This is a genomic window from Acinetobacter sp. NIPH 1852, from assembly GCF_022549455.1.
Classification (GTDB): Bacteria; Pseudomonadota; Gammaproteobacteria; order Pseudomonadales; family Moraxellaceae; genus Acinetobacter.
Window position 1 is genome coordinate 57672 of sequence record NZ_JAKZGG010000009.1, and the last position, 57671, is coordinate 115342.

Consider the following 57671-nt stretch of genomic DNA (forward strand, 5'->3'; position numbering starts at 1 on the left):
TTTTCTTCCATGAAAAAGTGTGGAGTCGTTTTGGTTAAATGACATAAAGTAAATCAAGCTCTTGGTTAAATTTTTAAAATGTTCTTGGATACATCCCTATGAACCTTGCTGCATTTGAAGCATTTGTAAAAGTGATGGAAACAGGTTCTATTTCTATCGCGGCAGAACAATTATTTATAACTCAACCTGCGGTCACCAAACGGATTCATAGCTTAGAACAGTATTTTGATGTCAAGCTATTTGAATCCGCAGGACGGGGTATACAACCCACCTATGCTGCACACTCACTGTTGCCTAAAGTAAGGGGTTGGCTCAACGAACTTGGCGAAATTCACCACACCTTAAGCCATGAGCAAGCGCAGGTACAAGGTCGTTTAAAAATCGGAACCAGCCATCACATTGGATTGCATCATTTGGCAGAACCACTCAAAAACTTTGTGCAGCATTTTCCCAAAGTCACTTTAGATGTTCATTTCGTCGATTCTGAACAAGCACATGAGCACGTACTCGCTGGAGAGTTAGAGCTTGCATTTTTGACCTTGCCACCTGTTGGGGATGATCGTCTGCGTTATGTGACGATTTGGAATGATCCTTTGGTTTTTGTTGCGTCGCCCTTTCATCCTTTAGCACAACAACAAAACCTGAAACTCGAAGACCTGATTGCTTACCCAAGCCTACTTCCAGCAGCACATACCTACACCAGTCAAATCACACTTGCTGAATTTGAGAAAAAAGGCTTAAAACCGAAAATTAGCATGAGCAATAACCCGTTAGAATCCATCAGAATGTTGGTTTCGATTGGCTTAGGTTGGTCAGTGTTACCAAAGACATTACTCAATCATGATTTAAAACAATTAGATCTTAATCTGGATATGCAGCGCCAATTGGGCATGGTGTGGCACCCTGCCCGCATTCAGTCTAAAGCTGCTGAAGAGTTAATTAGGATGATGACCTAAATCGACCAGTCTTGGATTTCCCATGCTTGCTCTTGAGCGAGTGTTTCTAAACGGTCATCAGGGTTCACCGCAATGGCATGGGTTGCATACTCCAATAAGAAACGGTCATTAATCGAATCCGAATAAGCCCAAGACTCCTCTACTTCACGACCTGCTAACCATTGATCCAAGCGCACCAGCTTGCCTTTTTGATAGCATGGCACGCCTGTTACTTTACCCGTGTATTTGTCTGCAATCACTTCAGCATTGGTGGCAATAATTTCGGTAATACCAAATTCACGAAAAATCGGTGCGGTGATAAAATCACTGGTCGCGGTAATTCCCACAATCGCATGCCCCAACGCTTGATGTCGTTGAATTGCCTCAAAACCTTTAGGGCGCATTTGTGGACGAATCACCTTTTGCATAAACAACTGATGGAGTTCCGTTAAATACGCATTGTCATGTTTGGTCAAAAACTCAAAAACAAATTCATTATAAGCAATTGGATCAAGCTGCCCTGCTTTATAGTCTTCATAAAACTTGTCATTCATTTGACGATGATGAACTGGATCGACCAAAGCTTCATTGACCAAAAATTCACCCCACGAATGGTCAGAATCGGTATTTAACAGGGTGTGATCTAAATCAAACAAAGCCAATTTCATATAAATGCTCATTTAAATGCAAATTAAAGAAAAAAAACGTAAATCTATTTCCGTAAGTCACTAAAAATTCGTTAAGATCATAGCAATTTTAAACATTTTACTTTGATCTTTTTCGAGTTGGACGTGCAAGCGTGACTGTCCCCGATATCAAAGTCAACGATATAGACAAAATTTAGGTAGCCAAATGATCGACTCAGAAGGTTTCCGACCCAACGTCGGGATCATTTTGGCAAACGATGACGGACACGTCTTATGGGCAAAACGCATTGGTCACAATGCTTGGCAATTTCCACAAGGAGGTATCCAGTTTGGAGAAACCCCTGAGCAGGCACTTTACCGTGAACTGAGAGAAGAAGTCGGTTTATTGCCCGAACACGTCCAAATTATAGCGCAAACTAAAGGTTGGCTGCGTTATCGTTTGCCACATCGGTACATTCGGTCAGATTCAGATCCGATATGTATTGGACAAAAGCAAAAGTGGTTTTTACTGAAATTAACGGCTTCGCCCCATCATATTCAGTTAAACCTATCAGACCCACCCGAGTTCGATGAATGGCAATGGGTGAGTTACTGGTATCCATTGGGTCAAGTGGTCAACTTCAAACGTGATGTTTACCGTAAAGCCATGATGGAATTGTGCATACAATTACCTCAGCGTTAATTGTTATAGAATCATCATTTTAAGCAATGATTTTCAACAAGAGAGCTGTTATAAATAGGCATATAACGATTTATAAATTGGAGTAAACATCCATGTCAAACATGCAACTCGACACCCTCAGACGCATTGTGCAAGAAATCAATGCGTCCGTCAGTTTGCATGACTCTTTGGACATTATGGTCAATCATGTGGCTGAAGCGATGCATGTGGATGTATGCTCTATATATCTCTTAGATGAGCGTAATCGTCGTTATGTGTTGATGGCCTCAAAAGGTTTAAACCCTGAATCCGTTGGACAAGTCTCTTTAAGTGTCGGTACAGGTTTGGTCGGTTTAGTCGGTCAACGCGAAGAAATTGTCAACTTAGACAATGCGCCGAAACATGAACGCTTTGCTTATTTGCCTGAAACAGGTGAAGAACTATTTAACTCATTCCTTGGCGTACCTGTGATGTATCGCCGTAAGGTCATGGGTGTTTTGGTGGTTCAAAATAAGGAATCACAAGACTTTAGTGAAGCGGCTGAATCTTTTCTGGTCACGCTATGTGCACAACTATCTGGTGTGATCGCGCATGCCCATGCCGTAGGGAATATTGACGTTTTCCGCAAACCCAATGGCGGCTCTACCTATAAAACCTTTCAGGGTGTGTCTGGTGCGGGTGGCATCGCCTTAGGCCGTGCGATTGTACTCTACCCCCCTGCTGATTTAGCCGTGATTCCAGATCGCGAAGCTGAAGACATTAGCGATGAATTAGCATTACTCGATCAAGCGATTGCTTCAGTTCGTATAGAAATTCAGTCCTTAGATGAAAAAATGCAAGATTCCCTCATGTCGGAAGAGCGTGCTTTATTTAGCGTGTTCTTACGGATGTTGGATGAAAATGCACTGCCAAGTGAAATTAAAGACCATATTCGCTCAGGAAGTTGGGCACAAGGTGCGGTGCGGAAGGTGATTGATAAACACATCGCCCTCTTTGCACAAATGGAAGATGACTACCTACGAGAACGAGTTTCCGACCTTAAAGACTTAGGTCGTCGAATTCTCGCTTGCTTGCAGGAAAATGATACCAGTCATCGTGAGCTTAGCCCTGATAGCATCCTCATCGGTGAAGAAATCAGTACCGCAGCGCTCGTTGAACTTCCTGTTGATAATATTGCAGCGATTGTGACCTCCGAAGGTGCAGCCAATTCACATATGGTGATTGTGGCACGTGCACTCGGGATTCCAACGGTTGTGGGGGTAACCGAGTTACCGATTACCACGCTTGATGACATTGAGATGATTGTCGATGCCTATCAAGGACGGATCTTCGTCAATCCACCACGTCGATTGCGCCAACGTTATAAAGAAGTCCAAAAAGAAGAAGAACAAATTGCCAAAGATTTAAAGCAGTATGAGACCAAAGATGCAATTACCCCCGATGGTGTCGCGATCCCCTTGTTCGTCAATACTGGTTTAATGATTGATGTTGTGCGTGGGGTACAACGCGGTGCCAAAGGTGTCGGGCTATATCGTAGTGAAATTCCATTTATGCTGCGTGAACGCTTCCCAGGTGAAGAAGAACAACGTGCGATTTACCGCCAACAACTCAGTCATTTCGCCAATAAGCCTGTGATTATGCGAACACTGGATATTGGTGCGGATAAAGATCTGCCGTATTTTAGTATTGAAGAAGAGAACTCTGCATTGGGCTGGCGTGGCTTGCGCTTTACGCTGGATCATCCTGAGATTTTTTCTGCACAAATCCGTGCGATGTTAAAAGCCAGTATTGGTTTAAACAACCTTCATATCTTACTGCCAATGGTGACCAGTGTCAGTGAAGTGGAAGAAGTGTTGTACTTATTTGAGCGTGACTGGATTGCAGTTCAAGAAGAAGAGCAAGTCAAAATAACCAAACCCAAACTCGGCATTATGGTTGAAGTGCCAAGCGTGCTGTTTCAAATTGATGAATTTTCGGAACTGGTTGATTTCTTTTCCGTTGGTTCAAATGATTTGACGCAATATTTATTGGCCGTCGATCGTAATAACCCGCATGTGGCCAATGTCTACTCACATCTTCATCCCTCGGTTTTACGCGCACTGCGACAACTGGTACAAGACTGCCATAAGTATCAAAAACCGATCAGTATTTGTGGCGAAATGGCAGGTGATCCCTTGTCCGCAATTCTATTGATGGCAATGGGCTTCGACACCCTTTCTATGAGCTCAAGTAATATTTTAAGGGTACGAAAGGCGATTTGTCATATTCCAATGAGTGATGCAAAACGGCTATTAGATGAAGTTTTGCGTATGAATAATCCATTGCTGATTAAGAGCTGGCTAGAGCATTATTTTAGAACACATGGTTTAGCGGATATGGTTAAATCAAATCGTTTGGTCAACGCCTAGAACAGAGAAAGCTAGCGAATCAACATGAATAAAAAGGGTAATCCTCTTCTGAGCGTCACCCTTTCTTGTTAGATATTATTATTTCAAATAAATCTGTTGCTTGCCGCTTCCCAGTTTAACACGAGGGAATTTTCGGTCGTAGTCAATCACAATCGCATCTTTTCCTGTCAAATTCTGAGTAGCCGACTCCCATGTCACGTAATAAGTAATCTCAGCGTCCCCGCGGACCGTCGGTTGAATCAGCTTTTTATGATCTGCTGGCACTGTAAAATTCACAGTAAACGGAACTTGAGAAACCTGCACTTGCTTTTGTTGAATTAAGGTCGCAGGCGCATCGGCCAAACCTGTTTCCAAAGCATATAAACTGACTGTACCTTGCTGTTGCGGCGCACTATAGGTAGTATTCCCAACAAATTCGACCGTTACTGTATTTGATTGAGTGGTTTTCAGATCACTATTGTGAGTAACTGAGCTACAACCAGCCAGAAGAGTCACTGACAAACCTAAACCATAAGTAATTTTTTTCATTTTTCTATCCCAAAACAGTTAAATTCAAAAATACCATGAAATAAAATCAATTCATTTTCACTTACATATTTCTAGCATTTAAGCTTAGAAATTCCATATCAATTGAAGTTGCGAAATCACCTTATTTACACAACACCAACATGTATTTGCGCTACAACGTCTAAATATATTCATGCCGCCCTCATCTAAGCAACTTTTCATTTTGACCACCGCCACCCCAGAAAAATCACAAAATAAATATCTATTTTTTAAATATTTTTTAACTTCTTTAACAATTCATATATCAACATGGGTTAAGTTAAAGTTTAAGATTTAAACAGCTTCAATCGAATAAAGCATTTAAGACATCAACTTTAATCCATTGGAAAAAAGAGTTTTATCCGCCTAGAGTAAAAAGTACAAAGGCTACACCTAATCATGGTAAATATTATTTAGGCATCTATCACGATACCCAATCGAGCCATGATTAGGCTGTAACGGTCCAACTTTCATAACGGTCTAATAGTCAGGCTGATTTCATGCAGATCACCCTGATGGAGAAGAAACATGAGCCAAGATGACAAAAAATGTCCTTATAGCCAACTTACAACAGACTTTGGTGCACCCGTCGTTGACAACCAAAATAGTTTAACTGCGGGCGCGCGAGGACCACTCCTTGCCCAAGACTTGTGGCTAAATGAAAAACTTGCCAACTTTGTGCGTGAAGTGATTCCTGAGCGTCGTATGCATGCCAAAGGTTCAGGTGCATTTGGTACATTTACAGTCACCCACGATATTACCCAATACACTCGCGCTAAAATTTTTAGTGAAATCGGTAAAAAAACTGAAATGTTCGCCCGTTTTACCACCGTTGCTGGTGAGCGTGGTGCCGCTGATGCGGAACGTGATATTCGCGGTTTTGCCCTTAAGTTTTATACTGAAGAAGGCAACTGGGATATGGTCGGGAATAACACGCCTGTGTTCTTTTTACGTGACCCACGTAAATTCCCAGATTTAAACAAAGCAGTGAAACGCGACCCTAAAACCAATCTGCGTAGCGCAACCAATAACTGGGATTTTTGGACTTTACTGCCAGAAGCACTGCATCAGGTGACTATTGTAATGTCAGACCGAGGCATTCCTGCCAGCTATCGTCATATGCATGGCTTTAGTAGCCACACCTATAGTTTTATTAACGCAGCCAATGAGCGCTACTGGGTAAAATTCCACTTTAGAACACAACAAGGCATCAAAAACCTCACTGATGCAGAAGCAGGTGAATTGGTTGGTCAAGATCGTGAAAGCCATCAACGTGATTTATTTGACGCAATTGAACGTGGCGACTATCCAAAATGGACGTTGTGTGTACAAATCATGCCTGAACAAGATGCTGAAAAAGTTCCCTACCATCCATTTGATTTAACCAAAGTTTGGCCTCATGGTGACTACCCACTCATCGAAGTTGGGGAGTTTGAGTTAAATCGTAATTCAGAAAACTTTTTCTTGGATGTTGAACAGTCCGCTTTTGCTCCGAGCAACCTCGTTCCTGGCATTAGCGTTTCACCAGACAAAATGCTGCAAGCACGTCTATTCAACTATGCCGATGCTCAACGTTATCGTTTAGGTGTGAATTATCAACAAATTCCAGTCAACGCGGCACGCTGCCCTGTTCACAGTAATCACCGTGATGGTCAAGGGCGTACCGATGCTAATTACGGTGCTTTACCACACTACGAACCAAATAGTTTCGGTCAATGGCAAGAGCAAGCGCAGTACAAAGAGCCACCATTAAAAATCAATGGCGATGCTGATTTCTGGGATTTCCGTGAAGACGATAATGACTACTTTAGCCAACCTCGTGCGCTGTTTGAACTGATGACACCTGAGCAACAACAGGCACTGTTTAACAATACAGCAGGTGCGATGGGTGATGCACTAGACTTTATTAAATATCGCCATATTCGTAATTGCTATGCATGTCATCCCGCTTATGGTGAAGGTGTTGCACAAGCATTAGGTTTAACGGTGGCCGATGCTCAAGCCGCACGAGCAACCGATCCAGCGAGACATTTACCAAGCTTTCTTTAATTTTTGAAGTACAAAAAAAGCCATCCTCGGATGGCTTTTTTACCCAAACAATTTAAAGCTACAAACTCAAATGCAAAATCGGGAAAGGTTTACCCAATCCGTCCAGTGGGGAACGAGAAATGACTTTAAAGCCTAAACATTCATAGAAACCCACTGCCTGTGGATTTTGTTCATTGACATCCACCTTGGTCGCACCAAGCTGTTCAACTGCATAAAATAACAACTGCTTGCCAATGCCTTGACCTCGTGCTGCATTTCGAATGAACAACATCTCAATCTTTTTCTCTGCCACACCAACAAAGCCCAAAATCGTACCTGTATCACTTTTCATACACTTTAAAGTAACTGCTGGAAAAGCCTGTTCTATAATGATTGGCTTAAAAAAAGCAATATCATCTTCACTAATAAAATCATGTGTTGCTCGAACAGAATCCTCCCAAACGGCTAGTAGTTCTGCATAGTTTTCAGGATGTACAGCGTCTAGGAGCATCGTTTTCTCATATTTAAAAATAACAAATCAAGATTTAGCTTAAGTATTAAGCACGTATAAAATGCCCTTCACGAATACAATAAAAAGGACTAATCAATCTTGAAGATGATTTCATTGCATGCATCAATTCATGTTCTGGCGTATCACGGTCTTCATCCGTCAACTGAAAAGTTCGATAATGAATCGCCAAAGAACGGTGGGCATGGAGATCTAAATGAGCGTGGAATGCATCCTGTGGATTCATATGCACATAATGCATCAATTTACGCGGTTCATATGCACCGATAGGTAATAATGCAACTCTTGCATCACCATAACGTTCATGAATTTGTTTGAAGTGTCCCCCATAGCCAGAATCACCAGCAAAGAAACAATGCCCCGTTTTAGCTAAAAGTGAAAAGCCACCCCACAGCGCCCGATTTTGATCTCTAAATCCTCGTCCAGAAGCATGCTGCGCAGGGGTATAAGCGATCTTTAATTCATCATGAAATGGGATTTCCTGCCACCAGTCCATTTCAATGACATGAAAATATTTCGGCATGTAATAGCCATTGCCCAAACCTGTATAAATTGGCATTTCAAACTTCTGATGTAACCAATCCAGAGTTGCTAAGTCCATGTGATCATAATGATTATGACTCAGCAAAACCCCATGAATAGTTGGCAAATGCTCTAAAGCTATGCCTGCGGTACACACACGTTGCGGCCCTCGCCCTTGTCTTGGGCTGGCATATTCACACCAAACAGGATCAGTCAAAAAATTATAAGGGCCGATTTGAATCAAAACAGTAGCATGACCAATAAACCACATTTGCCAATCATTGAGATCTGCATGCGGACGGTTTTGTGGCAATTCCAACATCTGATTACGCAGATTCAATTCTTGCGCAGGATCAACACGCCATGTAAAAGACTTACGCGTCGCAAGCCATTTAAATAAAGCTTTACGACCCAACGATGTTAAAGGTCTGTCTAGATTATAAAAACGATCAATACCAGAATGCTCAGAAGCCTCGTGTGGAAATGGAGGTTTCTCCCAAGTGTGGCTCAAGCAAGATTGTGTCGGCAATTGATAGGTTAATGTCGGCTTATCTTTCATGTACGTCTTCTTTGGTGGAATCCAATCGCATGAGGCATCAGCGAATATGTATTAAATGATAAGAAGTCTTTCAATCTAAATTTTATCAAATCAATAGATTGTATAATTTTTAAAGGATTTTATTTCATCCAAATCATCGACTTCAATCCTCACATAAGGTTCTTAGTTATGCTGATTTTCTCTAGTCGAGTCAATATAATTTTATTGCTGATCCTCATTGTTTACTTAATTTATGTAAGCTGACGTAATCCATTTTTTCCAAAACCTAAAATGAATAAAAAAAAACAGCCGATTAATACGACTGTTTTCTGCTTTAGTTTATTAGAACTGTTTCATCACTATTTAGCCTCTTTATATTTAGCCTCTTTATATTTCTCCCATCGGGAGCATGAGGAAAGATTGAAGTTTCGCAAGGGAATTGATGAAAGAAATCTATTTTTATACGTTACTAAAAAATGCAGCGAACTGTTGATAACTTGGTCGTTGGCTGACATTTTCTAAATAACGTTCTATTGCAGGATGAGGTTCTATTTCATTCATTTTTAACTGCCAAAATAACATCGCGGCGACCATCACATCCGCCGCAGTAAATTGGGCCCCACATAAATATGGATCCGCTTCACTTAAGCCCTGCACAAAAGCAGTATAAACATCTTGATCATCACCATATCCAACAAACATCTTCTGTTCTGGTTTTATAGTTATACCGAGCATTTTATTGGTCGATGCAGCATCCCACGGTCCAGAAATAAACATCAGCCAACGATAGTAAATACCGCGCTGAGGATCATCCAATGCAGGTGCTAAACCTTTTTCTATAAACTTATCTGCCAAATATGCACAAATTGCACCTAACTCATAAATGACAACCCCATCATCAACCAAAACAGGAACCTTGCCAAAGGGATTAATTTTTAAATATTCAGGCGTTTTCATTTCGGTTTCAAAGGCAACTTCAATGCGTTCACATTCAATGCCAAGTTCGATCAGTAGCCAATCGACCACCACACCACGAGATTGAGAATTGGTATAAAGTTTAAGTGTCATTTTCATTTTTCCTTGTTTGTTGGTCTTATTTAAATGTAATGGTTTTGATTGTCAGTTTTTGTCAGTAGTCGAATGGCAGACTTCTTTTATCCACCATTGTTGAAAGAGTTGTTGTTTAAATTGGGGGTACACGTCCTGACTCAAGGTTAATTGTTGAATACGATCAATCCGAAAATTTCGAAAATCATTGCGCAACTCACACCAAGCAGCTAAAACGATTTTGTCATTAAAATACCCCAATGCAAACGGCCATACCGTTCTAGTACTTATTCGTTGCTGTTCATCCGCATAGTTCATTGAAATTTTGACTTGTTGCCGAATCGCCAAACGTATTTGCTCAACCCATTGTTCATCGACAGGCAACCAAATACTAAATGCTCTTAATGTGGTTTGTTGTAATAAATACTGGCAATGTTCAGGTAATACTGCATTTAACTTAGCTAACACCGAAGTTGATGCAGATTTTAAGGCTTGATCTGGAATGTCATTCAACCAATTTAAAGCCAAGAAAATGGCTTCTATTTCAGTTTCATTTAAGGTCATCGGCGGGAGTAAGAAATTTTCTTTAAGTTGAAAACCTACACCAGCGCCAGCCTCTATATTGACACCTTGTGCTCGTAAACTCTCAATGTCACGATAAATACTACGTTGACTGATCTGCAAGCGCTCAGCCAATACCTGTGCAGTCACAGGATAGCGATATTCTCTTAACAGTTGTAAAAGGTTGAGCAGGCGAATTGAACGACTCATGGTTTTCCTATTTTTATTATGGCTGATGGGAAAGCGTACTTCCCCATCTTTTTATCATTTTCAAATGGCTTAACTTTCTGTTAAAGCATTCACCTGCAAGATACGCTGTAAGTAACCCTGTAATTCCTGAACATTATGAGCAATCGCTAAAGGTTGATAACGTTGTAAAGTTTCAATGTTATGCACACCATAACTCACACCGATACGATGCATATTCAGATTTTGTGCCATCTCAAGATCATAACTGGTATCTCCCACCATAATCGCACGTGTCGCATCCACCTGCATTTCGGCAAGAATTTCTTGCAGCATCAACGGATCTGGCTTGGACTTGGTTTCACTGGCAGCACGGGTAATATCAAAAATATCATGGCTATTGGTTTGACTGAGTACACGATCTAAACCTTTCCGACTTTTTCCTGTGGCAACCGCAAGTTTCAAACCTTGCTGCTTTAAATCCATGAGTAATTCAGCAACGCCACTAAACCAAGCATCACCTTTAGAGTTAGCAACATAATGATCTGCATAGCATTGCAAAATATCTTGCTGTAAATGTGGCACTTGAGGAAATAAGATTTGCATCACTTCAGGCAAGCCCAAACCAATAATACTTTTCGCAGCTTCATCCGTTAACGGCTGCTCGAATCGTTGTGCTGCATGTTGCAAACTTGCCACAATCTGCCCAACGGAATCGAATAAAGTGCCATCCCAATCAAAAATCACCAGCTCAATGCTGTGACTGATTGCTATTTTATCAATTTGGCTCAAGGCTTTTTTCTCAACTCGTCTATAACTTGTTGCATATCCTCAGGCATCGGCGCTTCAATCACTGGATAGTTTGGTATTTCCAAACGCATCGCATGTAAACACAAGCGTCTTGCTTCTGGACCCGCATAAGGTGTGTTGTGTCCATATTTATCATCGCCAATCAGCGGATGACCAATACTTAAACCGTGCACACGAATTTGATGGGTACGACCCGATAACGGTGAGGCATTGATCAGGGTTGCTGTCTTAAAGCGCTCTACCACCTTCCATTCTGTTTTACTTGGCTTACCTTCTTTAGTGACGCGAACCCGACGCTCACCATTAGAAAGCTCGTAGCGGAGTAAAGGTGCATCAATCATTTGTTGATCCAAACTGACTTGCCCTTTCACAATCGCAGTATAGGTTTTCTGTATTTTATGCTCGCGCAGTAAATCCTGTAGCAGTTTTAAGGTACTACGCTTTTTACTGATCATCACCAAACCAGAGGTATCACGGTCAATACGGTGAATCAACTCTAAATATTTTTTCCCCGTCGCGGCACGTAAAGCCTCAATTAAGCCATACGCAACACCACTACCACCATGTACTGCGATACCGGATGGCTTATTCACCACCAACAGTCCTTCATCTTCATACACGACACGACTGAGTAAGCTTTGCGCCACACCATCACTCACAGGTACATCGCTGTCATCTTTTTGTTCATAGCGAATTGGTGCGACACGAATTTGATCCCCAATCGCCAAACGCGTCTCTGCTTTCACGCGTTTTTTGTTGATACGAACTTGCCCTTCGCGAATTAAACGATAAATTCGACTTTTTGGCACACCTTTCAATCGGGTAAATAAAAAGTTATCAATTCGCTGCCCTAATTGATGCTCATCCACTTCAAACCAAGTGACACTTTGCCATTGCTGTGTAGAATTCATACGCTCGATTAATCCAAGATTTACTAAATATGATTAAAAAATGATCATTTAGCTAAGTTATTTCACAAGAAACCTAAACTTAGCCCATAGGCAGATGCCGCAAGGTTTGGTATATTCATCACACGGATACCCTCGTAAGTGAGCGTCAAATCAAAAATTTTATTTAGTTAAAATTTCAAATAGATGAGAAACTCACCAATAGCTCGAATAGGTCCTAAAGAATTATGCCGACGCCGAAGGCTTATTATATCGGCAAAATGACAAACTGTTGCGTTTAATTGTGCATCTGCACATACAGTTTGTTCATAAAAAATATGTCGCCAGCAAATTTGTTGGTTATTAAACGTAAACTGATCCACATCAGACAATTTGCTCCCTGATGTCGCATTCAGGCTAAAGCGTTGATGCATTGGAACTGCCAAGCACAGATACGATGATCATTCCGTATCGAGACTTCCAGATGGATCGACTTCAATGCTTAAGACAATGAAAGTCACCATCCAATGCACCGCTCACCCGCCAGTGAAGCGTACAGGACACTTTGATTACATCGGGTCTAGTGGTATTTCACAGATGCATGACATGGATGAAATACCAATAGCTCCAAGATTGAAGCAGAATTGCTTACATCGAAAGAATCGTATCAAAGCCCGAAACTGGATATTACAGTCAGTGGTTTCAGAGCATCATATATAAAGTTGCTTCTGAGTCTTGATCGCGCCAACTTGATGTTTGTTCAAAAGTATTGAGCTTGTTGTTTGTGTGCATCACTATTAGGTGTCACACCCATGAAACGTATGTTGATTAATGCAACCCACGCCGAAGAAGTTCGCGTTGCACTTATCACTGATAATCGTCTTTACGATTTCGATTTAGAAAATCGTACTCGTGAACAGAAAAAATCAAATATCTATAAAGGTCATGTCACTCGCGTTGAACCGTCTTTAGAAGCGGTTTTCGTCGAGTACGGCGCACAGCGTCAAGGCTTTTTATCAATGCGAGAAATTGCAAACTCGTATTTCAAAGCTGACCCTCGCCAAACCTCAAATATCCGTGAACTCATCACCGAAGGGACTGAGTTACTGGTTCAAGTTGAAAAAGAAGAACGTGGCAACAAAGGTGCTGCACTTTCAACTTTCATCTCACTTGCTGGTCGCTATTTAGTATTAATGCCAAACAACCCGAAAGGTGGTGGTATTAGCCGTCAGATTTCAGGTTCAGTCCGTGAAGAACTGAAAGAAATTTTAGCGTCATTAAACCTTCCTCGCGGCATGAGCGTGATTGTACGTACTGCCGGTATCGGTCGTACGCAAGAAGAACTGCAACTCGACTTGCAACATTTGCTTGACCTTTGGGCTCAAATTCAAAGCACCTCAAGCACTGGCCCATCGCCAATGTTGGTGCATCAAGAAGCGGGTGTGGTCACACGTGCAATCCGTGATTACTTGCGTGATGATGTTTCAGAAATCTTAATTGATAGCGAACAAGCGTATAACGAAGCTTATAACTTCGTAAAAGCTGTCATGCCACGTCAACTCGACAAATTGAAAACCTATACCTTGAATGAGCCTTTATTCGCTCACTTTGGTATCGAAAGCCAAATCCAAACTGCCTATGAACGTGAAGTAAAGCTTCCTTCTGGTGGTTCAATCGTGATCGATCAAACAGAAGCGCTTGTTTCGATTGATATCAACTCTGCAAAATCAACACGCGGACATGATGTTGAAGAAACAGCTTTAAATACCAATTTAGAAGCTGCGGAAGAAATCGCTCGTCAATTACGTTTACGTGATATTGGTGGGTTGGTGGTGATCGACTTTATCGACATGACCAAAGACCGCAACCAACGTATGGTTGAAGCTAAACTCCGTGAAGCAACGCAAAGCGATCGCGCACGTATTCAGTTCGGTCAGTTATCACGTTTCGGTTTGATGGAAATGAGCCGCCAACGCTTACGTCCGTCTTTAGAAGAAGCAACAGGTTATGTCTGCCCTCGCTGTCATGGCACAGGTATGGTTCGTGACTTACGCTCTCTTTCACTTTCGATCATGCGTAAAGTTGAAGAAATTGCATTACGTGAACGTCAAGGTGAAGTTCAAGTTGAAGTGCCTGTTGAAATCGCAGCATTCCTATTGAATGAAAAACGTCATAGTCTTGTTTATCTTGAACAAACCTCAAATGTGCGGGTTACGATCCTTCCTCACCCACACTTAGAAACACCGCATTATCAAATCCAGTTCAATCCAGAAGGTTTTGCACCTTCAAGCTATGAACGTACAGAAGCAACTCGCTCAAGTGAAAAAGAACTGGGCTATGAATCTTCTGAATGGCATATAGAGGATGCTGAGCATCAACATGCTGCACCTGCCAAAAACCAGACAGCGGCACCACAGAAAAAAGCTGGTCAAACGCAAGCCGCTCAACAACCATCACAAACACAAGCAAAACCACAGACTTCAACGAGTCCATGTGCATGGTTAGAGAACTTATTTGTTCAAAAACAAGCACAAACCACTGATCAGTCTCGTTCTGCACAAAATGCTGCGGCAAGCATTGAACAAATGGTGAACAATGGTGCGATCAGTCGTGGCCAATTTGGTCAAGTTGCGATCCCAACACCTGTTGCATCAGAAGTAGTAACAGCACCTGTAAGCAACAATGCTTATATGTCACAACCGCCTGTGAAACAAGAAGCACGCGAATCTTTTGATAAAGACGAAAAAACACATCGTCCACATCCATCTCAAAACCAATCGCAAAATCAGAAGAAGCGTAAACACAAAGAGCAACGCGAACAGCACGTGCATGTTCATGCACATGAACCACAAGCATCTGCTCCTGTGCATGAAGAAGTCGTACAGCTCTCTCGTCAAGAACAGCGTCACGAACAACGTGAGATGAAGCGCCAACAGAAACGTCAGCAACCACAAGAGCCTCAAAACCAACAACAGCAGAATGATGCTGCTCATGGAAATGATGCTACACCGTTGCCACGTCGTGAACGCAATCAACAACGACCAAATCGACCAAATCGTCACCGTGATCAAAGCGTTTTAAATGAAGCACCTGCTGCTCCAGCAGCAGAGAATCCACAACAAGTTAAAGTTGCTGTGATTGATGCGCCACGTACTGAACCAATGAACACAGCATTGATTGTGAACATTGATCAAGGTCAAAGTGAAATTGTTGCACTTAATCCACAACAGAAAGTTGCTCCTGCAGTAAAAGCAGAGCCAGCTCAACCTATGGCAGCAGCGGTTGAAACTGCGAAGACAGCACCTGTGTCAGAACAACCTGCGGTTGTAGAAACACCAGTCGCTGAAGTCGCACAAGCACCAGCAAAACGTGCAGCGAATGATCCACGTTCGCGCCATCGTCAGCAGCGTAAAGCTCAAACGAACCAAAAAGCGGTGCCGAAAATTGCCCCATCGCAAATTCCAAGCTTGGGACAATACACACTTAGCAGCTTGATTCGTCATGTTTATGGTGAAGATTGCACCATTTTAATTGAGCAATTTGGTTTAATTACGACGTTCAATCGTGCTTTACAAAAGTTCGCTGAACAATATGCAAGCAGCCTCGTGGTTGAAACAACCGAAACTGAGGAGAAACGCCCAGTTACTCGTGACGTTGAACTTCCGAGCCAAAAACCAACCGAAGAAGCAGAACCGGCACCAGTGTTAGCACTCACGCCACCTGAAGCATCTTCTATTCGTGTTGCAAATGACCCTCGTGAGCGTCGTCGTTTAGCTAAACTTGCTGCTGAGCAAGCCAAAGAAGCGCATTTAAGCTCAACGGCAGCTCCAGTAGAAGCAGTGCCTGTACCTGTAGAAAACACTGACGTTAAAGAAGAAGTGAAAGAAACAGAAGTCACTGCTGCTGTCGCTGAGGAAACCGTTGCAGTAACGCCTGAGCAACAACCGCTAGAGCTAGCAACAACTGAAGTTTCTGAAGTTGAAGCAACTCCTGCTAAAACGGTTGAAAAACCACAATCTGCTGCGAAATCAAAAGCAGTTGCTGTAGAGAAAACAGTCGAACCAGCACAAGCGACTGAAACCGAGGAGCCAACTTCAGATCCTGAAGCACCAGAATCAGAAGAGGAGGCTGCGGCTAGAATCGAGAAAGAAAAATCTAACCGCCCTCGTCGCCCACGTGGACGTCCACCGAAAAAGAGTGTTCCTAGCAATGAGTAATTTGCTAAATCGCACTCAATAATCAAGAGCCTAGTCATTTCGGTGACTAGGCTTTTTTGTTATTTTGTCAAATTAGGTTGATTGCTCTAGGAACTTGCGATTAAAAACAACATCGCTAACAATGATGTTAATGGTTATGTTCTCACAGATAGCCACCTTTGGATTGATCGAAAAATAAATAGGATTGATATGAGCCAAACTACGCAGACCGATATTATTACTCTTGGTGATGTCGCAACTCGACTTCCAAACTTTCTCACCAAAGTACCTCATATTCTGAATGGTCTTAAACAAGCATATTTGCGAACGCCAACTTCTCCAGCTGGCTTAGGGGTCGCTTTTGAAAAAGCAGTAAAGCGCAACCCGCAAGGTATCGCGTTATTATTTGAAGATCAAAGCTACAGCTACCAAGCACTGAATGAATGGGCCAACCAAATTGCGCATTACTATTTATCGCTTGGTGCAAAAAAAGGTGATGTCATCGCGGTGATGGTGGAAAACCGTCCTGAATTGATTGCCACGATCGTTGCTTTAGCAAAAATTGGAGTGACTATTGCACTGGTCAATACCTCTCAAATTGGTAAAGTGCTGGCGCATAGCATCAACTTAGTCAACCCAATCGCCGTGATTGCAGGTGAAGAAGTTCGTGCTGCAATTGATGAAGCTCGTCAAGACCTCAAGGTTGCTCAAGATCGCTTTCATTGGTTTGCGGATCAAGAAACGCTTAAAGATGCTGGAACAGCACCTAAAGGCTATACCAACCTCGCTCAAGAAATTGATCAATTTCCAAAGTTCAATCCTTCAACCACACGTACCGTAATGGGTAAAGACGGTTTATTTTATATTTACACCTCAGGTACAACCGGCTTGCCTAAAGCTGTAATCTTTACCCATAGCCGCTGGACGCTAGCTTACGGTACTTACGGTCATATCCTCAATCTAGGTAAAGATGACGTGATGTACGTGACATTGCCCCTTTATCATGCCACTGGTGTCGTGGTTTGTTGGTGTGGTGTTATTGCAGGTGGCGCAACATTAGCGGTCCGCCGTAAATACTCAACCAGTGCATTCTGGAAAGATGTACAAAAATTCAATGCATCAGCGATTGGTTATGTTGGTGAATTATGCCGATATCTCATGGATGCTCCTGTCACAGAGCTTGATCGCAATCATCGTGTCACCAAAATGATTGGTAACGGTATGCGTCCAAATATTTGGAGCAAGTTCAAAGAGCGCTTCGGTGTTGAAGAAGTCCTTGAGCTGTATGCATCAAGTGAAGGTAACGTTGGCTTTAGCAACATTTTCAACTTTGACAATACCGTTGGCTTCTCTCCTACACCTTATGCCATTGTTGAGTTTGACAAAGAAAAGAATGAACTTGTTCGTGACCAAAAAGGCTACTGCAAGAAAGTGAAGACAGGTGAAGTTGGCTTACTCGTTGGTAAAATTACCAGCCGTTCTCCATTTGATGGCTACACTGATCCAGAAAAGAACAAATCTGTGATCTTGAAAGATGTCTTCGTCAAAGGCGATTCATACTTCAATACTGGCGATTTAGTTCGTGATATTGGCTTCCGTCATGCGCAGTTTGTAGACCGTTTAGGAGATACCTTCCGTTGGAAAGGTGAAAATGTCTCTACAACTGAAGTTGAAAACATGGTTTGCGAATATGACAAAATTGTCGAAGCAGTGGTGTATGGAGTAGAAATCCCAAATACCAATGGTCGTGCAGGTATGGCAGCCATCACACTTGTAGATGGTGAAAAGCTAAATGAATCCGACCTCACCGATATGGTCGATGTATTCAAGAAATGCTTACCTGCATATGCAATCCCAGTATTTCTGCGTGTACAGGCTAAAGTTGAAACCACAGGTACTTTTAAATATCAAAAGAATAAGCTGAAAGATGATGGTTTTAATCCAAGTAAAACCGATGAGCGTTTATTGGTTTTACTACCAGGTGCAACACGCTATTGTGATGTAAATGCTGAAATCTTTGACAATATTCAAAGTTATCAATACCGTTTCTAGTTCGTTTTTTAACTAAACAAGAGGAAATCGTGCTTTTTATAAACAATCATGCGACTGTTTTTAAATTTCCTCTTGTGTTAGCTGAATAAGTTGCTAGAATACGCAGCATCAAAACGATACAGTGTATAGAAGTTTTACTTCTCTCTGAGTCAGTTCGAGTATGAATGTAAGAGAAATCTACTTGCGAAGCGTTGCTTCTCATCTCTTGCGCTCGGGTAAAACGTTGTTTTACTTATCCTCGCTCAGGGTCGTTAGCTCAGCTGGTAGAGCAGCGGACTTTTAATCCGTTGGTCCCGCGTTCGAATCGCGGACGACCCACCACTTATTTGTTTTGATTTCCTGAAAAGGATTTACTTTGTAAGACTACGCGCTTCGCTTGTCTTGCAAAAATTTTAGAGTATTACTCTAAAATTTTTTCAGGGTCGTTAGCTCAGCTGGTAGAGCAGCGGACTTTTAATCCGTTGGTCCCGCGTTCGAATCGCGGACGACCCACCAAATTCTAAAGAACCTCATCATTTTTGATGAGGTTTTTTTATTGGCTATCATATAAATTGTATATGTCTAAACGATGACAAAATATATTGAATGACTTCAAGTACCTTTACTCAAAGTCACCCTCTCCTTATAAAAACTTTTCTAATACCGAATTTAAGAAGATATGTCCTTGTTCAGTACAAGCAATTTTATTGAGATCTGCAACCAATAACTTCTTGTCACGAAGTTGATTTAAGGTTTCGCTCAAATCATTCAAATCTAGCCCAGTTCGTTGCGCATACAACTCAGCATCTACGCCGTCATTTAAACGCAAGGCGTTCATCATAAACTCAAATGGCAACTCATCTGCTTCAATTCGTTTCATTTGTACGTGATCGGCAGGAACCTTGGCTAAATAATCTTTAGGCAAACGTGTTTTTTGGAAACGATAAACGCCATCAGGATAAGTGACTTTGCCATGTGCCCCTGCTCCAATCGCTAAATAGTCCCCAAATTGCCAATAATTCAAGTTATGCGTCGATGGCAATTCTTTACGCCATGCGGACACCTCATAATTGAGATAACCATTGGCTTTTAAATACGCCTCGCCTTGCTCTTGGATATATTCCAAAACATCATCTTTTGGTAATACTGGCTGAGTTCGGAAAAAAACCGTATTCGGTTCAATGGTCAGTTGATACCAGCTAATATGCGTTGCTCCGTGCTCAACCGCAAGCCTAAGATCCATTAAAGCCTGTTCTTGCGTCTGTTGTGGCAAACCGTGCATCAAATCCACGTTGACCCGTTCAAAACCCGCTTGTCGGGCTTGCTGAATCGCATCAAGCGCATTGTTGGCGGAATGAATCCGTCCTAAGCGTTGTAAATGTTCGGTATCAAAACTCTGCACGCCAATCGACAAGCGATTAATGCCAGCAGCTAAATAATCTGCAAAGGGATCATGTTCAACAGTGCCAGGATTGGCTTCTAAAGTAATTTCGCATCCTGCTTCAAAGTTTAGACGTGCTTTGAGCTGGTCAAAGAGCCATGTATAACCTTGGGCAGAAATGAGAGATGGCGTTCCTCCCCCAATAAACACACTATGGATTGAACGTCCTTGTGCCATTTCCACCTGCGTCTCAAAATCGGCCACCAAAGCAGCTAAGTATTGCTGCTCTAAATCCATGGACAATTGCCCATCAGGTACCGCATGCGAATTAAAGTCACAATAAGGACATTTACGCACGCACCAAGGCATATGGATATACAGTGAAAGTGGAATATTTGCTGGGTTTAAATGACTCAAAGTACAGGCTCAATAACAGAACCTCATTATTTTAACACGACTACCTTAGACGCTGTTGTGACTTCAAACATGTCAACTGACTTACCATCATGTTTGTATTCAGTTAGACTGTCAGCATAAATAACAATTAGACCAATCATATGATGAAAATTTCTAGCCAATTGCTCCTTTTTCTCCCCCTCGCTCTAGGTGTCGGTGTGGCAATGGCCTTTCAAACTGCGATTAATGCTCAACTGAGAGAATATTTACATTCTCCACTTCAAGCTGCCTTTCTGTCATTTTTAGTGGGTACAGTGATCTTGGGATTTTTAGTCTATTTTCAAAGTGCAGCAAAACCTAATTTAAGTGAACTTTCACATATTCCTTGGTTTTTATGGGTCGGAGGCTTACTTGGGGTTTATGCAATCAGTATGAGCATTTATACTGCTCCCAAACTGGGATTTCTCACATTTTCAGGTCTGGTCATCTTCGGACAAATGGTTATTTCAATGTTATTAGACCATTTTGGTTGGTTAGGTACAGATAAAACGCCGATCAATTGGCAACGTCTCCTTGGCAGTATCGTGATTTTTATCGGTGTTTTACTCACGTTACAGCGCTAGGGCCTATTGATATTTCACAGATGCTTGCGACAGAGGAGATTTTTTAGATGGTACAAGGCATGTTTAACGAAATTTAGTCATTCTAAATGAGATAAACATAACGTAGTAACGGCAAAAAATCTCCCTGTCCCGAAGGGTTATGGCTAAAACCTCTCTAAACTTCGTTATGAAACTTGACAAGGGAGCCGCCATTGCCTACGTTTCATGCCTCGTTTATGTCGTTTTAGCCAATAACGCAATGCATGGCTGAAATACCAATAAGCCCTTATTCCTTAAGAGTATTTTTAGTGTCCCACATCACCAGCGCACGGTTTGAACTTAAACATCTGTTTCATTTAATGTTACCCATCTTAATGACACAGTTTGCTCAGGCAGGCTTTGGCCTCATTGATACCATTATGGCGGGGCATTTATCTGCTGCCGATCTTGCAGCAATCGCAGTGGGTGTCGGTTTGTGGATGCCCGTTATGCTGTTATTTGCAGGTATCATGATTGCAACGACTCCGCTTGTCGCAGAAGCAAGAGGTGCTAAAACGCCTGAAAAGATCCCGACCATTGCCCGTCAGTCGTTATGGGTTGCCGCTATTTTGGGTACAATTGCCCTGTTAATTATGCAAACGCTGCCGTGGTTATTACCAGTATTTGGGGTACCTGAAAGCCTCGTACCGAAAGCCAGTTTATTTTTACATGCGATTGGTTTTGGTATGCCTGCGGTGATGATGTATGCCGCGCTACGGAGTTATTCAGAAGCTTTGGGTCATCCCCGCCCCGTCACGGTGATCAGCTTAGTTGCACTGGTGGCGCTGATTCCGTTAAATCTGATTTTTATGCATGGCTTTGGGCCAATCCCCGCATTAGGCAGCGCTGGCTGCGGCTTTGCCACTGCGATTTTACAGTGGTTGATGCTGATCAGTTTAGCCCTTTATATTTCCAAAGCCAAAGCCTACCAACACGTTCCAATCTTTACAAAATGGGAAAAAATTGATCCAGCATGGACAAAACGGATTTTACTCTTAGGCTTACCGATTGGTTTGGCTATTTTCTTTGAAGTCAGTATTTTTAGTACAGGCGCACTGGTATTAAGTCCCTTAGGGGAAAATGCGATTGCAGCGCATCAGATTGCAATCTCAGTCACCTCAGTCCTATTTATGATTCCGTTGTCCTTGGCGATCGCATTAACTATTCGTGTCGGGATGTATTACGGTGAGAAAAATTGGCAAGCCATGCGCCAAGTTCAAAAAATTGGACTGATGAGTGCGACCTTTTTTGCAGCATGTACTATGATCCTGATCGCGATTGCACGACCATATATCGTAGCAGTCTATACCACTGATTTAGATGTGATTCCTGTCGCGATGTATTTGCTTTGGTTTGCAATGGCTTATCAGTTGATGGATGCGTGGCAAGTCAGTGCAGCAGGTTGTTTACGCGGCATGCAAGACACGCAAGCACCGATGTGGATTACCTTGATGGCGTACTGGGTGATTGCTTTCCCAATCGGCTTATATTTGGCTCGTTATACCGCTTGGGGCGTGGCAGGGGTTTGGCTAGGACTGATTATTGGCTTAAGTATTGCCTGTGTATTCTTGATTGGACGTTTATATTTAAATAACAAACGACTGGCGAATTCCACATAAATTACATTGAATTTCAATATTATATATTTCACATATATTATTGAAGATTAAGTACTTTTTTATAATCAGCAACAGCGATCGTGAAGGTGGCATGGATGCCGCCAATGCCTATACACTATATTCGATTTCACCCATAAAAATGAAGCCATACAAGTTTTTCTTATTCAGTGCATCATGATTCAATACTTACATCACTTAACATTTTGTTATAGGCAATTTAAGTTTTGTCACCTATGATCAAGAGATGACTTCCAAACCTGACCATATGAGGTGCAACCGCCATGGCAAAACATGCAAGCTCTCCCAGTAAACGTTTTTTTAAACTGGCTGGCATGACCGCAAGTATTGCCAGCAAAAGTGTTGCCAATTCGATTCGGAATCTCACCGCAGATGAAGAACAAAAAAATGCTGCACGTAGTCAATTCTTTCAAGAGGTCGGTCTACAAATTGCCGATACGCTTGGAGAAATGAAAGGCGCGGTCATGAAAGTTGGACAAATCGCCTCGCAATATAAAGATATTTTTCCACCTGAAGTGGCTAAGGCAATCGCAAAACTACAACGTCAAGCTCCTGCCATGCCCTTTGCTGCGATCCAACAACAAGTCGAAAAAGAACTCGGAAAACCTCTAAAAGATATCTTTAGCTCTTTTGAGTCAGAACCTTTTGCAGCAGCTTCAATCGGTCAAGTACATCGTGCTGTGCTGCCTGATGGGCAAGCTGTTGTGGTCAAAGTGCAATATCCTGGTGTTGACCAAGCCTGCGAAAGTGATTTAAAACAAGTCCGTTTAGCTTTACGCTTGATGGGTGTTTTAAAAATAGATAAAAAGCTGCAAGATCAATTGTTTCAAGAAATCCAAGACAGCCTCTCTGCTGAACTGAATTATGAAATTGAAGCACAAAATCTAGAGGTGTTTCGAACTTTCCATGAAAGTCTGGATGATCAAGTCATCATTCCAAGCGTTTTTAAAGCGTATTCGTCTCGCCGAGTGCTGACCTTAAGTTTAGAACAAGGTGAATCCATTGAAACCGCAAGCACTTGGTCGGTTGACACACGCAATCAAATCGGTCGTCGCTTAATTCGTGCTTTAGGACAAGAAATGTTTTTCTTAAAACGTTTCCATTGTGATCCTCATCCGGGGAACTTTGCCTTTCGTGAAGATGGAACTGTCATCATTTACGATTATGGCAGTGTTAAAACCCTATCTCCTGAGATCATTCAGCATTTTAAAGCATTGGTAAACGCCGCCCGCCACGAAGATATTGACCAAGTCGAAGATTTGTTGGTTGAATTAAACTCGATTGCTGAAAAGCAAAAATTCCCAAGTGAGCTGTATGTGCAATGGATCGAAATTTTATTGCGTCCATTAAGTACACATTATGACTTTGCAGAAAATTCATCTCATCACGATGGTATGCGTCTGGTGAAAAAGTCATTGAAATATTGGGATGTATTTAAGCCCTCTCCAGATACCTTAATGGTGAACCGTACCATCTCAGGACATTACTGGAACTTAATTCACCTTAAAGTGCATGATAATCTGAATGATCTGTTTGAAGAGTTAGTACCAAGTTAATAAACATAGCCTTTTTTTCGAAGCAGGAAGAAAGGGCTTTTTTACGCTTTGCTCCATTTGAAACAATAACTTGAAATAGATTAGATTGACTCCATATATTGTTATGTTATAACATTTCTATAAACAATAGGAGTATTTCAAATGCGTAAAGATATTCATCCTGCTTATCAACAAGTGCTTTTTCATGACACCAATGCCGATGCCTACTTTTTGATTGGTAGCACACTTCAAACGAAACAAACTAAAGAGTATCAAGGTCAAGTTTACCCATATGTAACCTTAGATATTTCAAGTGCATCGCATCCGTTCTATACAGGTGAAGTACGTCAAGCAAGCAATGAAGGTCGTGTTGCAAGCTTTAACAAACGCTTTGCACGTTTTAATCGTAAGTCTTAATCTAATTTTAAGGTTAAACGATTAAAGTAAAAGAATTCGAAGTCTAAGGCTATTATCTCCTCCGCTTAGACTTCTTTTTTTATGTCTAAATTTTACCTCTGACAACTATTGGTTAAACGTCGAGTGACGCTTGCCCAATAAAACCGAACTCAATCGGTGTTTTGACATAGAACAAAGCAACGTGTTTATCACTGAGATAATTTAATAATTCAGTTGCCTGTTCAGCAGTCACTGCAAGTTGTATCTGTACAGGCTGATCCGCTAGCTCAAAGAACCCAGCAGAATGAAATTGACCGCGATGGTCTAAACCTTGACTGGCATTGATCACTGTTGCACCACGTAGATTCATCTGTTTTGCGATCGCCAACAACCACTCTACAATTGATTGACCTGCATATTGTCGATTCTGAGCCGTATAAAAAGTAATTAAAAATCCATTCATTTCATCACTCCAAAACTAAGCCGTACTTAGCCATTGATGTAAACTCATGCCCAAAATCGTAAACAACAATGAACCCAAAACATGAATTAGAATCGTAAGTGCCGCATATTCCAATTTGCCACTTTGCAACAAAGCAATGATCTCAGCTGAAAATGTCGAGAAGGTGGTAAGTGCGCCGCAGAATCCTGTAATCACAAACAGTTTATAGTTGGGACTCAAAGAGCTTTGAGAAAAATATGAAATCGCAAAGCCAATAATAAAGCCACCAACAAAATTAACGGTGACCGTACCCAAAGGAATATTGGGAAAGATGGGATTGAGTTTTAAACCAATAAACCAACGCAACCATGCACCGAGCACAGAACCCATTGCAATTGAAATTAAGGAATAATACATCATGACTCCAAAATTAAACTTGGAGAAGAAAAAGTATTCTGCATGGATTGATCAATATTCTTCTGGAAGCTTTTCATCGGCGAACTCTTCAATTAAAACAGAGCACGCACACAGCTACGTCCCCTGTTTAGGGTCACGTAGGCATCATTAGCCACAACGGCGGTTTGTAATAGGAGGAATACCATCTCCTTTATTTTTCTAAAATAACATAATTTTTAGACAACTCAACCGATCTTTTTGAGTTGTAAGGAAACTGTGCATAAGCATTCAGTTATCCACAGTTTCCTCATGTTATGATGCTCGCATTCATTTTATACACATGGAATTTTAAAATGGCTCAAACATTATTAGCGCAATTAAAAGCAGGTTCTGCCAAGTTTGCAGATGTGTTGGCATTTATTGAAGCACGTTATCAGCATAACCCAACCGCTTTTCAAAATGGTGCACAATTCAATGCTGCAACAGAAAACCAAGGCAGTGCCAAAGTATTTTCTTTTGCCAAAATCGAAGGCTTAAATGCTGAAGAAACCTTAAGTTTATTTGCTGAGCATTACGCTTCTGTGCTTACAACACCAGAAGGAACGGATCACCAAAACATTCGTCAATTTATGCAAAATGGTTGGGATGGTGTGAAATTTGAGGGTGAGGCGCTAACTGCCCGTTGATATTGAAAAGACAGGAAGGTTTCCCTTCCTGCTTGCCACCCTACTCCGATCATGCATTTACAACTAAAGCGGTAAAAAGCCCCATTGCTAGCACATAAAACGTGATCGGAAATGCCAGAAACCAAAACTTCGCCCATCCGTTGGTATTAAACACTGAGGTTGCAGCTCGATAGCTCACCCAACATGACCAAAATATAAAAGGAATTACCACCAAGTTCAAAATTGATGAGTTTTGATACGCATCAAGATAACTGCTATACATCAATGTCTGTAATATTGTGACAATCATAACAGGCAAAGCTGTGACCAAAGATTGTAAAGCCCAAATATGTCGGGCCAGTTGTGGGTCTGCGTCTTTGGCGCCTGAAAACTGTAAACGCTTTTTATACCACCAACCGTGTATCAACCAAACAATTACAGCAGAGATCGTTCCCAGCCCTAAAACGAGTAACCAATAACTCCACCAAGCATCTGTAATATCAAGCATTAATGATGTACGATTTCCAAATTCTGCTTGAAGCAACTTTTGATCGACTCGATCCATGACAGAAAATACACCTATTAAATAGGCAGCTATCATAATACTGCGATGATGATAGATTGCTGGCAAAGAAAAAAATGTCTTCGGTTGCAAGAACAGCATCCATAAGTTTTTGGGCGAAAATGGTAAAATTTCTTTTTGCTCTTGTTTCTCTAAAGATAATTCAGTATTCATAAATACTCTTAATAAATTGATTTAAAATATTTTATGTTCTAATAATAGCCAATGCCGCGCAGAAAAAGAAGTTTCATTTTATCACTTGATAAAATAATGCACGCCTTTACCAACCGCACATCTCGTCGTGAAATACTTTTTTAGTTTCGCCTGAATGATTTCTGAAGGTGTGAAATTTAGAAATGTAATATTCAGCGAAATAATAAATGTTTGAATAAAAAATACCTGAGGGAAATCATGACGATTAACCAAGCTGATCTATTAAAAAAACTACGACTAATTACATTTGAAGCGCAAGGTCTGAATCACAAAAAACCTTTTGGCTCAGGAAAAGCGGCTGTTCTTGCGACCTTACAACAGCTTGGATATGTGCAGATTGATACTTTATCGGTGATTGCGCGGGCGCATCATCATACTTTTTGGACAAGAATTCCGGATTATCAGCCACAACTTCTTGATCAATTAGTCGCAGAACGTCAAATATTTGAATACTGGTTTCATGCTGCGTCGTATTTGCCCATGCAAGATTTTCGCTATGCTTTACCGCAAATGCTAAGCATTAAAAATGGTGAATCTCGTTATTTTAAAGCGGATCCTCAAGTCATGCACAATGTGTACGACAAAATCCGTATTGAGGGACCGCAAAAAGCCAGAGATTTTGAAAGCTTAAGCAAAAGTAATAGCAGTTGGTGGAATTGGAAACCAACGAAAATCGCGCTTGAGCAGCTTTTTATGCAAGGGGATCTCATGATTTGTGCCAGAAATGGCATAGAAAAAGTTTATGATCTGAGTGAAAGGGTGCTGCCCAGTACGATCAATACCACGCCACCAACAGCATTAGAATACGCTGAATATCTGGTCAAGACTTATCTTAGAGCGTATGGCTTTACCACCATCAAGCAAATAACACATTTAAAAAAAGGACAAATATTACGTCAAAATGTTGAAAAAATTCGAAGTCAAATGCTTGAGGATAAAATCATCCAAAAGTTCGAAGGAAATGAAATACAAACGATCTATGTGCGCACTGATTTACTTGAAAAAACCTATAACACGGATCATAGCAACCTTTGCTTACTCTCACCTTTTGACAACTCAATCATTCATCGTGAACGCGTAAAAACCTGCTTTGACTTTGATTTTCGTCTTGAATGTTACACGCCGCAAGCAAAAAGAAAATATGGGTATTTTTGTTTGCCTATTTTATTTGGTGATGTTTTTATTGGCCGGGTTGATTGTAAAGCTCACCGTAAAAGCGCTCAGTTTGAGTTAATTCATCTGCATATTGAAAATACCCAAATTGATATCGCATTGTGGCTAATACCTTTTCTAAAAACACTACATCGTTTTGTACTTTTTAATCACTGCCAATCAATTTATATATCACGTATTAGCCCAATTGAATTATCAAGTACGATTCATGAGTTTATTAAAAATGGCTGGGATAACATTCAGTTTGAAAATGAAATTTTAACAACAAAATAAGAAATAGGAGGCGTCTCCTCCTATTCTATCTACTCTGTTATGGTCGTTTGAGTTCTCGCAATTCAGTGGTTAAACTATAAAAATCACCACCCATTTTCCCGACACTGTCGAGTTGCTGTTGATCAATCATTTTGCCATCCCATAAGCGATCATCCACATATATGGATTTCACATCAAGCAAGGCGACTGTTCCACCTGATGGCAACGTACTCAGTTGAATCACCTCTCTTAGATGACACTCGTAGCGAATCATAGAATCTTTGACCGACAAAGGCTGCACTTGATGGCTTGGACAGGATTCAATCTCAGCAAAATCAAATTCACTTTGCTCTGCGGAAAGTGAAGCACAGGTCAAATTCATCTTTTCAAGTAACTGAGCATTGACGATATGTACCACACACGCTTTGGTGTCGATTAAATTTCTTAAGGTATCTTTATCATTGCCAGTTCTTGGATTTACTTGCGAATACCAAAGAATAGGAGGATTGCAACTGGCTACATTAAAGAAAGAATAGGGTGCGAGATTGGCAACCCCATCAGCAGATACGGTGCTTATCCACGCAATCGGTCGAGGGGTAATTCCGCCCACCAATAGTCGATAGATTTCATTTGCCTCTAATTTCGATGTCTCAAAAATCATAATCAGATACTTCGTTTAAGGACGTTCAGCATATTGTGGTAAATCATCGGCTATGCAGTCCCACTCGGCTTTGGATGCAGTGAAGATGTGCATACTTGGTTTTTGCTGTAAAGGCGTATCTAAGCTCCCGATTCTTAGGCGGTAAAGCTCTGGCTGTGCATCGCGCGAACTAATCAATGGCGAACCACATTCTCCACAAAACCAACGGTAAACACCTGCTGTTGCAAACTTTTTAATTAAATTTTCACCTTGTATAATTTTAAAATCTGCACTGTTAATCGGTGCATTGGTTGCAAAGGCTGTTCCATTGGCTTTACGACAACGTTGGCAATGACATTGGATGATCTCACCAATTTCACCGTGAATCTCATAGTGAATCCCATCACATAAACAACGACCATGATATACAGGTGTAGTGTGAGACATTTCTTATTCCTTAAATGAATTTTCACGTAAAAATATAGGCGAGATCAGCACACCATGCAAATCGTGAATAGCATTTAGATGAGACTTTTCAATTTACTCAAACTATTCTTCTCGAAATAAAGCGCCAGCTAAACCTTTTGATCCAATACTGCCCGTGCGCGTGCATGATCAATATCCTTTTCCCAATGTGCGATTGCGACTGTAGCCACACAGTTCCCGATCAGATTGGTACAAGCACGTACAATCCCGATGAACCAATCCACGGATAATAACAACACTAAACCTATGGTTGGAAGACTCGGAATGACCGACAAAGTGGCTGCCAGAATAACCAATGCAGAGCCAGGAATACCATGTGCACCTTTTGAGGTCACCAATGACACCAGTAAAATTGCCAGAAGATCGTGCATGGATAGATCAATATTGCAGGCCTGAGCGATAAAAATCACACCCAGTGTTAAATAAATAGAAAATCCGTCTAAATTAAACGAGTAACCCGTTGGAATGACCAAGCCAACTGTGGAATCCTTGATTCCTAGATTTCTCAGTTTTTTCATGATCTGTGGCAGAACAGAATCAGAAGATGCAGTACCCAATACGATGGACAACTCTTCTTTAAAATAATTCAGGAATTTAAAAATATTTAACCCTGCCAACTTAAGAATCCCACCTAAGATAATCAGCACAAATAAAATACAAGTCACATAAAACAACAACACCAGATAACCGAGTTGAAGCAGTGAATCGACACCAAACTTTGCGGTGGTATATGCCACTGAACCCAACACCCCAATTGGTGCTAGCCGTATGATCAAACCCATCATTTTAAAGAATACTTCAGAAAATGCTTCAAGTGCCTGACAGACCAAATCACCCAAATGTTTTGGGATCAACAAGAGTGCAATACCAAACAAAATCGCAATCAGTAAAACTTGTAAAATGTCACCACTGGCAAATGCATCAACAAAGGTTTTTGGAATAATGTGTAGAAGAAAATCGGATCCCGTACCCATCGTATGTGCTCGTTCGGTATAAACACTAAGATCCTTTCCGTCGAGTTTACTGATATCAATATTCATGCCGACACCAGGTTTAAATACATAAGCAATGACGATGCCCAACACCAGCGCAATACTGGTCACAATCTCAAAATATAAAATCGTTTTTGCACCGACCTTTCCCATTTTCTTGATGTCATTGGCACCATACAGACCGAGCACCACCACACAGAAAACAATCGGTGCAATCAACATTTTGATCAAAGAAATAAAGCCATCGCCTAAAGGCTTCAATGCTAAAGAGAAATCGTGAAAGCTGATACCAACAATAATCCCAAGAATTAATGCCAGAACCACCTGAAGAAATAAACTGGATTTAAGCTTTTGCCACATCGTAAATTCATCAACCAAAATGATAAATCTCAACAGTGCAAAAAACCCGCCAACACCCGAAAATAAAGAATATTTAGAACATGAAAAATACACAAAATTTAAGCAATGCTTTGCAAAACATCATCTTAAATGAGTTTGCTCACAAGATGATGCACACCTTCCCCTGCTGCACGCCCTGTTGCAAAACAAGCTGTCAGTAAATAGCCACCTGTTGGTGCATCCCAATCCAGCATTTCACCACAGCAGAACACATGCGGGTTTGATTGCAATTGTAGTTGCGGCGACAGCACCGCTTGTTTGACTCCACCTGCACAGCTAATCGCCTCCTCTATTGGGCGGAATCCATCAAGAGTAATGCTGAGCTGTTTAATCTGCTGTGCCATCTGTTTTGCATCTGACCATAGGCTTTTTTCAACCACTTCACGAAGGAGATTGATTTTGACTTGATCCAAACCTGCTTTACGCCAAATATTGGTGAGAGACTGTTTTTTATTTGCTTGTAGTTTCTTTTCTAATTGTTCGAGACTTACATCGGGCAGCAAATCTAAATAAAGTGCTAATTTTTGCTTCTGAGAATTTTTGCTTCTTAAATCACGACCCAGTTTATAAATCACACCACTTTCAAAACCATAATGCGTGATTACGATATCACCGTGCGTCTTTTGCGCTGACTCTACCCACGCATCCACGCGCTTAATTGGCTGCCCAAAACAGTCCTGCATAAACGACGACCATGCTTTCAATACGCCTGCATTGCTGGCTTGGAATGGCTCAACCTCGTCATTCGACAACCATTGCTGCCATAGACCATCGCTACCCAATTGCGACCACGACACCGCTCCACAGGCCAATACAATCGCATCATAAGCTGCTGTAAAACGTTGACTTTGATTTTCGATGGTCAATTGATTATTGGATAAACCAACACAACGATGTCGATAGTGAAATTTGACGCCATCCGCCATCAATCGTTTTAACCAAGCCCGAAGTAAAGGAGCGGCTTTCATTTCTACAGGAAACACCCGACCTGAACTACCGATATAGGATTCAATACCCAAGCCTTGCATCCAGTCTTGAATCCACTTTGCATCCCATTGTTTGACCCAAGGCGCTAACCATTCGGCGTGATCATAACGCTGTAAAAAGTGCGTCATCGGCTCAGCATGTGAGATGTTCAAGCCTGTTTTGCCAGCCATGAGAAACTTTCGCGCAGCCGAAGGTTTTTGTTCAAATACTTCGATTTCATAACCATATTGACTGAGAACTTCAGCCGCCATTAAGCCTGCTGGTCCTGCGCCAATAATTGCAACCCGCTTAGACATCACGTTTCTCTTGCGCGTTTTGTCCTTGTAAAGGTGCAAAATCATCAAAGCGAGTTGTATAAGCTTCAGGTTTAGTGATAATCAATTGCTGGCAAAGCTCACCACGTTCTAAATATTTGATTTCAAAATGTGTTCGCGCAGAATCCGCTGCAATTTTTTGTTTCTGATATGGTAGCTTCCACACGTCAATTAACTGCTGCTCTGCTTCATCAATATATTCAGGAATATTACTCGCCAAGGTAATCGTGCCATTTGGCTGAAGACGTGACAGTAAAAACTCAAAGAACGGCATATTCAACCAACGCTGTGCTGGGTTATGCGGTTCTGGATTTGGATAAAGAATGAAAAATTGTTCTACCTGAGCTGGAAACAAAGCATGTACCACCCAAGGCAATGCATCGGCATGAATAGGATGTAAACGTTCACGCGCATCAAGCTGATGCTGTTTTTGCATGGCCACAAATTTTTCTTTGGTCCGTTCAATCGCATACAATGCTGTTTGTGGATTTTGGGCAGTAAATAACAGCGCATGTTTGCCTTTTCCCGCACCTATTTCGACACAGATCGGGGTGTTTGGAATTGTGATAAAATCACGTGGTGCTTGCATGCGTTGTGCTTGAAATTGACGAATCGACATAATCCCATCAAACTATCTATAAATCGGCATAAGTCTATCAACTGACTTTACTTTTGCCTAATCTATTTAGGGTCTGTTAACATTTCACAGATGCTTGCGACAGAGGGCATTTTTTAGCTGATGCAAGGCATGACTTATGAAATTTAGCTATTCTAAATGATGAGAAACACTGTTTCGCAAGATAACGCTGCAAGTAAAATACCCCTGTCCTTGCGCTGCGATCAAAGCAATGCTTTGCTCTTGCTCAGGTTATGGCTAAAACTTCCCTAAACTTCGTTATGAAACTTGACAAGGGAGTCGCCATTGCCTACGTTTCATGTCTTGTTTATGTCGTTTTAGCCAATAACGCAATGCATGGTTGAAATGTCAACAAACCCTCTTGTTTTTAGGAATCTTCTATGTCTATACCTCGTACCTTTCCCTGCCCGCGTTGTGGAGAAGCTAGCACTTGGGAAGGCAACGCATTCCGTCCTTTCTGCTCTGAACGCTGTAAAATGATTGATTTAGGTGCTTGGGCAAGCGATGAATATAAAATCCCAACCCAAGAGTCGCCTCAAGCTGATGTAAAACGTGGTGAAGATGAGTATGAAGATTAATCTTCTTCTCTCTTGCTAAACCCAAATTCGATTCAGTACATCTAGCCAGTTACGCCAGCAAAGTTTTTCAATCAATTCACTTGAATAATGACGCTGCTGCATTCGCTCAATCAGCTTGGAGATACCTGTGACATCTTCAAGTTCTGTACTGATCAATGCGCCATCGAAGTCTGAACCAAAACCAATATACTCTTCACCAAGCCGATCCATCATATAGTCCAGATGATCTAAAATCACATCAATCGGTGTATCGGCGTTACGCTGCCCATCCGCACGTAAAAATGCCACGTCAAAATTGATGCCCACCATTCCTTGACTATCACGGATGGCTTTCAATTGTGCATCGGTCAAATTTCGTGCCTGCGGACATAAAGCATGGGCGTTGGAATGCGTTGCTACTATCGGCTGCTGTAAAATATCGACGCTATCCCAAAAGGCACGTTCATTCATGTGGGACACATCCACAACGATTTTTCGATCAGCACAACGCTGTAGAAAAGCTTTGCCCTCCACCGTAAGTCCTGCGCCCGTGTCAGGTGAATGTGGGAACTTTGCATTCAAGCCATGACCAAACCGACTCGGTCTATTCCACAGTGGCCCAATGCTGCGTAGCCCTGCCTGATAAAACACATCAAGCAAATCTGGATTGTGCTGTAAAGATTCCGCACCTTCCATGTGCAGTACCATCGCTAACTTTTGCTGCGCACGACAACGCTGAATCTCCTCAACCGATGTACAAATTTGAATGTCATGAGAGCGTTGCGCTAACTGTTGAGCTAAGTTCAATTGTTCTAAACAAATCTGCTCAATCTGCTGCTGGCTAAAATCAGTCGCATGTGGGTCAAATAATTTATTCGGATGATGTTGTTTTACATAGGCATATGGCGGTAGGAAAATTGCAAACATTCCGCCAACAAAACCTGCTTGTTGACAACGTTTTAAATCCATATGTCCTGCTAACCGCTGATGAATAAAAGCATGCACGGGATCAGGGTCATCACTGAGCCATAGCCGTGTTAGCGCATCATTATGACCATCAAAAATGGGCATGTTGCCGTGATTTATGCTGATCGCTTCCATCACAATGATTCATCTAGAATATTTTGAACAGGAATAAGCTGTCGAGCTATAAATCGTTTGGAGTTTTTACTGTTGCGAAATAGCATTCCTTCTAGCGATGAATCTTGATGACTTTCCAAACGTGCTTGTTCAAGCAACGGATGATAGGCAGATTTACCACAGACAGGATCTGCATTGGCAGCATCCCCCGTCAACATATAGGCCTGACAGCGACATCCACCAAAATCGCGCGCTTTATCTGGGCAACTTCGGCAACTTTCAGGCATCCAAGCATCACCCCGAAAATGATTAAAGCCAGTCGATTCATACCAAATTTCGGACAGGCTGTGCTCACGAACATTTGGAAAAGCAATCGGTAGTTGTCGCGCTGCATGACACGGAAGCGCAACGCCATCAGGTGCAACGGTAAAGAAGATCTTCCCCCAGCCATTCATACAGGCTTTTGGTCTTTCTTCGTAATAGTCAGGCACCACAAAAATAAGTTTGCAAGGATGATTTTGCGCTTTTAACTTTTCCCGATATTCATTGGTAATACGTTCAGCACGAATAAGCTGTTCTTGTGTCGGCAATAAACCTTGTCGATTCAAGAATGCCCAACCATAAAACTGACAAATCGCCAACTCCACGGTATCGGCATTGAGTTCAAGACAGAGTTCGATAATCTGTTCGATTTGATCAATATTATGTCGATGGATCACAAAATTCAGAACCATCGGATAATCATATTGCTTGATCAGTCGGCACATCTGATACTTCTGTTCAAAAGCATGTTTGGAACCTGCCAGAGCATCATTGACCACCGCATCACTGGCTTGAAAACTGACTTGAATATGATCAAGACCTGCCTGTTTCAGACCCGCAATTCGTTGTTCAGTCAGCCCCATACCAGAGGTAATCAGGTTGGTATAAAAGCCTTGTTGATGAGCGTGTGCAACCAATTGTTCCAAATCCTGACGCACCAACGGCTCGCCACCAGAAAAGCCCAGTTGCACCGCGCCCATCTGACGTGCTTGATCAAACACGTCGAACCACTCTTGTGTGGTCAGTTCATGCTTATGCTGTGCATAATCCAAAGGGTTTGAACAATATGGGCATTGCAACGGACAACGATAGGTCAGCTCCGCTAACAACCATAAAGGCAAACCAACACCTTCGGTCATCGTAAATCAATCCAATATTGCTGCTGAGCAACCAACATATAATCAACCACATCTTGCTCAATATCAGCTACATCACCAAACTGTTGTTTTAATTCGGCAATAATCGCAGAGACATTGTTCTGCCCATCAATATACTGACCAATTGCCCCCGCACTTTCATTCAGTTTGATCATGCCTTCTGGATACAAAATCACAAAACCATTTTGAGCAGGTTCAAACTGAAAACGATAACCTTGTCGCCAAGTAGGGATCAGGTTTAAATCCAATGCTACTTTATTCACGAAATAACCCCTTATGCCATACGCGCTCTGTGGTCACAGGATGATACGGCGCTTGATGATGCACATGAGCCAGTGTCAACGCATCTAAAATGCTCCATAAAATATCCAGTTTAAACTGTAATATTTCTAGCATGCGTTGTTGTTGTTCATATGTGGTAAATGAATCCAGCGTAATACTCATCCCATGCTCAACATCTCGGCGCGCCTGACTGAGACGAGAACGAAAGTATTCATAGCCTTGATCATCAATCCACGGGTAATGCTGTGGCCACGAATCAAGACGAGACTGATGAATTTGTGGTGCAAATAATTCAGTTAGAGAACTACTGGCAGCTTCGCGCCATGTGGCACGGCGTGCGAAATTGACATAAGCATCAACGGCAAAGCGTACACCCGGCAGCACCAATTCTTCTGAAATCACTTGCTCACGGCTCAGACCCACGGCTTCCGCCAAACGTAACCATGCTTCACGACCGCCACCATCAGGATATTCGCCATCCTGATCAAGCATGCGTTGAATCCACTCCTGACGAACACGCTGATCAGGGCAATTTGCCATAATGGCGGCATCTTTGAGTGGAATATTGATTTGATAATAATAACGGTTTGCCACCCATGCCTGAATTTGCTGCTGGGTTGCTTTGCCCTCATACATCATCACATGAAAAGGATGATAAATATGGTAATACTGCCCCTTATCCAGAATGGCTTGTCTAAATTGTTCTGTACTGAATGCTTCAGGTGTTTGTGTCATATATTCACCTTAGAGTTCAATCTGCATGCCGTCATAGGCAACCTCTACCCCATGCGCTTTCAGTTCAGCACATTGAGCAGAGTCTTCATTTAAAATTGGATTGGTATTATTAATATGAATCAGCACTTTTTTAGGTCGCTCAAGCTGATTCAAATAAGACAACGAACCACCTTCACCACTGATATAGAGATGTCCCATTTCACGACCCGTTTTAACCCCTACACCTGTTTGCTGCATTTCATCATCAGTCCAGAGTGTGCCGTCAATCATGACGCAGTCTGAATCACGCATAATCTGCATAATCGACTCATCAATTTTTCCAAGCCCCGGTGCATAAAACAATTGCTTTTGCGTTTTATGGTCTTTAATGATCAAGGCAATATTATCGCCTTCATGCGGATCATGGCGATGAGGTGAATATGGCGGTGCGGCACTTTGGATAATGAAAGGCAAAAACTCGAGCTGCTCAAAACCATCCATTTTAAAGGCCTGTTTCGGATCAATCTGGTGATATTGCAGTCCACCATTCCAGTGTTTCAGCATATTAAAAACAGGAAACCCACTGCTCAAATCTTGGTAGACCATCTCGGTACACCAAACATCCATTGGGCAACCTTCACGCAAGGTAAGTAAGCCAGTGGTGTGGTCGAGTTGGCTATCCATTAAAATGACGCTGCGAATCCCTGTATCGCGTAACTGACGCGCGGGCTGTGCAGCTTTGAAATCAAACAATTGCTGGCGGATATCGGGCGATGCATTCAGCAAAATCCAATCTGTGCCATTTTCAGAAATCGCAATCGAAGACTGAGTACGCGCTTTGGCGGAAATCGTACCTGTACGAACGCCATGACAGTTGGGACAATTACAATTCCACTGAGGGAAACCGCCTCCAGCCGCCGAACCTAAAACATAAATATGCATAAAATTAATATCTTATTAGAAAAAGATAAGCCCTAGAACATGACTAGGGCTTATGAAATATTCGAATGAGGGCGATTAACGCGCTTCGAAATACATCGTCACTTCGAAACCGATACGTAAATCAGTAAAAGCTGGTTTAGTCCATTGCATGAAATCGTCTCCAATGAGATTCATCTTGTGAAATTAAACAATAAATTCAATTTAAATGAAGTGTTCAAAAAATCATTCTAAATAAAAATAGCAGCTTTGTAGACCAGCTTGTACGAAGATATTGTTCGATAATTGTGATTTTTGTTCAAATTTTAGTATTCATCACAGCGCAATCCACCACGCATTCAGCTTATATCAAAAAATAAATAGAAAAATTAAAAAGATAAATTAGAAGAAATTAAGCAATAAAAACTTACACTTTTAAAATATGTGAATTACATCACAGTAATTTACTTTTTCATGATGCTGTGCAAATCTTAATCCAATGTTGCATAGATAAACAAATAGGGTTTAAGCCCAAAAACGTGTACATCAGGTTGATCCAATCGCATTGTTTGATATCGGCCCAGTTTATAAAAAATATTAAAATTTAACAGGATGTGTAAATGAATAATAATATCACCTATCAGCTTAAAGTTTTGGCAACACAAATTGATCCCCACTTAGATCAAGATTGGCAGCGCTCATTACAAGCTTTATTTTCCGACATTTCTCCGCAAGATCGTGAGAACATTTGCCAACACATCCTGCAACACAAGAAAATCCACTGGAATAGAAAAGACAATACCTTCTCATCACTGACAAAGCCTGACCTCAATGTGCTGAGCGAAAAAATTCACTATCCGTATATTAAAATGTTGCTCAACAAGATCATTGATTCTTTAGAAAGACTCCGACAGTACCATGATATTTACGAAATCTCAGACTATCTTGAGAATATCCTAAGTCAGATCAATAACATCGACACGGAAGATGATTTTGATTTGCAAGCACAGAAAAATCAGATTCTAAAGGAGTTTATCTATGTCGCTGCACAAATGATCCTCGCCAAAGAACATATCGCGCTTCCAAACAACCATCGAGGTATTAATAACGATATTATCAAGACATTTATTACTGAGGTTTTTCTCAAACAACAACTTTTAAAATACACGTTTAATATTATTCGCTCACATCAATTAAGAGAAGAAAAAAACCATCTCCTTAAATACGTCCTGTATAAGCAACAAAAAACCAAACAACTGGATATCGTCAAAACCTCTAAGTATATATTCGCACTTGCACCAAGCACCGAAGGCATTGTAAATACCTTTTCGATTCGACGATTTTTACAAGAAGAGCAATTGGAAGCCTGTGAAAATATCTATGTGAATGCCGCAATCCTGCATCTCGATCAAATCGACGATAGCTCACAGCAACAGCAGTTCCTCTGGCAGATCAACCATATCATTACCATCGATAAACAAGTGAATCACTATGTGTCCGATATTGTTCGTAATATCGAACTGTATACAGACAAAGTGCTGCTACCCTTTTTGATGGAACCACTCAACCCAAAAGGTATTTTTATTGAAAAACTGGTAGAACAACGGTTGATCGATTTTGAGCAAAAATTATGTCGTAATATTCTTGAGCCGATTGCAGATGCGCTAAAGCACGCTGTGCATCACACAGACGAATGTCATTATTTATATATCAGTATGAAACAAACGTTGGATGAGATTATCCGCCATTTTATTGCGTTCCAATCACAACCTTCGATCATCTGCAATAAACACGTCCACCTTTTTGTCGCTCGACTCAAATCTTATGCAACGCTGCTGCACAAACGACATGCCGATATTTTCACGGTATTTTCTTATGATGAATGGAAAAAGCATCATGCAGAGGCACTCGAACCGACCAATATGCTGAAAGATATTAGTACGCACTCTTTACAAGAATACAAGGATGCTTTCTCGGAACTAAAAGAAAACCAACGCCAGTTAAAGCAAAGTGTTAGCTTCTTAAACAAGCTATTCAACAAACCACAAAAAATAAAGGACAATATCCTCAAACTCAAAGAAAAAACTGCTCAAATTAAGAAAAATGCACATCAGGAAATCATTCGTATGCAACGACGCTTTCCTTCGTTAATTGTTTATTTAGAGTTTGAATCACTGATCTCTGTGAATCACAAAGAGCGACACTATGCCTTTCCAACAGGCGATAATGGCATTACCCGTTTACCTATTCTGATCCAAATTCCAGAGGACAAAGCCTCTTTTGATTTGCAAAGTATTTGTAATAGTTTGAATTTTGATATGAGCTTAGCCAATCAGAAGTGGCTTGAAACGATTTGATCTGCTCACCGAAATGATGGGAATATGCTTCTGTATAGCTGCTATACAGAAGCATATTTCAACGGCTTAGCCCGCTTTACTGGCAACAAATGGATTAAATTGTTTTTCGTAGCCAATGGTGCTGATCGGACCATGACCTGAAATAAATTGTGTTTCATCTGGTAGGGTAAAACACTCACGTTGAATTGAATCCAACAATTGCTGATGATTGCCTTTTGGAAAGTCGGTACGTCCAATCGAACCTTTAAACAAGACATCACCCGTCCAAAGCAAACCATGTTGTGCATTGTAGAACATCACATGACCCGGTGTATGACCCGGTGCAAAACGCACTTCAAATTCATCCTCACCGAGCTTCAGCACTTCTCCACCTTCTAACCATTGATCAACTTTGACAGGTTGCGGAATGGGAAAGCCATAACGAGCAGATACTTCCTGAATCATATCCAACCAAAACTGATCTTCTTTATGCGGACCAATCACAGGAATTTTCCATGTTTCAGCAAGCTCCCCGACTGCCCCCGCATGATCGAGATGTCCATGGGTTAACCACAAAGCTTTCACCTTTAAGCCTAAATCCTCAACTTCTTTTTTGAGAACAGCAGCATCCCCACCTGCGTCGATCAAAACAGCCTCTTTGCTCTCACTATCCCAAAGGATAGAACAATTTTGAGCAAATGCAGTAACAGGGACGATTTTGACTTGCAGCATAACAACCTCTGGCAGAGTAAAGCATCGACTTAACGATGGGCTAAGGTATGGGTGAGTGCGTCAAGATTAGCCTGAACCAGACTGGCAAGCAAATCTATATGTGCCTGATCAGTATTGAGTGCCGCAATATAAGCATATTCTCCGCCTCCAGCATGCTGGAAAATTTCTTTGTTTTGCATCGCAAGTTCTTCTAGCGTTTCTAAACAGTCCGCTGAAAAAGCAGGACTTAACACCTGAACAGATTTAACTTTTTGCTCACCCCACTGCTCAAGCAGCGTGTCGGTATAGGGTTTGACCCATTCTTGTTTACCGAAACGTGACTGAAAGCTAATCGCCCATTCATCCTCATTTAAATGTAAGGCTTCAGCCACTAAACGTGCTGTGACTCGGCAACGATCTGCATAAGGATCACCTTTGTCAGCATACGGTTGCGGAATGCCATGAAAAGACATGAGTAATTTCTCAGGCTTACCATGTTGAAGCTGGTAGTTGGTCACACTGTCTGCCAATGCTTGAATAAATAAAGGGTGCTGATAATAATCTTTAATGAGGGTGATACCCGGTAAATGACGTTGCTTAGGTATCCATTTAGCAAAAGCATCAAACAACGGTGCGGTTGATGTGGCTGAGTATTGCGGAAACAAAGGCAATAAAATTACATGCTCCTGCGGATCTTGTTCAAGTTGTGCTAGAACGTTATAAATACTCGGCTGACCATAGGTCATGGCAGGAACAACATTCAGATCAAAATGATGATTTTCATCTTCTAAACGTTGTTTAATCAATTGTGCTTGTTCAAGCACAATTTCTCGCATCGGGGAATCTTTTGACCAAACCGATGCATAAGCTTCGGCCACACGCTTAGGACGAAAAGTCAGCACAAATAATCGTAGAATAATCCACCAAAGTGCTTTAGGAATCTCAATCACACGCGTATCAGATAAAAACTGCTTTAAGAAACGACGTACTGCTGGCGCAGTAGGTTCATCTGGCGTACCTAAATTTGCCAGAACCACAGTCACTTTAGGTTTTGGTGTCGCTGACATAGATCGCATCCGCTTTTCATTGAGTTTATTCAATTACTTTAGCAGTTTTCGCGCCTTTTTATAAATTGGATTAATGCATTGTCTTAAACTGAAAAACCCGATTACTATCCAATACATTACTTTCTAAAAGTTTTTGCCCTTTTGTGGTCAATTGCCAAAGCATACGTTGGCGATCATCCCGTCCTGTCGGAATAATCCATTCATTTTGGCGCATTTGTAACTTGATCTCGTGCAACGCTCGAATATTCAGTTGAGCGCGTGACACCGCATGCGCTCTTGGCATTTCTTTTCGTGCATCATCCAAGCCTGTTTCATTTAAATACTCGTTCATGCGTTTCGAAAAATATTCTTCTGGCGTTGGGATTACAAACGCAGTCCCCAGTACATTTAGCAACTGCGCCCATGTCATTTTTCGATGAGGTCTCACTTCTTTGAAGTTACCATCCTGATAAGCGTGCATCCGATATTCAAATGCATATAATTCATACATCGAGACTTTTGGTACGCTGGTCAGTGGATCTGCTTCTCGACTACCAAGCTCTGTTTCAAGTTGTTTGACTTTAGCGCGTAAAGTATCAATTTCATCACGTAACACTTGGGTATTTTGAGGACGAACCCAGCCAACCACAGGATAACGCTCTAACATTTGCGGCATAGCCGAACGTACTGCAAGTTCCAAATCTCTTAAAGTACGATAACAAAACACTTGATCAACTTCGTGTTGCAGCTGCTTTCTAAACTCTTTGAATTTTTCTTTTAATTCAGCTTTATGATCATGCAATTGCGCCTCCCTAAATTCAGGCTCTTCATGCATAAACACAACAATCGGTTTTTGTTTGGTCATGGCATAAATATATTCCAGATGCATATAGCCCACACCTGAAACTGACTGCTCACCATACTGACTTCCCAATAAAATCACCACATAATCACAGTCATCAATCTGACGACGAGCAATCGAGGTACTAAGCGGTGTTCGCTGTTCTAACCCCCATGAGAAAAAACCCATACCAACCAAAGTCTGGGCTAAAACCGCTCGTTCTGGCTGCATTTCATGACCAGATGTCGAAATAAAGACTTGATAACGAGTATCTTGCATAGGCTAAGCCCCAATTCACTTATCAATAATATCAAGTTCTAATCTTGATTTTTGTTAAAAGATAACCCCGATAAAATATAAAATATGGTTCGATTTGGCACTTTCATGTGCTCACAACATCCAAATTTTGAATCGTCCATGTTATTTGTTTTGGTATAAGACGCTGTAGTACGGGTTCTAATACGACAGCATTGTTACCACTGACAAAACATTCAATACGTGCAAAACTATGACGCATTTTGTCAGATAATAACCTATTTTTTATCAAAATATATGCAGTTTGTCTCGCAACTGCTTGCCCTGAATCAATTAATTTTAACTTTTCATCAAAAACCTGACGAATCGCCTCTTTTAAAAATGGATAATGGGTACAACCCAACACCAAAAAATCAGCATCTTGATCAATCACAGGTTGCAAAACTTGCTGTAGTACTGACAAGCATGCTTCGCTCAATTGCTGCCCAGCCTCAACAAAAGGCACGAGTTCTAAACTGGTCACGGTTAACACTTTCACGCCTGCGGGTTCAGCAAAATGAGACATCACATCTTTAATCAGTTGTCCACGAAACGTAGCAGGTGTCGCCAACACAGCAACCACCTTGGTCTGCGTTTGGATCACCGCAGGTTTCAATGCAGGAACCAAACCGATTATCGGGAAGCGCTCGCCATAATGATCACGCAAATAATCTAAACTAAATGCTGAAGCCGTATTACAGGCCACCACTGCAACCTTACAACCTTGGCGGTATAACCACTCGATCGCTTGCGCTGTGAGTTGACGAATCTCCTGATCTGAACGAGCGCCATAAGGCACATGCTTGGTATCAGCATAATAAAGGATCCGTTCATTTGGTAAATGCTGAGCAATCTCTTGCGCAATCGACAGTCCACCGACCCCTGAATCAAAAATCCCAATCGGTGCATCTGAGCATGCATGAGGCATAGGGTCTAATAAAAGCGGCATCGCTTGAACGGCAGTCATACAAATCATTGGTACTTGTTTATTCGCTCTTTTAAGCTTAAACCTCAGGTGCTTAAATGCAAGACCAAATCACCACTTTTTAATGTTAAAACTGCCTCACCTTGCGCATTTTCAGACAAGTTACCGTAGTTAATCAGATGATAAAAACTCTGCCGCTGAATCAAGGCATTCATCCCAAAGCGCACATGTACATAAGGACGTAGCTCTCCCTCATATTCACGCATATAAATAGGATGTTGTTGATCCACAATCACCACATCTTGGTTGGTCGTTGTGAGCTGCAAATACGTCTTGCCTTCGATCTCAATCTGATCGGCCTGATTAATCAATAAAGGCTCATCTTCAACCTCGATTTCAATCTGTTCTACAGGTGTTTTGAGATAAAACTTTCCATCTTCTTTCCATAACACTTTACTAAACAGATCAAGTAATGCTTGTCGCTTGATCAATTGACCTTCGTGCCACCATTCACCATTGGCTTTTATCTTCAAATCCATTTTGCCACAATGCTTTGGATGCCATTGGTCTAAAGGTGGAATTGACCTTTTGTGACTTTGCTGTACATCTTTTAAGTATTGTGCAATGTTCATTAAGTTTTTATCATCAGGAAACACGATTTTTCCTGTATTCTGTGAAGAATCATTTTCATTTATCATAGTTTATGCCTTGCTGACGAGAAAATATGACCGCTCAGCCAATTGGCGAGATCAAGGTTTAAAACTATACTATCCCAAACGTTTGCAAGCACAATAGGTTCTTTTTGTGTTTGGCAATTCAGAACACTCATGGCAGCACCGAATCACAATATTACGGTTGCCACCCCTAAAAATATGAGGAGTCCTACATGGAACACATCGAACGTGAAGCGATGGAGTTTGACGTAGTGATCGTAGGTGCAGGGCCTGCGGGTTTATCTGCTGCGATTAAAATTCGTCAATTAGCGATTGAAAACAACCTACCTGACCTTTCTGTTTGTGTTGTTGAAAAAGGCTCTGAAGTAGGTGCGCATATCCTTTCTGGTGCTGTACTTGAACCACGTGCCATGAATGAATTGTTCCCAAATTGGAAAGAAGAAGGTGCGCCACTCAATGTCCCTGTGACTGGCGACGAAACTTATTTCTTATTGTCTGATACTAAATCACAAAAGATGCCGTATTGGATGGTTCCTAAATCAATGCATAACGAAGGGAACTATGTTATTTCTCTCGGCAATGTGGTGCGTTGGTTAGGTCAAAAAGCTGAAGAATTAGAAGTATCAATCTTCCCTGGTTTTGCTGCATCTGAAATCCTTTACCACGAAGATGGTACAGTAAAAGGCATTCAAACTGGTGATATGGGCATTGGCAAAAATGGTGAGCCAACGCATAACTTCACACCAGGCTATGAATTACATGCCAAATACACTTTGTTTGCTGAAGGTTGCCGTGGTCATCTCGGCAAACGCCTGATTGCAGGTTTTGCACTGGATCGTGATGTTGACCCACAGCATTATGGCATCGGGATCAAAGAACTTTGGGAAATCGATCCAGCTAAACATAAAGAAGGTTTAGTGATGCACGGTGCTGGCTGGCCATTGTCTGAAACTGGCTCTGCTGGCGGTTGGTGGTTATATCACGCTGAAAACAACCAAGTGACCTTGGGTATGATTGTCGATCTTTCTTATGAAAATCCACACATGTATCCGTTTATGGAAATGCAGCGTTGGAAAACTCATCCAGTCATCAAACAGTACTTAGAGGGCGGTAAACGTATTTCTTACGGCGCACGTGCTGTAGTCAAAGGCGGCTTTAACTCGCTACCTAAATTGACTTTCCCAGGCGGCTGCTTGATCGGTGATGATGCTGGTTTCTTGAATTTCTCGAAAATCAAGGGCTCACACACTGCCATGAAGTCAGGCATGTTATGTGGTGAGGCAGTATTTGAAGCGATTGCTGCGGGTGTTGCTAAAGGTGGTGATCTTGCGATTGCACGTGTAACTGAAGGCGACGATCACTTTGCCAAAGAACTCACCGCTTATACTGAAAAATATGACAATTCTTGGTTAAAAGAAGAGTTATATAAAGCGCGTAACTTCGGTCCTGCGATGCATAAGTTTGGGACATGGGTGGGTGGTGCATTTAACTTTATCGACCAAAATATCTTTAAAGTGCCATTTACCTTGCATGACTTAAAACAAGATTATGCAACACTAAAAACAGTAGATGCCACAACGTTCAAACCGAACTATCCAAAACCAGATGGCAAGCTTACTTTTGACCGTTTATCATCCGTATTTGTATCGAATACAGTACATGAAGAAAACCAACCGGCTCACTTAAAGTTGACCAATCCTGAAACACCAATTCAGGTTAACTTGCCGAAGTGGGATGAGCCTGCACAGCGTTACTGCCCTGCTGGTGTGTATGAAGTCATGGAAAATGATGATGGTTCTAAGCGTTTCCAAATTAACGCTGCGAACTGTGTTCACTGTAAGACGTGTGACATCAAAGACCCATCACAGAACATTACTTGGGTAACACCTGAAGGTGGCGGTGGTCCGAATTATCCAAATATGTAATTCCTTGCGAAGCTTTAGCCGCTTCTCATACCCGAATATGTAAGTACTATAAAAGCCTCAATACGTTGAGGCTTTTTATTGTCTAGTCGTTTTTCACTTCATCAACTTTTTTAAATTCTTTAGTAAGTAGGCTTAATATTTTCATTTGCTTTCCAAAACGACGACATGAACGGCACATCATTACATGGAGTTGCAAAGCACTTTGCTCTTTAAATACCAATTGCCTATCCTGCTGTTCAGAAAGTAATTGCGTCGCTTGTCGACAAGTCAACATGAGCAATCCTCCTTGAGTAACCATTTATTTTCCAAACACTCACGTAACCTTGCTCGGCTACGGTACATCAAAACATTAAGATGAGAAGTACTGAGTCCTAGCTTTGCGCATATTTCATCAGAACTCAGTTCAATCATCTCTCTCAACATAAATACTTGCGCATACTTCGCAGGCAAATGATTTAAACAGGCATCAAGAACAACCCAAAAATCATGCTGCTCCATCATTTCCTCAGGACTTTGCCATGCTTGAGGTCTTTCGGATTTGTGCCAGTGCCCAGCAGCGTCAAATAATGCATCGACACTTAGCTCACTTTCATCATCATTGAATAACTCACTCATTGTAACGAGGCGAGTCTTTTGCCGAATTAAATCAACAATCTTATTTTTTAAAATCGCAAATACCCAAGTTTTAAAAGCAGCACGGCCAGAAAAAGATGCAACATGCTGCAAGGCGCTCAACAAAGCTTCTTGAACTACATCCTCAGCTTGATGAAATGATGCGAGTTGTAAAACTGCAAATTTCATCATTTGCTGTCTAAGATCAGTTAAATATTCTGTATTTTTTAATTGCTGATTCAAATCAACATTTTCAACTGAGGCTAGAGACATTTCAATCCTCGGTCATCGAGTTTTTGGGCATATCAATCAACTCCAACTGAGTTAATAAATCGGATAAAGTATTAACTTGTAAAAGAATTTCATGTGATGACAAATCAGGGAGTGTTGCACTTATAAGCTCGCAAAGCTCAAGCTCAGATAAAGGCTGTTGATGTAGTTTTTCAATTAAAAAAGCAAATAATGGTGAAAGCGTTTCGACACAAACCTGATCTTTTTGATTTCTCCATACCATGATTGCACTTGGATCTTGCTCAAGATCAGTTTGATTGAGTGCCCATCGATAAACTGGATATTGATATACCAAAACCCAAACTTGAGTTTTAAATTGCCATACAGGTGCCTGAACACATTGCTTCTCTGAGATTTCTAAAGTGTCTAAATAAAGCTCTAGCCATTCATATTGTAGTAATTCAGCGAGCCAAGGATAATCCTGTAAAACTGGATGCTGCTGTTCGCTTAAATATTCTCTAAATTGTAGTGAAATCTCATTATAGAAGGGCGATTGATTTATAGATTTTCGAAAAAATTCGTCTAAAAGACATTGCCACGTTTCTTTTGGCAATATTGATCGCGCAAGCGGATAAACTAAGTCAATAAAAGAACTTACATTATTAAATAATAATTCTCTATAAACACGCATACGCTCAGTTTCAAAGGATTGAGGTATTGGCTGTTTGGGATCGCGTATCCAATTACAAAATGCGTGTTGGCTATCTTGAAAAGACTGGAGTTTATTATTCATTTTATATCCTCATAATCCTGTTCAGCATGATGTTTTAGACAATGACGACGTAAGTAAAAATTGTTTTGTATGCTTTGAATCGTTACAAGCTCATCTTGTAATTCTTGCCATGTCGGAATATTAAAATCACGTTCTAATAATGTCGGCTTCACACCGTGTTGTTGATAAGTAAACTCCAACAATTCCCAAACTGGATCACCAATCTCTGCCCCATGTGTATCAATTAATAAGTCATCACTCACTTGCTCATGACCAGCAATATGCAAATATCGGATGCGATCTCGGGGCATCTTTTTGATAAACTCATAAGGATTGCTCTGATGATTAATACTGTTAACGTAGACATTGTTTACATCTAAAAGTAATTCACAATCCGACTGCTTAATGACTTCAGCAACAAACTCTGCCTCACTCATTTCAGCATGCGGCATCAGATAAGTTGAGACATTTTCAAGCACCAACTTTTGTCCAAGGATATCTTGAACACGAAGAATGCGTTCTGATACATAGCGCACTGCGTCTTCAGTCATCGGGATCGGTAATAAATCATATAAATAGCCACCATCATTGGTATAGCTTAAGTGCTCTGAATAAGTACTTACCTGATAGCGTTTTAAAAATGTTTTTATCTGTTGAATAAATTCGATATTGAGTGGATGTGGGCCACCAATCGATAAAGACAGACCATGACAAATCAAAGGTGCTTTTTCTGTACATTGTTCGAGTAGCTTTGCATGTCGACCGCCAAAGTTCATCCAGTTCTCAGGTGCGACTTCTATAAAATCAGGATATTGATCCGCCTGTAAAAAGGTATCAACAAAATCACGCCTTAAACCTAAACCCACACCCGTTAAAGCCACCATGGAATATTCCTTATTGAATGATGCAAATCAAGATTAAATCGATTTGCATCACTCGTTAGTTTGTTGATTTTCGAGCAAACTATTTGGCAGCACCGCATTTGCCATCAGATGCTTTTTTATCAGCACCACATTTAGCATCTGTTGCCTTATGTTTTGCTCCACACTTTGCTTCAGCGGTTTTTTTATCAGCGCCGCATTTTGCCTCAGTCGTTTTATGTGGTTTTTTTGCCTTATCAGCGCCACATTTTGCTTCACCACATTTTGCATCGGCTACTTTAGTCACATGCGCTTCAGTGGTAGTCGATGCTGCTGAAACATTCGCTGTTGCACCAACCATCGAAAGTGCGACCAATGCAGCGACTGAAGTCATTGAGTTTAATTTATTCATTTTGAAGTTCCTTTTTGAGTCAATTTTTAAGTTTGTACTACGGTACATATCATTAGACGAGCGACCAATCCATTTATTACAGTTAAAACTAAAAAAATTATTGTAATAAATTAACTCTTCAAACGACTAACAATCATTGAATGCTATTCGGTGTGAAATTCGCATGAAGTACTTAATCAACTCAGTATTACAACGCTATCAAAAATACCTACAACACTTTAGACATTTTGATGGGATTGTTGCACTCGCGCTAAGAATCTATCTCGTTCCTATTTTCTGGATGGCTGGGCAAAATAAGCTCATGCATTTTAACGATACTGTAGCGTGGTTCGGCAATCCTGACTGGGGATTGGATTTGCCCTTTCCTACCCTAATGGCAATACTTGCAATATCTGCTGAACTGGGCGGCGCAGTATTATTAACACTTGGGCTATTTACTCGTTTAATCAGTATTCCACTGATCATCACCATGATCGTTGCGATCTTGACGGTACATCTTCCCAATGGTTGGCAAGCCATTGCAGATGCAAATGCTCCTTTTGCAAATGCACAAGTCATCGCATCTACAGAAAAATTAGAACGTGCACGAGAAATTTTACAAAGCTATGGAAATTATGATTGGCTGACGTCTAGCGGTTCATTCGTAATCTTAAATAATGGAATCGAATTTGCTGCAACTTATTTGATTATGTTGTTGGCTTTGATTGTTCTTGGCGGAGGTCGGTATTTTAGTTCCGATTATTGGCTATCTCGATATATTAATAAATTTAGAAAGTAAGAGAATGATACAAAATAGTCGCATGGCTTAGTTCGATCTAGCCATGCTGAGCATCAGAAATCGTTTGAAAAAACTCGGTTTTAAAACCTACTTTCAGATAATCTAAGGCAAAAGCTTATTTAACCTTTCTGCACCAAATAACGATATTCAGTATTGCTATGCTCATCTAGACTTTCTTCTTTGAGCAATAACTCATGTCCCAAATGCATACAAAACTTAGGGATATCCCATGATGTGGAAGGATCCGTTGCAAACACTTCAACGATGTCGCCTGACTTTGCTCTACGGATCGCCTGATGTAACATCATCACCGGTTCAGGGCAACGTAACCCTCTCGTATTGAGTTGAACAGTAGCTAGGTTTGATTGTTCAGACATCATAAAACTCAAATATTCTAATTTTCACATTTTAACATAAAGGGAAGATTTAGAAATCATCTACAAGTTTTGAAAAAACTGTACGTTTCTTGCATCGTTTTATTGATGCATATCTGCTTTTTCTTCGGTATGATGAAAATCATCTAATTGATATAGAGAGTCTTTAGGAAAGATCATGATCGAGGAATCCAGTCCGTCGTGGGGTATGCGCGGCCTAAGAAAATGGTTAGGTACTGCACCAGAAACCCGCGATGAATTACTCAAGTTAGTCCAAGACTCACGTCGCTTTTTAGAGCCAGATACTGTTGCTATGCTTGAGGGTGTTCTTGATCTGCCAGCAACAAAGATTCGAGAAGTCATGACCCCACGTACAGCGATGATTAGCTTACAAGAGGATGACCAATTACTTGATATCTTAGATGTCCTGATTGATTCAGCACATTCACGCTTTCCTGTATTTTCAGCAGATCAAACTGACAATGTTGTCGGTGTTCTACTCGCAAAAGACCTTTTACCTTTTTTAACTGATCGCAATGTTAAAGTGGATATTAGCGCCTTAATGCGCCAGCCAGTTTTTGTCCCTGAAAGTGCGCGTACCGACCAAGTGTTGCGTATGCTCAAAAATACACAAACACATATTGCAATTGTGATTGATGAGTATGGTTCAACGTCTGGTTTAGTGACGCTTGAAGATATTCTTGAAGAAATTGTGGGTGAAATCGAAGACGAGCATGATATTGCAGACGAAGAAGCTCTATATATCGTGCCAGACAATGATCCAACCACAGCCAATACATGGATCGTTCAGGCGCTTACACCAATTGAACATTTCAACACAATTTTAAATGCTGATTTTTCTGATGATGAAGTTGAAACTATGGGCGGCCTGCTGCTACAAGAAATCGGTTTAGTCAGTGATTTACAAGGTCAAACCATTGAGCTTGATGACTGGCAATTTACCATTATTGAAGCAGATGCACGCACTATTCATCTGATTCGAGCTGTCCGTTCATGAGAACATATTTTGAAAAGCTGTTAAATCCTTCTCAACCGCAAAAACAGCTCCCCTTTATCGTTCCACTATTGATTGCACTCATATCGGGTGCAATCTTTAGTTTGGCTCTTGCACCTTATTATTTTTGGTGGTTGGCAATTTTGTCACCCGCATTGCTATATGCGGTGTTACGCCAACGTAGTCCTAAACAAGCTTTCGTTTTAGGCTGGGCCTATGGATTCGGTTTATGGTTTGTTGGGGCATTTTGGCTCTACACTTCAATTCACGTCTATGGCGACACCAGTGCGATTCTAAGTGTGCTGATGATCGTCGTTATGGCGTTGTTGATGGGATTATTTACCGCCCTACAAACATGGCTATATCGTCGTTTTTTCCCAGAAACTCCCCTGACTTTTGCGCCAATTTGGGTCTTGTTTGAATGGGCTAAAACGTGGGTATTTACTGGTTTTCCATGGTTATTTGCAGGCTATGCCTTTACTGAACGACTCTTAGATGGCTATGCACCATTGTTTGGTGTTTATGCTGTTTCATTCGTGGTGATTGTACTTGCTTGTGCCTTGGTCGAGATTTTAAATCGACGTTGGTTTTGGGTGATTCCATCGGCATTATTGGTTTTAGGTGCATGGGCTGTCGGATATATTCAATTCGTACAACCTAAAGCCGCTAAACCGCTCAGTGTTTCGTTGCTTCAAGGGAATATTCCACAAGATCTTAAATGGTTAACTGAATACCAGATCAAGACCCTCGAAATTTATGCAACGCTAACGCGTAAAGAATGGGGTCGTGACCTGATTGTTTGGCCTGAGTCTTCAATTCCGCTATTTCAGACAGATATTCCTGAATTCTTAGCGGCAATGGATACCCAAGCCCAAGCATCAGGTAGTGCATGGGTCACAGGGATTCCATATTGGGATATACCTAAATCACAGCAAGTTGGTGAACCTCAGTACTACAACAGCATTATGGCATCTGGTAGCGACTCTTCTGGTTTATATAAGAAACAACGTTTAGTTCCATTTGGTGAATATATTCCTTTATCAGGACTGCTGAAATGGGTACTACCCGCCATGCAAAATGATGTCAGTATGGCTGGTTTTTCTCGGGGTGAAGCGAATCAAAAACCCTTAACGGTGAAAGGACATGCTTTAGCTGCGGCGATTTGCTACGAAGTTGCCTATCCAAACCTGACACGTCGTAATGCATTGAATAGTGACTTTCTCATTACAGTTTCTAATGATGCGTGGTTTACCGGTACAGCAGGACCTTGGCAACATTTGCAAATGGTACAAATGCGCGCCAAAGAAAATGGTCGTTGGTTTATCCGTGCCACCAATACAGGTGTTACTGCGTTTATTGACCATCATGGTCATATTGTGAAGCAAGCGCCAGTCGATCAAGAGTTTGTGCTACGTGGCGATTTACCCGCCATGCAAGGGCAAACGCTATATAGTCGTTTAAGTGATTACCCGATCCTGATCTTTTCAGTTCTTTTACTGATAATGGGTTGGTTCTATCGTCCTCGCAAGGTGGATGTTTCGTTTAAGTCACGGCGATAAAATAAAAAGAGCGTTTTAAAATAAAACGCTCTTTTTATTTGAATCAATAAAAATCAAAATACCAGTGATAATTGCACACTTAAATACGCGACTAAACTGGATAAAAATAACATCGGAATATAGCGATAGGCTTTAAACAAAAGCTGCTCATAATTAGAAATGAATGCTTTATTATCCCAAACACTGGTTTTCAAAGCACTTAAAAAGCAAAGTACAAACCAAGCACTCAATAGACTTAGTGCAAAAAAGCCAATCATGATTTGGCTACTGCCTTCTGTTGTTTGCCACAGATTTAATGCCGTTTGACTAATCGGCAACAAGCTTAAAATGAGCAACACAGATTTAAGCATGGCCCAATGAAACTGATTCAGTTCATCCAACACAAAAAAAGCTTTCATCTGCGACCTCCCCATATATCATATTTATGATTTAGATTTATTATGCAAAGCTTTGAACTAAAGGAAAAGACTATTTTCATGCATAATTTCTTTTTCTTGTAACGATTAAATATGGGAATAATTCTTATTATAACTATCAAATAATCAGTATTTTATTATATTTTTACATTTCAAATATTTAGATTATATTTTAGAATCAAGAAACATTATCACTTCACTCTTGATTTATTTAGTGATTGAATGAAGTGATATCTTGAGTTAAAAATTATGGCTGATAATAAATATCCGCATCATTGCCTTCACCACCTTCTTTACCATCCGCACCAAACGAATATAAATCAAATGAACGACCTTCACGGCCTGGTATTACATATTGCAAATCATTTTCCCAACTGTCTTTCGGATAACCACCTTTAACATAACCACCCGGTAACCAGTTTTTTGCAGATGCTGGTTGATTGACCAGTGCATCTAAACCCCCATCCTGCATTGATGGGTAACGACCATTATCTAATTTATATTGATCCAATGCGCCAGCCACACCTTTTAACGTAATACTGGTGGTATCTACTTTGGCTTTTTCACCACGCCCCATCACATTGGGTACGATCAGTGCCGCTAAAACACCTAAAATTACAATCACCACCATTACTTCAATGAGGGTGAAGCCTGAACGAGGGTTAACAAAGTGCAACTTTGTCCGAGTGCAAGATGGAGAGCTTTGCTCGGAGTGGGCACGATTCATTCCTTGCGAAGTAGTACTTCTCACGCTCGAACGTGCCGCAAGACGAGAAACTGTGCTTCGAGTAGCAGAATTCAAACCATGTTCAACATTGTGTTTATTCATTAAATTATTCATTTTCATCTCAAACATCAAATTTCCTAGATCATATTATTCATATTAATAATTGGCAACATAACCGCAATGACAATCACCAAGACAATCGCTGCCATAAAAACCAGCATCAAAGGTTCAAGTAACGCCAACATCGTTGATATAAATGTGGTGACCTCGCGATCCTGCATCGTAGATGCACGGTCTAACATACGATCCAATTCACCTGATGCTTCACCACTTCGGATCATTTGTACCATCATTGGTGGAAAATAACCGCATCGCTCTAACTGCGTTGCCAAATTACCACCTTCTGTTACACGTTCCATTGCGACTTGAATCGCATCACGTACCACCCAGTTATTGCTCACTTCTGCACCAATGCGCAGTGCTTCTACTAAAGGTACGCCTGATCGAGTCAGAATAGACAGGGTGCTGGCAAATCGTGCCGCATTTATACCACGCGAAAGTTTACCGAATAATGGCAATCTGAGCGTTAATCGGTCAAATGCATAGTGCCCTGCTGTGGTTCGTAAAAAACGTGTGAATAATACAATGACAATAAAAGCCAACAGCAATATCCCAATCCATGTTTGCTTGATGAATGCACTCGCTTTCATCAACAACACCGTAATCCATGGCAATGCTTCTTTACTCTGCTCAAAAGTCTTCACAATTTCAGGAACCACATAGGTCATCAGCCCCATGACGATCGCAAATGACATCAGCATCAGAATAATCGGATAGATCATCGCACCCTGAATTTTCTTTTGCATGGCAAAACGATTTTCGGTGTAATCAGAAAGCTGATCTAAAATCAGATCTAAATGCCCTGAACGTTCACCTGCTGCTACGGTTGCGATATAAAGTTCAGGGAATCGTCCTGATTGTTGCATCGCTTGTGCCAGCGAATGACCTTCCATGACTTTTGAGCGCACGGATGACAGTAAGTTTTGCACATGCGATTTTTCGCTTTGTTTACTGACCGCACGTAATCCTTCTTCAAGTGGAATACCTGCAGCAACCAACACCGAAAGCTGACGGGTCATTAAGGCTAAATCATAAGCACTAAAGCCTTTTTTAAACCATGCGTGCTGTTGCTGTTTATCTTTTTGTTCAACGGTTTCAACCGCAATCGGCGTCCATGCTTTATCTCGTAACTGTTGACGAATTTGACGTGCGGAATCTCCCTCAAGCACACCTTTGTGTTGCTTTCCAGAAGCATCAATAGCAGTAAATTGATAAGCTGGCATGGTTCTGTTCTAATTGTCCAAAATGTTGTTGTTAAGCTGCGTCCTTGTAAGGGATGAGAAGCCAAAGTATCGTAATTCATCTTAGGTCGATTGACCTTATGCATAGCACTGTAGCACAGGGCTGATCGATATTTCATTCATGTCTTGCTTTATCAGCTAAAATGATCCAAACAAGGTATGAGATCGTACCATTTAACACATGAATAAAGCCGATATGCCTACTGAAAATTCTAACGCTATTCTTTACCGTATTCGAGTCGCTATACCTGTATTTGTATATGACATCTTTGACTACACAGTCAGTGCCGAGCAATATGCACAGGCACAGGTAGGCGCACGCGTTGCAATTTCTTTTGGTCGACAAAACCTTGTTGGCATTATTACTGAAAAAGTTGATCCTAACGAGCCATTTACAGGACAATTCAAGCTTAAAGCCATCACTGAACTCCTTGATCAGCAGGCCATTATAGATCAGCAAGTTTTAACTTTGGTGACATGGTCAGCGCAATATTATCAATTCCCCATTGGCGAAGTCATGCAAAGTGCTTTGCCCACATTATTGAGACAAGGACGTGCTTTAGATATTCTATTTCATCAGTGGAGTATCGTGCCGCACGACAACCCTGATGCTTTATTAAAACGCTCTCAAAAACAATATGATGCTTACCAAGTATTAAAACTACATCCGCAAGGCACCACTGAAAATATTTTAAATTTGAGTGGCGTAGAATCAGCAACACTGAAAGCATTAGAAAAAAAGGGGCTGATTGAGTGTCGTCTTGAGCCGCATGATTTCACTCCAATACCGGTACAATTGGCACAAGTACCTCTCACCCCGAATGAAGATCAAAAGAAAGCCATTCAACAGATACTGAAAGCACAACAGCATTATCAAGCCTTTTTACTCGATGGCTTAACTGGTAGCGGTAAAACCGAAGTGTATTTGCAGGTGATGTATGAGGTGTTAAAACAAGGCAAACAAGTATTAGTACTGGTGCCTGAGATTGGTTTGACCCCACAAACCGTTGCTCGCTTTAAATCACGTTTTCATTGTGATGTGGCATTGATGCACTCTGGTTTAAATGATTCGAAACGCTTGCAAGCATGGCAACATGCACAAGCAGGCAAAGCATCAATCATCATCGGCACTCGCTCCGCGATCTACACGCCACTTCCTCATCTCGGCCTAATCATCTTAGATGAAGAGCATGACCTCTCCTACAAACAACAAGAAGGCTTCCGCTATCATGCCCGAGATGTCGCCTTATATCGGGGACATTTGCAAGGCTGCCCTGTGATTCTAGGCTCTGCTACACCAAGTATTGATAGTTATCATTTGGTGGAATCTGGAAAACTGCATTTGCTCGAACTCAATCAACGTGCTGGTGTCGCTGTGCTCCCGAAAATGCATGTAATTGATTTAAAAATTGCTAAGAAAAAACATGGTATCAGCCAAAACTTAATAGAACAGATCAAACTGACTTTAGAACGTAAAGAACAAGTGCTGATCTTTCTTAACCGTCGAGGTTATGCGCCGATTCTGATGTGTGAAAGTTGTGGTTGGCAAGCCAATTGCCCACATTGTGATGCTCACTTTACCCTGCACTCTCAGCCTTATCATTATTTGCATTGTCATCATTGCGGTACGATTCATCGACTACCTGATGATTGCCCTGCTTGCCAAAAGAAAACGCTCAAAACCATTGGTGCGGGCACGGCAAAACTTGAAGAACACTTACAAGAGCTTTTCCCTCATCACGAGGTCATTCGAGTTGATCGTGACAGTACCAGTCGTGTCGGAAGCTGGCAAAAAATTTATGATCGTATTCAGCAGAACAAACCTAATATTTTGTTAGGTACACAAATGCTGGCCAAAGGACATCATTTCCCTCATGTGACGCTGGTGGCGATTTTAGATATTGATGCAGGTTTGCTCAGTGTTGATCTACGTGCGCCTGAACGTACTGCACAATTGATCGTTCAAGTTGCAGGCCGTGCAGGTCGTGGAGAACATAAAGGTAGTGTTTATTTACAAAGCCTGCGCCCAGATCATCCCATGCTCACCACTTTGATTAAGCATGACTATCGGACTGTCGCGAAGCAAATGCTGGCAGAACGCAAGATCGCTATGCTGCCCCCTTATCGTTATACGGTGTTGGTTCGTGTGGAATCCAAAGATCGAGCATATAGCCAACAATTCTTAGCTGAAATCGCGCAGCAACTCAGAGCGATGGCTGCTGATCTAGTCGATATATGGGGACCGATCCCTGCCCCGATGGAAAGAAAAGCAGGACGTTTCCGTGCCCACATGGTGATTTTGTCTGCTGATCGGGCAAAATTGCATTTTTATCTGCGCCAATGGTGGCAACAAGTGGTACATTTACCTCGTCAACA

At 41.3% G+C, this 57671-nt stretch carries 58 protein-coding genes, 2 tRNA genes and 1 riboswitch (2 of these 61 cut by a window edge); of the genes, 23 read left to right on the plus strand and 37 right to left on the minus strand.

The genetic code is table 11. From position 1 onward, the window contains the following. Positions 1 to 38, plus strand: partial view of a DUF2061 domain-containing protein gene (locus MMO38_RS08975; RefSeq protein ID WP_212749344.1) — the final stretch only. 172 nt of this gene lie to the left of the window's left edge; 38 of the gene's 210 nt are visible here — the last part of the coding sequence; the start codon falls outside the window, past its left edge; its stop codon occupies positions 36 to 38. 60 nt (positions 39 to 98) lie between these two features. After that, complete coding sequence (locus MMO38_RS08980; protein ID WP_241323295.1) at positions 99 to 956, plus strand: LysR family transcriptional regulator; 858 nt, start codon at positions 99 to 101, stop codon at positions 954 to 956. On the opposite strand, the gene MMO38_RS08985 is transcribed toward MMO38_RS08980, so the two are convergent. Continuing rightward, positions 953 to 1603, minus strand: coding sequence for an HAD family hydrolase (locus MMO38_RS08985; protein WP_004668508.1), 651 nt, complete (start codon positions 1601 to 1603; stop codon positions 953 to 955). The genes MMO38_RS08980 and MMO38_RS08985 overlap by 4 nt on opposite strands. 184 nt (positions 1604 to 1787) lie before the next feature. Here MMO38_RS08985 and MMO38_RS08990 point away from each other — a divergent pair, with 184 nt between their 5' ends. Together MMO38_RS08990 and ptsP are read left to right on the plus strand one after the other, a co-directional pair. Further along, a complete protein-coding gene (locus MMO38_RS08990) occupies positions 1788 to 2264 on the plus strand; it encodes an RNA pyrophosphohydrolase (protein ID WP_004668505.1) in 477 nt (158 codons plus the stop codon). 92 nt (positions 2265 to 2356) lie between these two features. Next, a complete protein-coding gene (gene ptsP, locus MMO38_RS08995) occupies positions 2357 to 4651 on the plus strand; it encodes a phosphoenolpyruvate--protein phosphotransferase (protein ID WP_005194937.1) in 2295 nt (764 codons plus the stop codon). 78 nt (positions 4652 to 4729) lie between these two features. Here the strand turns inward: ptsP and MMO38_RS09000 are convergent, their stop codons facing one another. Then, positions 4730 to 5179, minus strand: coding sequence for a hypothetical protein (locus MMO38_RS09000; protein ID WP_241323296.1), 450 nt, complete (start codon positions 5177 to 5179; stop codon positions 4730 to 4732). A gap of 546 nt (positions 5180 to 5725) precedes the next feature. On the opposite strand from MMO38_RS09000, the gene MMO38_RS09005 reads away from it, so the two are divergent. After that, positions 5726 to 7246, plus strand: coding sequence for a catalase (locus MMO38_RS09005; protein ID WP_005194928.1), 1521 nt, complete (start codon positions 5726 to 5728; stop codon positions 7244 to 7246). Positions 7247 to 7304: 58 nt separating this feature from the next. Here the strand turns inward: MMO38_RS09005 and MMO38_RS09010 are convergent, their stop codons facing one another. From MMO38_RS09010 to MMO38_RS09035, 6 genes are all read right to left on the minus strand, one after another. Further along, the gene (locus MMO38_RS09010; protein ID WP_241323297.1) at positions 7305 to 7736 is read right to left on the minus strand and encodes a GNAT family N-acetyltransferase; all 432 of its coding nucleotides are present in this window, start codon (positions 7734 to 7736) and stop codon (positions 7305 to 7307) included. 46 nt (positions 7737 to 7782) lie between these two features. Continuing rightward, a complete protein-coding gene (locus MMO38_RS09015) occupies positions 7783 to 8835 on the minus strand; it encodes an MBL fold metallo-hydrolase (RefSeq protein ID WP_241323298.1) in 1053 nt (350 codons plus the stop codon). A 438-nt stretch (positions 8836 to 9273) separates the two neighbouring features. Beyond that, positions 9274 to 9882 (minus strand): glutathione S-transferase family protein, encoded by a 609-nt coding sequence (locus MMO38_RS09020; protein ID WP_005194913.1) that lies wholly within the window; start codon positions 9880 to 9882, stop codon positions 9274 to 9276. A gap of 51 nt (positions 9883 to 9933) precedes the next feature. Further along, positions 9934 to 10632 carry a YafY family protein gene (locus MMO38_RS09025; protein WP_241323299.1) on the minus strand — a complete coding sequence of 233 codons (699 nt, stop codon included), beginning with the start codon at positions 10630 to 10632 and terminating at the stop codon, positions 9934 to 9936. 69 nt (positions 10633 to 10701) lie between these two features. Beyond that, entirely contained in the window at positions 10702 to 11376 is a 675-nt protein-coding gene (locus tag MMO38_RS09030; protein ID WP_241323351.1) for an HAD-IA family hydrolase, read from the minus strand. 20 nt (positions 11377 to 11396) lie between these two features. Next, positions 11397 to 12329, minus strand: coding sequence for an RluA family pseudouridine synthase (locus MMO38_RS09035; protein WP_004668490.1), 933 nt, complete (start codon positions 12327 to 12329; stop codon positions 11397 to 11399). Positions 12330 to 12803: 474 nt separating this feature from the next. Here MMO38_RS09035 and MMO38_RS09040 point away from each other — a divergent pair, with 474 nt between their 5' ends. The 5 genes from MMO38_RS09040 (at position 12804) to MMO38_RS09060 (ending at position 19048) form a co-directional block, all read left to right on the plus strand. Then, positions 12804 to 13025: a hypothetical protein gene (locus MMO38_RS09040; protein WP_171063372.1), complete on the plus strand. Its 222-nt coding sequence runs from the start codon at positions 12804 to 12806 to the stop codon at positions 13023 to 13025. Between the two features lie 92 nt (positions 13026 to 13117). Then, on the plus strand, positions 13118 to 16522 hold the full coding sequence (locus tag MMO38_RS09045; protein ID WP_241323300.1) for an Rne/Rng family ribonuclease: 3405 nt from the start codon (positions 13118 to 13120) through the stop codon (positions 16520 to 16522). 189 nt (positions 16523 to 16711) lie between these two features. After that, positions 16712 to 18553: a long-chain-acyl-CoA synthetase gene (locus MMO38_RS09050; RefSeq protein WP_241323301.1), complete on the plus strand. Its 1842-nt coding sequence runs from the start codon at positions 16712 to 16714 to the stop codon at positions 18551 to 18553. Between the two features lie 245 nt (positions 18554 to 18798). Further along, positions 18799 to 18874, plus strand: a tRNA-Lys gene (locus MMO38_RS09055). A 98-nt stretch (positions 18875 to 18972) separates the two neighbouring features. Continuing rightward, positions 18973 to 19048, plus strand: a tRNA-Lys gene (locus MMO38_RS09060). Positions 19049 to 19175: 127 nt separating this feature from the next. On the opposite strand, the gene hemW is transcribed toward MMO38_RS09060, so the two are convergent. Beyond that, on the minus strand, positions 19176 to 20330 hold the full coding sequence (hemW, locus tag MMO38_RS09065) for a radical SAM family heme chaperone HemW (RefSeq protein WP_241323302.1): 1155 nt from the start codon (positions 20328 to 20330) through the stop codon (positions 19176 to 19178). 140 nt (positions 20331 to 20470) lie between these two features. Here hemW and MMO38_RS09070 point away from each other — a divergent pair, with 140 nt between their 5' ends. From MMO38_RS09070 to MMO38_RS09085, 4 genes are all read left to right on the plus strand, one after another. Continuing rightward, on the plus strand, positions 20471 to 20932 hold the full coding sequence (locus MMO38_RS09070) for a DMT family transporter (RefSeq protein ID WP_241323303.1): 462 nt from the start codon (positions 20471 to 20473) through the stop codon (positions 20930 to 20932). A 287-nt stretch (positions 20933 to 21219) separates the two neighbouring features. Next, positions 21220 to 22569, plus strand: a complete 1350-nt coding sequence (locus tag MMO38_RS09075) for an MATE family efflux transporter (protein ID WP_241323304.1) — start codon at positions 21220 to 21222, stop codon at positions 22567 to 22569. Positions 22570 to 22850: 281 nt separating this feature from the next. Beyond that, entirely contained in the window at positions 22851 to 24143 is a 1293-nt protein-coding gene (locus tag MMO38_RS09080; RefSeq protein ID WP_241323305.1) for an AarF/ABC1/UbiB kinase family protein, read from the plus strand. Between the two features lie 141 nt (positions 24144 to 24284). Continuing rightward, positions 24285 to 24539 carry a type B 50S ribosomal protein L31 gene (locus tag MMO38_RS09085; RefSeq protein ID WP_004668481.1) on the plus strand — a complete coding sequence of 85 codons (255 nt, stop codon included), beginning with the start codon at positions 24285 to 24287 and terminating at the stop codon, positions 24537 to 24539. A gap of 112 nt (positions 24540 to 24651) precedes the next feature. Here the strand turns inward: MMO38_RS09085 and MMO38_RS09090 are convergent, their stop codons facing one another. Continuing rightward, on the minus strand, positions 24652 to 24981 hold the full coding sequence (locus MMO38_RS09090; protein WP_004668479.1) for a DUF190 domain-containing protein: 330 nt from the start codon (positions 24979 to 24981) through the stop codon (positions 24652 to 24654). Between the two features lie 15 nt (positions 24982 to 24996). Beyond that, positions 24997 to 25377: a fluoride efflux transporter CrcB gene (gene crcB / locus MMO38_RS09095; RefSeq protein WP_004668476.1), complete on the minus strand. Its 381-nt coding sequence runs from the start codon at positions 25375 to 25377 to the stop codon at positions 24997 to 24999. A gap of 131 nt (positions 25378 to 25508) precedes the next feature. Next, positions 25509 to 25575: riboswitch (Fluoride riboswitch) on the minus strand. 134 nt (positions 25576 to 25709) lie between these two features. Between crcB and MMO38_RS09100 the strand changes: the two genes are divergently transcribed. Next, the gene (locus tag MMO38_RS09100) at positions 25710 to 26042 is read left to right on the plus strand and encodes a HopJ type III effector protein (RefSeq protein WP_241323306.1); all 333 of its coding nucleotides are present in this window, start codon (positions 25710 to 25712) and stop codon (positions 26040 to 26042) included. A 49-nt stretch (positions 26043 to 26091) separates the two neighbouring features. Here the strand turns inward: MMO38_RS09100 and MMO38_RS09105 are convergent, their stop codons facing one another. Next, complete coding sequence (locus MMO38_RS09105) at positions 26092 to 26757, minus strand: hypothetical protein (RefSeq protein WP_241323307.1); 666 nt, start codon at positions 26755 to 26757, stop codon at positions 26092 to 26094. 237 nt (positions 26758 to 26994) lie between these two features. On the opposite strand from MMO38_RS09105, the gene MMO38_RS09110 reads away from it, so the two are divergent. Further along, entirely contained in the window at positions 26995 to 28242 is a 1248-nt protein-coding gene (locus MMO38_RS09110) for a crosslink repair DNA glycosylase YcaQ family protein (protein ID WP_241323308.1), read from the plus strand. Between the two features lie 37 nt (positions 28243 to 28279). On the opposite strand, the gene MMO38_RS09115 is transcribed toward MMO38_RS09110, so the two are convergent. The 5 genes from MMO38_RS09115 to MMO38_RS09135 form a co-directional block, all read right to left on the minus strand. After that, complete coding sequence (locus MMO38_RS09115; protein WP_241323309.1) at positions 28280 to 28882, minus strand: flavin reductase family protein; 603 nt, start codon at positions 28880 to 28882, stop codon at positions 28280 to 28282. 15 nt (positions 28883 to 28897) lie between these two features. Continuing rightward, positions 28898 to 29308, minus strand: a complete 411-nt coding sequence (locus tag MMO38_RS09120; RefSeq protein WP_241323310.1) for a GFA family protein — start codon at positions 29306 to 29308, stop codon at positions 28898 to 28900. Positions 29309 to 29436: 128 nt separating this feature from the next. Then, positions 29437 to 30699 (minus strand): C4-dicarboxylate transporter DctA, encoded by a 1263-nt coding sequence (gene dctA, locus MMO38_RS09125; RefSeq protein ID WP_241323311.1) that lies wholly within the window; start codon positions 30697 to 30699, stop codon positions 29437 to 29439. A gap of 125 nt (positions 30700 to 30824) precedes the next feature. Next, on the minus strand, positions 30825 to 32021 hold the full coding sequence (locus MMO38_RS09130) for a TIGR03862 family flavoprotein (protein WP_241323312.1): 1197 nt from the start codon (positions 32019 to 32021) through the stop codon (positions 30825 to 30827). Continuing rightward, positions 32014 to 32658: a tRNA (guanine-N(7)-)-methyltransferase gene (locus tag MMO38_RS09135; protein ID WP_241323313.1), complete on the minus strand. Its 645-nt coding sequence runs from the start codon at positions 32656 to 32658 to the stop codon at positions 32014 to 32016. The genes MMO38_RS09130 and MMO38_RS09135 overlap by 8 nt, the downstream gene beginning before the upstream one ends. A gap of 404 nt (positions 32659 to 33062) precedes the next feature. Between MMO38_RS09135 and MMO38_RS09140 the strand changes: the two genes are divergently transcribed. Beyond that, positions 33063 to 33254 (plus strand): DNA gyrase inhibitor YacG, encoded by a 192-nt coding sequence (locus tag MMO38_RS09140; protein WP_034594877.1) that lies wholly within the window; start codon positions 33063 to 33065, stop codon positions 33252 to 33254. A 15-nt stretch (positions 33255 to 33269) separates the two neighbouring features. On the opposite strand, the gene MMO38_RS09145 is transcribed toward MMO38_RS09140, so the two are convergent. The 6 genes from MMO38_RS09145 to pqqA all read right to left on the minus strand — a co-directional run bounded on the left by MMO38_RS09145 (position 33270) and on the right by pqqA (position 37600). Further along, the gene (locus MMO38_RS09145; protein ID WP_241323352.1) at positions 33270 to 34319 is read right to left on the minus strand and encodes a dipeptidase; all 1050 of its coding nucleotides are present in this window, start codon (positions 34317 to 34319) and stop codon (positions 33270 to 33272) included. 14 nt (positions 34320 to 34333) lie between these two features. Continuing rightward, positions 34334 to 35494 carry a pyrroloquinoline quinone biosynthesis protein PqqE gene (gene pqqE / locus MMO38_RS09150; RefSeq protein WP_241323314.1) on the minus strand — a complete coding sequence of 387 codons (1161 nt, stop codon included), beginning with the start codon at positions 35492 to 35494 and terminating at the stop codon, positions 34334 to 34336. Then, complete coding sequence (gene pqqD, locus MMO38_RS09155; protein WP_241323315.1) at positions 35491 to 35775, minus strand: pyrroloquinoline quinone biosynthesis peptide chaperone PqqD; 285 nt, start codon at positions 35773 to 35775, stop codon at positions 35491 to 35493. The genes pqqE and pqqD overlap by 4 nt, the downstream gene beginning before the upstream one ends. Continuing rightward, entirely contained in the window at positions 35768 to 36529 is a 762-nt protein-coding gene (pqqC, locus tag MMO38_RS09160; RefSeq protein ID WP_005194867.1) for a pyrroloquinoline-quinone synthase PqqC, read from the minus strand. Before pqqC ends, pqqD begins: the two co-directional genes overlap by 8 nt. 9 nt (positions 36530 to 36538) lie before the next feature. Then, positions 36539 to 37450 (minus strand): pyrroloquinoline quinone biosynthesis protein PqqB, encoded by a 912-nt coding sequence (gene pqqB, locus MMO38_RS09165; protein ID WP_241323316.1) that lies wholly within the window; start codon positions 37448 to 37450, stop codon positions 36539 to 36541. Between the two features lie 75 nt (positions 37451 to 37525). Then, positions 37526 to 37600 carry a pyrroloquinoline quinone precursor peptide PqqA gene (gene pqqA / locus MMO38_RS09170; protein ID WP_001982218.1) on the minus strand — a complete coding sequence of 25 codons (75 nt, stop codon included), beginning with the start codon at positions 37598 to 37600 and terminating at the stop codon, positions 37526 to 37528. Between the two features lie 446 nt (positions 37601 to 38046). Here pqqA and MMO38_RS09175 point away from each other — a divergent pair, with 446 nt between their 5' ends. Continuing rightward, positions 38047 to 39783, plus strand: coding sequence for a hypothetical protein (locus tag MMO38_RS09175; protein ID WP_241323317.1), 1737 nt, complete (start codon positions 38047 to 38049; stop codon positions 39781 to 39783). A gap of 66 nt (positions 39784 to 39849) precedes the next feature. Here MMO38_RS09175 and MMO38_RS09180 read toward each other — a convergent pair whose 3' ends face one another. The 5 genes from MMO38_RS09180 to MMO38_RS09200 all read right to left on the minus strand — a co-directional run bounded on the left by MMO38_RS09180 (position 39850) and on the right by MMO38_RS09200 (position 44277). Then, entirely contained in the window at positions 39850 to 40494 is a 645-nt protein-coding gene (locus MMO38_RS09180) for an MBL fold metallo-hydrolase (RefSeq protein WP_241323318.1), read from the minus strand. Positions 40495 to 40523: 29 nt separating this feature from the next. Beyond that, positions 40524 to 41540 carry a ferrochelatase gene (hemH, locus tag MMO38_RS09185; protein WP_241323319.1) on the minus strand — a complete coding sequence of 339 codons (1017 nt, stop codon included), beginning with the start codon at positions 41538 to 41540 and terminating at the stop codon, positions 40524 to 40526. Between the two features lie 70 nt (positions 41541 to 41610). Further along, complete coding sequence (locus tag MMO38_RS09190) at positions 41611 to 42639, minus strand: DUF4062 domain-containing protein (protein WP_241323320.1); 1029 nt, start codon at positions 42637 to 42639, stop codon at positions 41611 to 41613. Positions 42640 to 42742: 103 nt separating this feature from the next. Beyond that, the gene (gene murI, locus MMO38_RS09195; RefSeq protein WP_004668454.1) at positions 42743 to 43621 is read right to left on the minus strand and encodes a glutamate racemase; all 879 of its coding nucleotides are present in this window, start codon (positions 43619 to 43621) and stop codon (positions 42743 to 42745) included. Positions 43622 to 43665: 44 nt separating this feature from the next. Then, positions 43666 to 44277 carry a DUF1285 domain-containing protein gene (locus tag MMO38_RS09200; protein WP_005194852.1) on the minus strand — a complete coding sequence of 204 codons (612 nt, stop codon included), beginning with the start codon at positions 44275 to 44277 and terminating at the stop codon, positions 43666 to 43668. 188 nt (positions 44278 to 44465) lie between these two features. On the opposite strand from MMO38_RS09200, the gene MMO38_RS09205 reads away from it, so the two are divergent. Further along, positions 44466 to 46178 (plus strand): electron transfer flavoprotein-ubiquinone oxidoreductase, encoded by a 1713-nt coding sequence (locus MMO38_RS09205; RefSeq protein WP_004668450.1) that lies wholly within the window; start codon positions 44466 to 44468, stop codon positions 46176 to 46178. Between the two features lie 82 nt (positions 46179 to 46260). Here MMO38_RS09205 and MMO38_RS09210 read toward each other — a convergent pair whose 3' ends face one another. The 5 genes from MMO38_RS09210 to MMO38_RS09230 form a co-directional block, all read right to left on the minus strand. Then, entirely contained in the window at positions 46261 to 46452 is a 192-nt protein-coding gene (locus tag MMO38_RS09210) for a zf-HC2 domain-containing protein (RefSeq protein ID WP_121929787.1), read from the minus strand. Further along, complete coding sequence (locus tag MMO38_RS09215) at positions 46446 to 47063, minus strand: RNA polymerase factor sigma-70 (protein ID WP_121929788.1); 618 nt, start codon at positions 47061 to 47063, stop codon at positions 46446 to 46448. The genes MMO38_RS09210 and MMO38_RS09215 overlap by 7 nt, the downstream gene beginning before the upstream one ends. Position 47064: 1 nt before the next feature. After that, positions 47065 to 47814 (minus strand): putative DNA-binding domain-containing protein, encoded by a 750-nt coding sequence (locus tag MMO38_RS09220; RefSeq protein ID WP_241323321.1) that lies wholly within the window; start codon positions 47812 to 47814, stop codon positions 47065 to 47067. After that, positions 47811 to 48677, minus strand: coding sequence for a DUF692 domain-containing protein (locus tag MMO38_RS09225; RefSeq protein ID WP_241323322.1), 867 nt, complete (start codon positions 48675 to 48677; stop codon positions 47811 to 47813). The genes MMO38_RS09220 and MMO38_RS09225 overlap by 4 nt, the downstream gene beginning before the upstream one ends. A 79-nt stretch (positions 48678 to 48756) precedes the next feature. Beyond that, a complete protein-coding gene (locus MMO38_RS09230) occupies positions 48757 to 49065 on the minus strand; it encodes a hypothetical protein (protein WP_241323323.1) in 309 nt (102 codons plus the stop codon). Positions 49066 to 49228: 163 nt separating this feature from the next. Between MMO38_RS09230 and MMO38_RS09235 the strand changes: the two genes are divergently transcribed. Further along, positions 49229 to 49843, plus strand: a complete 615-nt coding sequence (locus MMO38_RS09235; protein ID WP_241323324.1) for a DoxX family protein — start codon at positions 49229 to 49231, stop codon at positions 49841 to 49843. Between the two features lie 119 nt (positions 49844 to 49962). On the opposite strand, the gene tusA is transcribed toward MMO38_RS09235, so the two are convergent. Beyond that, positions 49963 to 50220 (minus strand): sulfurtransferase TusA, encoded by a 258-nt coding sequence (gene tusA, locus MMO38_RS09240; protein ID WP_004668436.1) that lies wholly within the window; start codon positions 50218 to 50220, stop codon positions 49963 to 49965. Positions 50221 to 50395: 175 nt separating this feature from the next. Between tusA and MMO38_RS09245 the strand changes: the two genes are divergently transcribed. Then, positions 50396 to 51235, plus strand: a complete 840-nt coding sequence (locus MMO38_RS09245; protein WP_241323325.1) for a CBS domain-containing protein — start codon at positions 50396 to 50398, stop codon at positions 51233 to 51235. Next, positions 51232 to 52791: an apolipoprotein N-acyltransferase gene (gene lnt, locus MMO38_RS09250; protein ID WP_241323326.1), complete on the plus strand. Its 1560-nt coding sequence runs from the start codon at positions 51232 to 51234 to the stop codon at positions 52789 to 52791. The genes MMO38_RS09245 and lnt overlap by 4 nt, the downstream gene beginning before the upstream one ends. Before the next feature lie 53 nt (positions 52792 to 52844). Here the strand turns inward: lnt and MMO38_RS09255 are convergent, their stop codons facing one another. From MMO38_RS09255 to gspF, 3 genes are all read right to left on the minus strand, one after another. Then, positions 52845 to 53189 (minus strand): hypothetical protein, encoded by a 345-nt coding sequence (locus MMO38_RS09255; protein ID WP_241323327.1) that lies wholly within the window; start codon positions 53187 to 53189, stop codon positions 52845 to 52847. 265 nt (positions 53190 to 53454) lie between these two features. Then, positions 53455 to 54063 (minus strand): type II secretion system major pseudopilin GspG, encoded by a 609-nt coding sequence (gspG, locus tag MMO38_RS16655; RefSeq protein WP_277602838.1) that lies wholly within the window; start codon positions 54061 to 54063, stop codon positions 53455 to 53457. 8 nt (positions 54064 to 54071) lie between these two features. Next, positions 54072 to 55277, minus strand: a complete 1206-nt coding sequence (gene gspF, locus MMO38_RS09265; RefSeq protein WP_241323328.1) for a type II secretion system inner membrane protein GspF — start codon at positions 55275 to 55277, stop codon at positions 54072 to 54074. 199 nt (positions 55278 to 55476) lie between these two features. Here gspF and MMO38_RS09270 point away from each other — a divergent pair, with 199 nt between their 5' ends. Beyond that, positions 55477 to 57671 carry the 5' portion of a primosomal protein N' gene (locus MMO38_RS09270; protein ID WP_241323329.1) on the plus strand. The gene runs 46 nt beyond the window's last position, so 2195 of the gene's 2241 nt are visible here — the first part of the coding sequence; it begins with the start codon at positions 55477 to 55479; its stop codon lies off the right edge, out of view.

Bases quoted from the DNA above. Each gene is read 5' to 3' on its own strand.
- MMO38_RS09090 (WP_004668479.1), bottom strand. From the start codon at position 24,981: ATGAATGGATTTTTAATTACTTTTTATACGGCTCAGAATCGACAATAT.
- MMO38_RS09235 (WP_241323324.1), top strand. From the start codon at position 49,229: ATGAAGTACTTAATCAACTCAGTATTACAACGCTATCAAAAATACCTA.
- MMO38_RS09070 (WP_241323303.1), top strand. From the start codon at position 20,471: ATGATGAAAATTTCTAGCCAATTGCTCCTTTTTCTCCCCCTCGCTCTA.
- MMO38_RS09245 (WP_241323325.1), top strand. From the start codon at position 50,396: ATGATCGAGGAATCCAGTCCGTCGTGGGGTATGCGCGGCCTAAGAAAA.
- tusA (WP_004668436.1), bottom strand. From the start codon at position 50,220: ATGTCTGAACAATCAAACCTAGCTACTGTTCAACTCAATACGAGAGGG.
- MMO38_RS09035 (WP_004668490.1), bottom strand. From the start codon at position 12,329: ATGAATTCTACACAGCAATGGCAAAGTGTCACTTGGTTTGAAGTGGAT.
- pqqE (WP_241323314.1), bottom strand. From the start codon at position 35,494: ATGACCGAAGGTGTTGGTTTGCCTTTATGGTTGTTAGCGGAGCTGACC.
- hemH (WP_241323319.1), bottom strand. From the start codon at position 41,540: ATGTCAGCGACACCAAAACCTAAAGTGACTGTGGTTCTGGCAAATTTA.
- MMO38_RS09000 (WP_241323296.1), bottom strand. From the start codon at position 5,179: ATGAAAAAAATTACTTATGGTTTAGGTTTGTCAGTGACTCTTCTGGCT.
- MMO38_RS09180 (WP_241323318.1), bottom strand. From the start codon at position 40,494: ATGCTGCAAGTCAAAATCGTCCCTGTTACTGCATTTGCTCAAAATTGT.
- MMO38_RS09050 (WP_241323301.1), top strand. From the start codon at position 16,712: ATGAGCCAAACTACGCAGACCGATATTATTACTCTTGGTGATGTCGCA.
- MMO38_RS09100 (WP_241323306.1), top strand. From the start codon at position 25,710: ATGGCTCAAACATTATTAGCGCAATTAAAAGCAGGTTCTGCCAAGTTT.
- ptsP (WP_005194937.1), top strand. From the start codon at position 2,357: ATGTCAAACATGCAACTCGACACCCTCAGACGCATTGTGCAAGAAATC.
- MMO38_RS09025 (WP_241323299.1), bottom strand. From the start codon at position 10,632: ATGAGTCGTTCAATTCGCCTGCTCAACCTTTTACAACTGTTAAGAGAA.
- MMO38_RS09085 (WP_004668481.1), top strand. From the start codon at position 24,285: ATGCGTAAAGATATTCATCCTGCTTATCAACAAGTGCTTTTTCATGAC.
- MMO38_RS09255 (WP_241323327.1), bottom strand. From the start codon at position 53,189: ATGAAAGCTTTTTTTGTGTTGGATGAACTGAATCAGTTTCATTGGGCC.
- crcB (WP_004668476.1), bottom strand. From the start codon at position 25,377: ATGTATTATTCCTTAATTTCAATTGCAATGGGTTCTGTGCTCGGTGCA.
- pqqB (WP_241323316.1), bottom strand. From the start codon at position 37,450: ATGCATATTTATGTTTTAGGTTCGGCGGCTGGAGGCGGTTTCCCTCAG.
- MMO38_RS09120 (WP_241323310.1), bottom strand. From the start codon at position 29,308: ATGTCTCACACTACACCTGTATATCATGGTCGTTGTTTATGTGATGGG.
- MMO38_RS09110 (WP_241323308.1), top strand. From the start codon at position 26,995: ATGACGATTAACCAAGCTGATCTATTAAAAAAACTACGACTAATTACA.
- MMO38_RS09130 (WP_241323312.1), bottom strand. From the start codon at position 32,021: ATGTCTAAGCGGGTTGCAATTATTGGCGCAGGACCAGCAGGCTTAATG.
- MMO38_RS09135 (WP_241323313.1), bottom strand. From the start codon at position 32,658: ATGTCGATTCGTCAATTTCAAGCACAACGCATGCAAGCACCACGTGAT.
- MMO38_RS08980 (WP_241323295.1), top strand. From the start codon at position 99: ATGAACCTTGCTGCATTTGAAGCATTTGTAAAAGTGATGGAAACAGGT.
- MMO38_RS08990 (WP_004668505.1), top strand. From the start codon at position 1,788: ATGATCGACTCAGAAGGTTTCCGACCCAACGTCGGGATCATTTTGGCA.
- MMO38_RS09040 (WP_171063372.1), top strand. From the start codon at position 12,804: ATGCTTAAGACAATGAAAGTCACCATCCAATGCACCGCTCACCCGCCA.
- MMO38_RS09005 (WP_005194928.1), top strand. From the start codon at position 5,726: ATGAGCCAAGATGACAAAAAATGTCCTTATAGCCAACTTACAACAGAC.
- MMO38_RS09190 (WP_241323320.1), bottom strand. From the start codon at position 42,639: ATGCAAGATACTCGTTATCAAGTCTTTATTTCGACATCTGGTCATGAA.
- MMO38_RS09115 (WP_241323309.1), bottom strand. From the start codon at position 28,882: ATGATTTTTGAGACATCGAAATTAGAGGCAAATGAAATCTATCGACTA.
- MMO38_RS09230 (WP_241323323.1), bottom strand. From the start codon at position 49,065: ATGAATAAATTAAACTCAATGACTTCAGTCGCTGCATTGGTCGCACTT.
- lnt (WP_241323326.1), top strand. From the start codon at position 51,232: ATGAGAACATATTTTGAAAAGCTGTTAAATCCTTCTCAACCGCAAAAA.
- pqqC (WP_005194867.1), bottom strand. From the start codon at position 36,529: ATGACACAAACACCTGAAGCATTCAGTACAGAACAATTTAGACAAGCC.
- MMO38_RS09225 (WP_241323322.1), bottom strand. From the start codon at position 48,677: ATGGTGGCTTTAACGGGTGTGGGTTTAGGTTTAAGGCGTGATTTTGTT.
- MMO38_RS09220 (WP_241323321.1), bottom strand. From the start codon at position 47,814: ATGAATAATAAACTCCAGTCTTTTCAAGATAGCCAACACGCATTTTGT.
- MMO38_RS09205 (WP_004668450.1), top strand. From the start codon at position 44,466: ATGGAACACATCGAACGTGAAGCGATGGAGTTTGACGTAGTGATCGTA.
- MMO38_RS09080 (WP_241323305.1), top strand. From the start codon at position 22,851: ATGGCAAAACATGCAAGCTCTCCCAGTAAACGTTTTTTTAAACTGGCT.
- MMO38_RS09010 (WP_241323297.1), bottom strand. From the start codon at position 7,736: ATGCTCCTAGACGCTGTACATCCTGAAAACTATGCAGAACTACTAGCC.
- gspG (WP_277602838.1), bottom strand. From the start codon at position 54,063: ATGTTTGAGATGAAAATGAATAATTTAATGAATAAACACAATGTTGAA.
- MMO38_RS09175 (WP_241323317.1), top strand. From the start codon at position 38,047: ATGAATAATAATATCACCTATCAGCTTAAAGTTTTGGCAACACAAATT.
- dctA (WP_241323311.1), bottom strand. From the start codon at position 30,699: ATGTGGCAAAAGCTTAAATCCAGTTTATTTCTTCAGGTGGTTCTGGCA.
- MMO38_RS09020 (WP_005194913.1), bottom strand. From the start codon at position 9,882: ATGACACTTAAACTTTATACCAATTCTCAATCTCGTGGTGTGGTGGTC.
- MMO38_RS09200 (WP_005194852.1), bottom strand. From the start codon at position 44,277: ATGATAAATGAAAATGATTCTTCACAGAATACAGGAAAAATCGTGTTT.
- MMO38_RS09045 (WP_241323300.1), top strand. From the start codon at position 13,118: ATGAAACGTATGTTGATTAATGCAACCCACGCCGAAGAAGTTCGCGTT.
- MMO38_RS09215 (WP_121929788.1), bottom strand. From the start codon at position 47,063: ATGTCTCTAGCCTCAGTTGAAAATGTTGATTTGAATCAGCAATTAAAA.
- murI (WP_004668454.1), bottom strand. From the start codon at position 43,621: ATGACTGCCGTTCAAGCGATGCCGCTTTTATTAGACCCTATGCCTCAT.
- MMO38_RS09015 (WP_241323298.1), bottom strand. From the start codon at position 8,835: ATGAAAGATAAGCCGACATTAACCTATCAATTGCCGACACAATCTTGC.
- MMO38_RS08985 (WP_004668508.1), bottom strand. From the start codon at position 1,603: ATGAAATTGGCTTTGTTTGATTTAGATCACACCCTGTTAAATACCGAT.
- gspF (WP_241323328.1), bottom strand. From the start codon at position 55,277: ATGCCAGCTTATCAATTTACTGCTATTGATGCTTCTGGAAAGCAACAC.
- MMO38_RS09210 (WP_121929787.1), bottom strand. From the start codon at position 46,452: ATGTTGACTTGTCGACAAGCGACGCAATTACTTTCTGAACAGCAGGAT.
- MMO38_RS09105 (WP_241323307.1), bottom strand. From the start codon at position 26,757: ATGAATACTGAATTATCTTTAGAGAAACAAGAGCAAAAAGAAATTTTA.